Origin of the sequence: Kitasatospora sp. NPDC048296 (assembly GCF_043201815.1) — a bacterium.
GTDB lineage: Bacteria > Actinomycetota > Actinomycetes > Streptomycetales > Streptomycetaceae > Kitasatospora.
In genome coordinates this window covers 1-47,107 of sequence record NZ_JBICZB010000036.1, presented here as the reverse complement: position 1 = coordinate 47,107, position 47,107 = coordinate 1, and the positions used below count along the sequence as shown (strand labels likewise).

At 72.4% G+C, this 47,107-nt stretch carries 42 protein-coding genes, 3 tRNA genes and 2 pseudogenes; 29 read left to right on the top strand and 18 right to left on the bottom strand.

Annotation, left to right across the window (positions count from 1 at the left end; translation table 11 throughout):
• Nucleotides 1–141: 141 nt before the first annotated feature.
• From ACGF12_RS21830 to ACGF12_RS21820, 3 genes are all read right to left on the bottom strand, one after another.
• Entirely contained in the window at nt 142–717 is a 576-nt protein-coding gene (locus tag ACGF12_RS21830) for a TerD family protein (RefSeq protein WP_380610698.1), read from the bottom strand.
• Nucleotides 718–925: 208 nt separating this feature from the next.
• Nucleotides 926–1,384, bottom strand: a complete 459-nt coding sequence (locus ACGF12_RS21825) for a peroxiredoxin (RefSeq protein ID WP_393032405.1) — start codon at nt 1,382–1,384, stop codon at nt 926–928.
• Nucleotides 1,385–1,624: 240 nt separating this feature from the next.
• Nucleotides 1,625–2,065 carry a DUF3052 domain-containing protein gene (locus ACGF12_RS21820; RefSeq protein ID WP_393032402.1) on the bottom strand — a complete coding sequence of 147 codons (441 nt, stop codon included), beginning with the start codon at nt 2,063–2,065 and terminating at the stop codon, nt 1,625–1,627.
• A 517-nt stretch (nt 2,066–2,582) separates the two neighbouring features.
• On the opposite strand from ACGF12_RS21820, the gene aceE reads away from it, so the two are divergent.
• Both aceE and ACGF12_RS21810 read left to right on the top strand, forming a co-directional pair.
• On the top strand, nt 2,583–5,333 hold the full coding sequence (gene aceE / locus ACGF12_RS21815) for a pyruvate dehydrogenase (acetyl-transferring), homodimeric type (RefSeq protein WP_393032399.1): 2,751 nt from the start codon (nt 2,583–2,585) through the stop codon (nt 5,331–5,333).
• A 110-nt stretch (nt 5,334–5,443) separates the two neighbouring features.
• On the top strand, nt 5,444–5,890 hold the full coding sequence (locus ACGF12_RS21810) for a nitroreductase/quinone reductase family protein (RefSeq protein ID WP_393032396.1): 447 nt from the start codon (nt 5,444–5,446) through the stop codon (nt 5,888–5,890).
• Nucleotides 5,891–5,948: 58 nt separating this feature from the next.
• On the opposite strand, the gene ACGF12_RS21805 is transcribed toward ACGF12_RS21810, so the two are convergent.
• Entirely contained in the window at nt 5,949–7,550 is a 1,602-nt protein-coding gene (locus ACGF12_RS21805; protein ID WP_393032392.1) for an MFS transporter, read from the bottom strand.
• Between the two features lie 218 nt (nt 7,551–7,768).
• Here ACGF12_RS21805 and ACGF12_RS21800 point away from each other — a divergent pair, with 218 nt between their 5' ends.
• The 9 genes from ACGF12_RS21800 to ACGF12_RS21760 all read left to right on the top strand — a co-directional run bounded on the left by ACGF12_RS21800 (nt 7,769) and on the right by ACGF12_RS21760 (nt 19,617).
• A complete protein-coding gene (locus ACGF12_RS21800) occupies nt 7,769–8,449 on the top strand; it encodes a TetR/AcrR family transcriptional regulator (protein ID WP_393032389.1) in 681 nt (226 codons plus the stop codon).
• A gap of 84 nt (nt 8,450–8,533) precedes the next feature.
• Complete coding sequence (locus ACGF12_RS21795; RefSeq protein WP_393032385.1) at nt 8,534–9,835, top strand: sensor histidine kinase; 1,302 nt, start codon at nt 8,534–8,536, stop codon at nt 9,833–9,835.
• Nucleotides 9,832–10,521 carry a response regulator gene (locus tag ACGF12_RS21790; protein WP_393032382.1) on the top strand — a complete coding sequence of 230 codons (690 nt, stop codon included), beginning with the start codon at nt 9,832–9,834 and terminating at the stop codon, nt 10,519–10,521. Before ACGF12_RS21795 ends, ACGF12_RS21790 begins: the two co-directional genes overlap by 4 nt.
• A 262-nt stretch (nt 10,522–10,783) precedes the next feature.
• Entirely contained in the window at nt 10,784–11,908 is a 1,125-nt protein-coding gene (locus tag ACGF12_RS21785; protein ID WP_393032379.1) for an alpha/beta hydrolase, read from the top strand.
• A gap of 34 nt (nt 11,909–11,942) precedes the next feature.
• Nucleotides 11,943–13,172, top strand: a complete 1,230-nt coding sequence (locus ACGF12_RS21780; protein WP_393032376.1) for an acyltransferase — start codon at nt 11,943–11,945, stop codon at nt 13,170–13,172.
• A 263-nt stretch (nt 13,173–13,435) separates the two neighbouring features.
• Entirely contained in the window at nt 13,436–15,355 is a 1,920-nt protein-coding gene (locus ACGF12_RS21775; protein WP_393032373.1) for a galactose oxidase-like domain-containing protein, read from the top strand.
• A 30-nt stretch (nt 15,356–15,385) separates the two neighbouring features.
• Nucleotides 15,386–17,785 (top strand): Dyp-type peroxidase, encoded by a 2,400-nt coding sequence (locus tag ACGF12_RS21770; protein ID WP_393032371.1) that lies wholly within the window; start codon nt 15,386–15,388, stop codon nt 17,783–17,785.
• Between the two features lie 84 nt (nt 17,786–17,869).
• Complete coding sequence (locus ACGF12_RS21765) at nt 17,870–18,217, top strand: MmcQ/YjbR family DNA-binding protein (protein ID WP_393032368.1); 348 nt, start codon at nt 17,870–17,872, stop codon at nt 18,215–18,217.
• A 185-nt stretch (nt 18,218–18,402) separates the two neighbouring features.
• Complete coding sequence (locus ACGF12_RS21760; RefSeq protein WP_393032365.1) at nt 18,403–19,617, top strand: alpha/beta hydrolase; 1,215 nt, start codon at nt 18,403–18,405, stop codon at nt 19,615–19,617.
• A 40-nt stretch (nt 19,618–19,657) separates the two neighbouring features.
• Here the strand turns inward: ACGF12_RS21760 and ACGF12_RS21755 are convergent, their stop codons facing one another.
• On the bottom strand, nt 19,658–20,638 hold the full coding sequence (locus tag ACGF12_RS21755; protein ID WP_393032362.1) for a helix-turn-helix transcriptional regulator: 981 nt from the start codon (nt 20,636–20,638) through the stop codon (nt 19,658–19,660).
• A 110-nt stretch (nt 20,639–20,748) separates the two neighbouring features.
• Here ACGF12_RS21755 and ACGF12_RS21750 point away from each other — a divergent pair, with 110 nt between their 5' ends.
• On the top strand, nt 20,749–21,327 hold the full coding sequence (locus tag ACGF12_RS21750) for a TIGR03086 family metal-binding protein (protein WP_393032359.1): 579 nt from the start codon (nt 20,749–20,751) through the stop codon (nt 21,325–21,327).
• A gap of 67 nt (nt 21,328–21,394) precedes the next feature.
• Here the strand turns inward: ACGF12_RS21750 and ACGF12_RS21745 are convergent, their stop codons facing one another.
• On the bottom strand, nt 21,395–22,408 hold the full coding sequence (locus ACGF12_RS21745; protein WP_393032356.1) for an aldo/keto reductase: 1,014 nt from the start codon (nt 22,406–22,408) through the stop codon (nt 21,395–21,397).
• A complete protein-coding gene (locus ACGF12_RS21740; RefSeq protein ID WP_393032353.1) occupies nt 22,405–22,908 on the bottom strand; it encodes a MerR family transcriptional regulator in 504 nt (167 codons plus the stop codon). Before ACGF12_RS21740 ends, ACGF12_RS21745 begins: the two co-directional genes overlap by 4 nt.
• Before the next feature lie 120 nt (nt 22,909–23,028).
• Between ACGF12_RS21740 and ACGF12_RS21735 the strand changes: the two genes are divergently transcribed.
• The gene (locus ACGF12_RS21735; RefSeq protein ID WP_393032350.1) at nt 23,029–23,862 is read left to right on the top strand and encodes a serine hydrolase domain-containing protein; all 834 of its coding nucleotides are present in this window, start codon (nt 23,029–23,031) and stop codon (nt 23,860–23,862) included.
• On the opposite strand, the gene ACGF12_RS21730 is transcribed toward ACGF12_RS21735, so the two are convergent.
• Nucleotides 23,859–24,635 (bottom strand): pirin family protein, encoded by a 777-nt coding sequence (locus ACGF12_RS21730; RefSeq protein WP_393032347.1) that lies wholly within the window; start codon nt 24,633–24,635, stop codon nt 23,859–23,861. The two genes, ACGF12_RS21735 and ACGF12_RS21730, sit on opposite strands and share 4 nt — an antisense overlap.
• Before the next feature lie 404 nt (nt 24,636–25,039).
• Here ACGF12_RS21730 and ACGF12_RS21725 point away from each other — a divergent pair, with 404 nt between their 5' ends.
• The 5 genes from ACGF12_RS21725 (at nt 25,040) to fabF (ending at nt 30,084) form a co-directional block, all read left to right on the top strand.
• On the top strand, nt 25,040–26,236 hold the full coding sequence (locus ACGF12_RS21725; protein WP_387619686.1) for a PucR family transcriptional regulator: 1,197 nt from the start codon (nt 25,040–25,042) through the stop codon (nt 26,234–26,236).
• Nucleotides 26,237–26,327: 91 nt separating this feature from the next.
• The gene (locus ACGF12_RS21720; protein WP_393032344.1) at nt 26,328–27,287 is read left to right on the top strand and encodes an ACP S-malonyltransferase; all 960 of its coding nucleotides are present in this window, start codon (nt 26,328–26,330) and stop codon (nt 27,285–27,287) included.
• Complete coding sequence (locus tag ACGF12_RS21715) at nt 27,284–28,315, top strand: beta-ketoacyl-ACP synthase III (protein WP_393032341.1); 1,032 nt, start codon at nt 27,284–27,286, stop codon at nt 28,313–28,315. Before ACGF12_RS21720 ends, ACGF12_RS21715 begins: the two co-directional genes overlap by 4 nt.
• Before the next feature lie 80 nt (nt 28,316–28,395).
• Nucleotides 28,396–28,638: an acyl carrier protein gene (locus tag ACGF12_RS21710; RefSeq protein WP_393032338.1), complete on the top strand. Its 243-nt coding sequence runs from the start codon at nt 28,396–28,398 to the stop codon at nt 28,636–28,638.
• Nucleotides 28,639–28,821: 183 nt separating this feature from the next.
• On the top strand, nt 28,822–30,084 hold the full coding sequence (gene fabF / locus ACGF12_RS21705) for a beta-ketoacyl-ACP synthase II (protein ID WP_393032335.1): 1,263 nt from the start codon (nt 28,822–28,824) through the stop codon (nt 30,082–30,084).
• Between the two features lie 64 nt (nt 30,085–30,148).
• On the opposite strand, the gene ACGF12_RS21700 is transcribed toward fabF, so the two are convergent.
• Entirely contained in the window at nt 30,149–30,643 is a 495-nt protein-coding gene (locus ACGF12_RS21700; RefSeq protein ID WP_359913089.1) for a DUF3145 domain-containing protein, read from the bottom strand.
• Between the two features lie 352 nt (nt 30,644–30,995).
• Entirely contained in the window at nt 30,996–32,021 is a 1,026-nt protein-coding gene (locus ACGF12_RS21695) for an NADP-dependent oxidoreductase (RefSeq protein WP_393032332.1), read from the bottom strand.
• A 107-nt stretch (nt 32,022–32,128) separates the two neighbouring features.
• On the opposite strand from ACGF12_RS21695, the gene ACGF12_RS21690 reads away from it, so the two are divergent.
• Together ACGF12_RS21690 and ACGF12_RS21685 are read left to right on the top strand one after the other, a co-directional pair.
• Nucleotides 32,129–32,593: a MarR family winged helix-turn-helix transcriptional regulator gene (locus ACGF12_RS21690; RefSeq protein ID WP_387619569.1), complete on the top strand. Its 465-nt coding sequence runs from the start codon at nt 32,129–32,131 to the stop codon at nt 32,591–32,593.
• A gap of 119 nt (nt 32,594–32,712) precedes the next feature.
• Entirely contained in the window at nt 32,713–34,218 is a 1,506-nt protein-coding gene (locus tag ACGF12_RS21685) for an LCP family protein (RefSeq protein ID WP_393032328.1), read from the top strand.
• A gap of 4 nt (nt 34,219–34,222) precedes the next feature.
• On the opposite strand, the gene ACGF12_RS21680 is transcribed toward ACGF12_RS21685, so the two are convergent.
• The 4 genes from ACGF12_RS21680 to ACGF12_RS21665 form a co-directional block, all read right to left on the bottom strand.
• On the bottom strand, nt 34,223–35,134 hold the full coding sequence (locus ACGF12_RS21680) for a 1-aminocyclopropane-1-carboxylate deaminase/D-cysteine desulfhydrase (RefSeq protein ID WP_393032326.1): 912 nt from the start codon (nt 35,132–35,134) through the stop codon (nt 34,223–34,225).
• Nucleotides 35,135–35,227: 93 nt separating this feature from the next.
• Nucleotides 35,228–35,896 carry a GPP34 family phosphoprotein gene (locus ACGF12_RS21675; protein WP_393032323.1) on the bottom strand — a complete coding sequence of 223 codons (669 nt, stop codon included), beginning with the start codon at nt 35,894–35,896 and terminating at the stop codon, nt 35,228–35,230.
• A gap of 51 nt (nt 35,897–35,947) precedes the next feature.
• Complete coding sequence (locus tag ACGF12_RS21670) at nt 35,948–36,175, bottom strand: hypothetical protein (protein WP_393032320.1); 228 nt, start codon at nt 36,173–36,175, stop codon at nt 35,948–35,950.
• A gap of 10 nt (nt 36,176–36,185) precedes the next feature.
• Nucleotides 36,186–37,133, bottom strand: coding sequence for an SPFH domain-containing protein (locus tag ACGF12_RS21665; protein WP_393032317.1), 948 nt, complete (start codon nt 37,131–37,133; stop codon nt 36,186–36,188).
• A gap of 188 nt (nt 37,134–37,321) precedes the next feature.
• On the opposite strand from ACGF12_RS21665, the pseudogene ACGF12_RS21660 reads away from it, so the two are divergent.
• From ACGF12_RS21660 to ACGF12_RS21645, 4 genes and pseudogenes are all read left to right on the top strand, one after another.
• A pseudogene (locus ACGF12_RS21660) lies at nt 37,322–37,564 on the top strand (multidrug ABC transporter permease); the annotation flags it as partial.
• A gap of 183 nt (nt 37,565–37,747) precedes the next feature.
• Nucleotides 37,748–38,080, top strand: coding sequence for a WXG100 family type VII secretion target (locus tag ACGF12_RS21655; protein WP_393032314.1), 333 nt, complete (start codon nt 37,748–37,750; stop codon nt 38,078–38,080).
• A 30-nt stretch (nt 38,081–38,110) separates the two neighbouring features.
• Nucleotides 38,111–39,628 carry a hypothetical protein gene (locus ACGF12_RS21650; RefSeq protein ID WP_393032311.1) on the top strand — a complete coding sequence of 506 codons (1,518 nt, stop codon included), beginning with the start codon at nt 38,111–38,113 and terminating at the stop codon, nt 39,626–39,628.
• Nucleotides 39,612–39,914: a hypothetical protein gene (locus tag ACGF12_RS21645; RefSeq protein ID WP_393032308.1), complete on the top strand. Its 303-nt coding sequence runs from the start codon at nt 39,612–39,614 to the stop codon at nt 39,912–39,914. Before ACGF12_RS21650 ends, ACGF12_RS21645 begins: the two co-directional genes overlap by 17 nt.
• Nucleotides 39,915–39,983: 69 nt before the next feature.
• On the opposite strand, the pseudogene ACGF12_RS21640 reads toward ACGF12_RS21645, so the two are convergent.
• Nucleotides 39,984–40,538, bottom strand: a pseudogene (locus ACGF12_RS21640) (transposase); the annotation flags it as partial.
• Between the two features lie 438 nt (nt 40,539–40,976).
• Nucleotides 40,977–41,050 (bottom strand) — tRNA-Ile (locus tag ACGF12_RS21635).
• 196 nt (nt 41,051–41,246) lie between these two features.
• On the opposite strand from ACGF12_RS21635, the gene ACGF12_RS21630 reads away from it, so the two are divergent.
• The gene (locus ACGF12_RS21630; protein WP_393032497.1) at nt 41,247–42,101 is read left to right on the top strand and encodes a trypsin-like serine peptidase; all 855 of its coding nucleotides are present in this window, start codon (nt 41,247–41,249) and stop codon (nt 42,099–42,101) included.
• A gap of 120 nt (nt 42,102–42,221) precedes the next feature.
• On the top strand, nt 42,222–42,968 hold the full coding sequence (locus ACGF12_RS21625) for a trypsin-like serine peptidase (protein WP_393032305.1): 747 nt from the start codon (nt 42,222–42,224) through the stop codon (nt 42,966–42,968).
• Between the two features lie 164 nt (nt 42,969–43,132).
• Here the strand turns inward: ACGF12_RS21625 and ACGF12_RS21620 are convergent.
• Nucleotides 43,133–43,205 (bottom strand) — tRNA-Asn (locus tag ACGF12_RS21620).
• A gap of 62 nt (nt 43,206–43,267) precedes the next feature.
• Nucleotides 43,268–43,340, bottom strand: a tRNA-Asn gene (locus ACGF12_RS21615).
• 230 nt (nt 43,341–43,570) lie between these two features.
• On the opposite strand from ACGF12_RS21615, the gene ACGF12_RS21610 reads away from it, so the two are divergent.
• The 3 genes from ACGF12_RS21610 to ACGF12_RS21600 all read left to right on the top strand — a co-directional run bounded on the left by ACGF12_RS21610 (nt 43,571) and on the right by ACGF12_RS21600 (nt 46,981).
• A complete protein-coding gene (locus ACGF12_RS21610) occupies nt 43,571–43,876 on the top strand; it encodes a hypothetical protein (RefSeq protein WP_393032302.1) in 306 nt (101 codons plus the stop codon).
• 125 nt (nt 43,877–44,001) lie between these two features.
• On the top strand, nt 44,002–45,447 hold the full coding sequence (locus ACGF12_RS21605) for an FGGY family carbohydrate kinase (protein ID WP_393032299.1): 1,446 nt from the start codon (nt 44,002–44,004) through the stop codon (nt 45,445–45,447).
• 130 nt (nt 45,448–45,577) lie between these two features.
• On the top strand, nt 45,578–46,981 hold the full coding sequence (locus ACGF12_RS21600; RefSeq protein ID WP_393032296.1) for a glutamate decarboxylase: 1,404 nt from the start codon (nt 45,578–45,580) through the stop codon (nt 46,979–46,981).
• Nucleotides 46,982–47,107: the final 126 nt, after the last annotated feature.

Here is a 47,107-nt window from a genome sequence, read left to right as displayed (position 1 = left end):
GCCCCGCTGGGGCCGGCTGAACTCCCTCCACCCCCACCCCCGCCCCCCCCGGGCCCCGCACGACCCGGGGGCGGCCCCGCCCCCCGACGGCCGGGGCCCGCCCCGGGAGTTCGGCGCGCAGACCGGTGCGCCGATGGGAACTCAGACGTTGACGCCGAAGTCCTGGGCGATGCCGCGCAGGCCGGAGGCGTAGCCCTGGCCGATGGCGCGGAACTTCCACTCGCCGCCGTTGCGGTACAGCTCGCCGAAGACCATCGCGGTCTCGGTGGAGGCGTCCTCGGAGAGGTCGTAGCGGGCCAGCTCCGAGTTGTCGGCCTGGTTCACCACACGGATGAAGGCGTTGCGGACCTGGCCGAAGTTCTGGCCGCGACTCTCGGCGTCGTAGATCGACACCGGGAAGACGATCTTCTGCACGTCCGCCGGGACGCCGACCAGGTTGACCTTGATCGCCTCGTCGTCGCCCTCGCCCTCACCGGTGCGGTTGTCGCCGGTGTGCTCGACCGAGCCGTCCGGGCTCTTCAGGTTGTTGAAGAACACGAAGTTGCCGTCCGAGCCGACCTTGCCCTGGTCGTTGCAGAGCAGCGCGCTGGCGTCCAGGTCGAAGTCCGTCCCGGTGGTGGTCCGGACGTCCCAGCCCAGGCCGACCACGACGGCCTGGAGCCCGGGGGCCTCCTTGGTGAGCGAGACGTTGCCGCCCTTGCTGAGGCTGACTCCCACGTGTCCTCCAAGAATCGGGAGGCACGGCTGGTGCCCCCGCGGTGGTGCGGTTCGAGGCCGGCCGCCCGGAACCGGACGTAAGCCCCACCCCGCCAACGGCCCGAGCGTAGTGCCCGGTTCCCGCACACACCTCCGAACGGGGCCCGGGGCACCTCCGAACGGGCCCGGAACGCCTCCGAACGGGGTCCGGAGCCCCTGCTCGGGGGCTTCAGAGGGCTGCGAGGGCCTTCAGGTACTCCTGCTCGTCCCGGGCCTCCGGGAGGCCGTTGAGGACGCTCCAGCGCACCGTGCCGGCCTCGTCGATCACGAAGGTGCCGCGCAGCGGGCAGCCCTTCTCCTCGTCCAGCACGCCGTAGGCCCGGGCGACCTCGCCGTGCGGCCAGAAGTCGGCGAGCAGCGGGAACTCCAGGCCCTCCCGGTCGGCGAGGACGCGCTGGCTGAACTGGGAGTCGCAGGAGACCCCGAGCACCTGGACCCGGTCGTTCTGCAGCCCGGCCAGCTCCCGCTGGATCGCGCCCAGCTCGCCGGTGCACACGCCGGTGAAGGCGAACGGGTAGAAGACCAGCACCACGTGCTTGCGGCCCCGGAAGTCGGCGAGCCGGACGCTCTCCCCGTGCTGGTTGTTGAGCTCGAAGTCCGGAGCCGGGGTGCCGACCGCGACGGTCATGAGCGGGACCTTTCTGACGCGACTCCGGCGCGAGTGCGGCGCGACCGGACCGCGCGGCGGGCGCGGCAGGGCACATCCTCGCATTCGCTCACGGACGTTCGGCCGAACGGATGAGGCGCTCCGCCGGGCGGCCCAGCCCTTTCGCCCTCGGCGAACAGCCCCGGCCCAAAGACGCGAAAAGCGCCGGGCCCCGCCGGAGGAGTACTCCGACGGGGCCCGGCGCTCGGCTTCAGGGCCCGTTCAGCGCTGCTTGGGCTGCTTCGCCGTGGACTTGGTGGCCAGGCGGGTGGCCGCCCAGTCCTTGGCGATCGCGATCGAGCTGGTCTGCGACAGGCCGGAGGTCTTCGCCGCGTCCGCGATCTCGGAGGCCTCGATGTGGCCGTCGCGGCCGGTCTTGGGCGTCAGCAGCCAGATCAGACCGCCCTCGGCCAGGTACTCCAGGGCGTCGACGAGGGCGTCCGTGAGGTCCCCGTCGTCGTCGCGGTGCCAGAGCAGGACGGCGTCCGCGACGTCGTCGTAGTCCTCGTCGACGAGATCCGTCCCGGTGATCTCCTCGATGCCTTCACGGAGATCCTGGTCAGTGTCGTCGTCGTACCCCAGCTCCTGGACGATCTGGCCCTCTTCGAAGCCGAGACGGGTCGCCGGGTTGGACTTGTCCGCGGGGTCCGCGGTCGCGCTCACGGGAATAACCTCCAGTATTCGGCTCGGCGTCCATGCCGAGGCTGTGGCCGTAGTCCACACGGGCGCGGCGGTTCGCGCAAGTACCCGACCCCCGATCCCCTCCAAAGGTTGACGTGTCACAGCGGGACACGCCGGTCGACGTGTCGGGAATCACACCGATTTGCCCTTCTCTGCGTGAGACAAGGATGCTTCGGGTGGTCCCGGCCCACAGGCCGCACACGTGCCCGAGATACGAACGGCATTCGGGGTCCGCGTGTGCGCGGGCGTAGAGTCTCCTGTTGGCCCTCACCCCGGCCGCCCGCCATCGGGCGGACGGGACACCAGGTCGGACCACCTCTTTTCGTAACACCCGGGGGTGTACGGAGCGGACGAAGACGCCCGCACCGCGCGCCACCAGACCGGCCCGCCCACCAGGCGGAACGGTTACCGATCGGTAGAGATGACGGATCTCCGAGCGCGGTAGCACGATGGAGGCGGCGCGACACACCTCAGTTTCGACCGACAGTGAAGGAACAGCGTGGCTTCCGGATCCGATCGCAACCCGATCATCATTGGCGGCCTTCCGAGTCAGGTCCCGGACTTCGATCCCGAGGAGACCGCGGAATGGCTGGAGTCGCTCGATGCGGCCATCGACGAGCGGGGGCGTGAGCGTGCCCGTTACCTGATGCTGCGGCTGATCGAGCGCGCCCGCGAGAAGCGTGTCTCCGTGCCCGAGATGCGCAGCACGGACTACGTCAACACCATCGCGACCAAGGACGAGCCGTTCTTCCCCGGCAACGAGGAGATCGAGCGCAAGATCCTCAACGCGACCCGTTGGAACGCGGCCGTCATGGTCTCCCGGGCGCAGCGCCCGGGCATCGGCGTCGGTGGCCACATCGCCACCTTCGCCTCCTCCGCGTCGCTCTACGACGTCGGCTTCAACTACTTCTTCCGCGGCAAGGACGCCGAGGGCGAGTCGGGCGACCAGATCTTCTTCCAGGGTCACGCCTCCCCCGGCATCTACGCCCGCGCCTTCCTGCTGGACCGACTCACCGAGCAGCAGCTCGACGCGTTCCGCCAGGAGAAGTCGAAGGCCCCGTACGGCCTGTCCAGCTACCCGCACCCGCGGCTGATGCCGGACTTCTGGGAGTTCCCGACCGTCTCGATGGGCCTCGGCCCGCTCGGCGCGATCTACCAGGCGCGGATGAACCGCTACCTGGAGCACCGCGGCATCAAGGACACCTCGGACTCGCAGGTGTACGCCTTCCTCGGCGACGGCGAGATGGACGAGCCCGAGTCGCTCGGCCAGCTGTCGCTGGCCGCCCGCGAGGGCCTGGACAACCTGACCTTCGTGGTCAACTGCAACCTGCAGCGCCTCGACGGCCCGGTCCGCGGCAACGGCAAGATCATCCAGGAGCTGGAGTCCCAGTTCCGGGGCGCCGGCTGGAACGTGATCAAGCTCATCTGGGACCGCAGCTGGGACCCGCTGCTCGCGCAGGACCGCGACGGCGTCCTGGTGAACAAGATGAACACCACCCCGGACGGCCAGTTCCAGACCTACGCCACCGAGACCGGCGACTACATCCGCGAGCACTTCTTCGGCGGCGACCTGCGCCTGCGCGCCATGGTCGAGAACATGACCGACCACCAGATCCAGCACCTGGGTCGCGGCGGCCACGACCACAAGAAGATCTACGCGGCGTTCAAGGCGGCCCGCGAGCACAAGGGCCAGCCGACGGTCATCCTCGCCCAGACGGTCAAGGGCTGGACGCTGGGCCCCAACTTCGAGGGCCGCAACGCCACCCACCAGATGAAGAAGCTGACGGTCGAGGACCTGAAGCGCTTCCGCGACCGGCTGCACCTGCCGATCACCGACAAGCAGCTGGACGAGGGCTACCCGCCCTACTACCACCCGGGTCGCGACTCCGAAGAGATCCAGTACATGCACGACCGCCGCAGCGAGCTGGGCGGCTACGTGCCGACCCGCAAGGTGCGCCCGCGCCCGCTGGTGCTGCCCGGCGACGACGCGTACAAGGCGGTCAAGAAGGGGTCCGGCAACCAGACCATCGCCACCACCATGGCGTTCGTCCGGGTGCTCAAGGACCTCATGCGGGACAAGGGCATCGGCAACCGCTTCGTGCCGATCGCGCCGGACGAGTACCGCACCTTCGGCATGGACTCGCTGTTCCCGTCGGCGAAGATCTACAACCCGCTGGGCCAGACCTACGAGTCGGTCGACCGCGACCTGCTGCTGGCCTACAAGGAGTCGCCGACCGGCCAGATGCTGCACGACGGCATCTCCGAGGCCGGCTGCACCGCCTCGTTGATCGCCGCCGGTTCGTCCTACGCGACCCACGGCGAGCCGCTGATCCCGGTGTACGTCTTCTACTCGATGTTCGGGTTCCAGCGCACCGGCGACCAGTTCTGGCAGATGGCCGACCAGCTGGCCCGCGGCTTCGTGATCGGCGCCACCGCCGGCCGCACCACGCTGACCGGTGAGGGCCTGCAGCACGCCGACGGCCACTCGCACCTGCTGGCCTCGACCAACCCCGGCGTCGTCGCGTACGACCCGGCGTACGGCTTCGAGATCGCGCACATCGTCCAGGACGGTCTGCGTCGGATGTACGGCTCCAGCGCCGAGCACCCGCACGGCGAGGACGTGTTCTACTACATGACCGTCTACAACGAGCCGATCAAGATGCCGGCCGAGCCCGAGAACGTCGACGTCGAGGGCATCCTCAAGGGTCTGCACAAGTACGCGCCGGGCACCGCCGGCCAGATCCCGGCCCAGATCCTCGCCTCCGGCGTGGCCGTGCCGTGGGCCCTGGAGGCCCAGCGCATCCTCGCCGAGGAGTGGAACGTCAAGGCCGACGTCTGGTCCGCGACCTCCTGGAACGAGCTGCGCCGCGACGCGGTGGAGACCGAGGAGTTCAACCTGCTGCACCCCGAGGAGCAGCAGCGGGTGCCGTACGTGACCCAGAAGCTCCAGGGTGCCGAGGGCCCGTTCGTCGCCGTGTCCGACTGGATGCGCGCCGTTCCGGACCAGATCGCCCGCTGGGTGCCGGGCCAGTACCAGTCGCTGGGCGCCGACGGCTTCGGCTTCGCCGACACCCGCGGTGCGGCCCGTCGCTTCTTCCACATCGACGCGCAGTCGGTCGTCCTGGGCGTGCTCACCGAGCTCGCCAAGCAGGGCAAGATCGACCGCTCGGCGCTGAAGGAGGCGATCGACCGCTACCAGCTGCTGGACGTGACCGCGGCCGACCCGGGTGCCGCCGGCGGCGACGCCTGATCACCCGCTAACGCCTGAAGGGGCCGGACCTCCGTACGGGGGGTCCGGCCCTTCGGCGTTCCCGGCGGTTGTCGGCCCTCACACCGGTGTGGGGGCCTACGCTCGGCGGCATGACGAACGAGATCACCGGACAGCACCCCGAACCCGCCGACGGCACGGGCGAGTTCAACCGCAAGGTCATCGCCGAGTTCCGCTCCCGCGCGGGGGTGGTGGGCGGCGAGCTCAGCGGCATGCCGCTGCTGCTGCTCACCGTGCTCGGCGCCCGCAGCGGCGAGCCGCGCACCACCCCGCTGGTCTACCTGCCGGACGGCGAGCGGCTGGTGGTGTTCGCCTCCAACGGCGGCAGCGACACCGACCCGGTCTGGTACCGCAACCTGGTCGCCCACCCGGAGGTCACCGTCGAGGTCGGCGCCGAGCGCTACCCGGCCGTGGCCGCCGCGGTCGACCCGGCCGAGCACGACGCGCTCTGGGCCCGGCAGGTCGCCGCCCAGCCCCAGTTCGGGGGCTACCGCACCGCCGCCCGGACCGTCCCGCTGGTGGCGCTCACCCGGGTCTGAACGACGCGACGGTCCCGGACTCCGTCGGGAGTCCGGGACCGTCGCGTACGGGTGTCCGTCAGATGTGCACGGCCGGGCCCGCGTCGGTGCTGCCGCGGCGGGCGAGCAGGCCGAGCACGGCGGCGCCGAACGCCACCACGGCGGCCACCGCGAAGGCGAGCGACATGCCGCTGACGAAGGACTGGTGCACGGCGCCGGCCATCGCGTCCACCGCCTGCTGCGGGGTACCGGGCGGGGCCGGCGGGGCGATGCCGAGCTGGGCGGCCTGCTTGAGGCCCTCGGCCTGCGGGCCCTCCACCGGCGGCAGGCCGGCCTTGGCCCAGTTGCCGGGCAGTACCTCGCCGACCTTGGCGGCCATCAGCGCGCCCAGCACGGCGGTGCCGAGGCTGCCGCCGACCTGCATCGCGGACTGCTGCAGGCCGCCGGCCACGCCGGACAGCTCCAGCGGGGCGTTGCCGACGATGACCTCGGTGGCGCCGACCATGACCGGGCTGATGCCGAGGCCCATCAGGACGAACCAGAGCGACATCACGCCGGTGCCGGAGCCGGTGTCCAGGGTGGACATGCCGCACATCGCGGCGGTGGTGATCAGCATGCCCGCCACGATCGGGATCCGCGGGCCGAGCTTGCCGATCACGATGCCCGCCACCGGCGAGCCGACGATCATCATGCCGGTCATCGGCAGCAGGTGGACGCCGGCCTCGACCGGCTTCATCCCGTGCACGTTCTGCAGGTAGAAGGTCACGAAGAAGATCGCGCCGAAGAACGCGAAGGCCATCAGCACCATCAGCAGCACGCCCGCCGACAGCGGCACCGAGCGGAACAGGCCGAGCGGGATCAGCGGTTCCTTCGCCCGGCCCTGCCAGAACGCGAAGAGCGCCATCAGCACCACCGCGCCGCCCAGGAACAGCAGCGTCCTGGCGTCGCCCCAGCCCCACACAGGGGCCTTGATGATGCCGAAGACCAGCGCGAACATCCCGGCGGAGAGCAGCGCGATGCCGGGCACGTCGAAAGACTTGACGGCGTTCTCGGCCCGGACGTCCTTGAGGATCCACAGGCCCAGGCACAGCGTGATCAGGCCGACCGGGATGTTGATGAAGAAGACCGACTCCCAGCTGACGTGCTCGACCAGCAGGCCGCCGACGATCGGGCCGGCCGCGCTGGAGGCGCCGATCACTCCGCCCCAGATGCCGATCGCCATGTTGAGCTTCTCGGCCGGGAAGGCCCCGCGCAGCAGGCCGAGCGCGGCCGGCTGGAGCAGCGCGCCGAACAGGCCCTGCAGGACGCGGAAGGCGATCACGGTCTGGATGTTGCCGGCGAAGCCGATCGCGGCCGAGGTGGCGGCGAAGCCGACCCCGCCGACCAGGAACGTGGTCTTGTGGCCGAACCGGTCGCCGATCTTGCCTGCGGTGATCAGGAAGACCGCGAGCGCCAGCAGGTAGCCGCTGGTGACCCACTGGATCTCGGACGGCGCCGCGTTCAGCTTCTCCTGGATCACCGGGTTGGCGATCGCGACGATCGTGCCGTCCAGGGCAACCATCATCACGCCGACCGCGACGGTCAGCAGGGTCAGCCAGGGGTGCCCCTTGAGCCCTCCCCCGGTCGGCGGATTCGGCGGCGGTGCGTCCGCCTTGGAGTTCTTGACGACGGACTGGCTCATCTGGGCCCTCCGGGGGCGTGCCGAGATTCGGAACGTGGGAGTGGCGCCGCGACGACCCACCCGTCCCCACGAGTGCCCGGCCGACGGGCGCCACTGTCCGCAGATTATGACAGTCTCTGACATTCGGCAAACAATGACTTCTGACCTGCACTGACATTTGTCAGGGGGCTAAGGTTGTGCTCCCACCCGCCACACCAGCGCCCCGGAAGGCCCCCGCCATGGCCGCTCACACCCCCCGCACCCTCGGCACCCCGGAGGGCCTCGGCCGGACGCCCGGACTGCGGGAGCGCAAGAAGCAGCAGACCCGGGACGCCCTGGTGCAGGCCGCCCACGTGCTCTTCCTCAGCCAGGGCTTCGCCCGCACCACCGTCGACGAGATCGCCTCCGCCGTGGACGTCTCCCAGCGCACCTTCTTCCGCTACTTCGCCAACAAGGACGAGGTCGCCCTCGCCGTGATGGCCGACGCCGAGGACTACTTCATCGAGTGCCTGCGCCACCGCCCGGCCGAGGAGACCCCGCTCCAGGCGCTGCGAGCCTCGATCGTCAAGGCCTGGCGCGACCTCGGGAAAGCCCAGACCCCCGGGCCCGGCTCGATCCGCAGCGCCCTGGAGCTGCTGCGGATCATCGAGGACACGCCCGCGCTGCTCGCCGCCCACCTGCGCCGGGTCACCGACCAGGAGCGGCTGGTGGCCCAGGTGCTCGCCGAGCGCGAAGGGCTGGACCCGGCCGAGGACCTGCGGCCGGTCGTGCTCGCCGCCGTCTTCGGCGGCCTGCTGCGCGCCGCCCACCTGTCCTGGACCGCCGAGCAGGAACCGGCCGGGCCCGAGGCCATGGTCACGGTGATCGAACGCCACTTCGACCAGCTCGGTCCGGCCCTGGCCGGCCACTGGCGCCCCTGAGCGCTCGCGTCGTACCCGAGTGCTACCCCGGATCCCGGACCCAGGTCGGACGCCGAGCGGCCACCGCGCCCCTAGTCTGGCCGGATGATCAACTCGTCCACCGGGTCCGGCCCCCGCGGCGCGGTGCGGGCCATGCTCACCACGCTCCTGCGACCGTCCGCCGACCACACCCCGCTGCTTGCCCGGTCCCCTCGGCCGTGGATCCGCCACCTCCCGTACGTCCTCGTCGTGGCCTCGATCGCCTCGCTGCTGCCCAGCGGGATCAATGTGATGGCCAACGACTACGGGCTCAACGGGGGGCTCGCCGGCGCCCTCGCGGTCGCGCAGACCGCCCCCCTGCTGCTCGCGGTGAGCCGACCGCTGGCCGCCTGGTGGATGATCGGCAGCACCGATCTGCTGGCCGCCCTGCTGGTCCTGACCACCGGGAGCGGGACCGGCGGCCCCTGGCCCTGGATCCCCACCAGCCTGGTCGGCTACCTGTTCCTGATGGTCCCGCTCTCCCTCCGCGAGCCGCGGCGCACCCTGGTCGCGGTCTGGCTGGTCACCGCCGGCGCCGGGACCGCCCTGTCGGTCGCCGGGATCGGCTCCCGCTACACCGGGGACAACACCATCCTCGCGGTCGCCCTGACCGGCGCCGTCCTGGTGCTCGGCGGAGCCCTCCGGGAAAGCGCCGAGGCGCGCCGACTGCTCAAGCAACAGGAGCAGATCAGCGAGGTGGAACGCGAGCGGCGCACCCTGCTGGAGGAACGCGCCAGGATCGCCCGGGAGTTGCACGACGTGGTGGCCCACCACATGTCGGTGATCGCCGTCCAGGCCGCCAGCGCGCCGTACCGGATCGAGGGCGTACCGGCCGACGCCGCCGAGGAGTTCGGCACGATCGCCGACGCCGCCCGGGAGTCGCTGGCCGAGATGCGGCGGCTGCTCGGCGTGCTGCGCAGCGAGGAGTCCACTGCGGAGAAGACCCCGCAGCCAGGAGTGGGCCAACTCGCCCAGCTGGTCGAGACGGTGGGACGGGCCGGGGTGCCCGCCGAACTGACCGTGGACGAGGGGCTGGCCGAGCGGGTGCCGCAGGCCGTCGGCCTGTCCGTCTACCGGATCGTGCAGGAGGCGCTGGCCAACGTGGTCCGGCACGCCCCCGGCGCGCGGACCTGGGTGTCGCTCTCGGCGGACGGCCCGGAACTGCGGCTGACCGTGGTCAACGCGCCCCCGCCGCAGCGCACCGAGTCGCTGGAGGCCTCGGTCGAGGGCACCGGGCAGGGTCTGGTCGGAATGCGCGAACGCGTCCGGCTGGTCGATGGCAGGCTGGACACCGGCCCGCTGCCGGACGGCGGCTTCAAGGTGGCCGCCGTCCTGCCGCTCGACCTTCCTCTGGAGACGCCCGCATGACCATCCGCGTGATCATCGTCGACGACCAGGCCATGGTGCGGGCCGGCTTCGCCGCCCTGCTCAACGCCCAGAGCGACATCGACGTGGTGGGGGACGCGGCGGACGGCGCCCAGGCCCTGGAGGTCACCGGGCGCACCCACCCCGACGTGGTGCTGATGGACGTCCGGATGCCCGTCATGGACGGCCTGGAGGCGGCCCGGCGGCTGCTCGACCCGGCCACCGGTAGTCGGGGAGGCGGCGGCGCGCACCGGCCCAAGGTGCTGATGCTGACCACCTTCGACGTGGACGACTACGTGTACGAGGCGCTGCGCGCCGGGGCCAGCGGCTTCCTGCTCAAGGACGCCCCGCCGGCCGACCTGATCGCCGCGGTCCGGGTGGTCGCGGCCGGCGAGGCGCTGCTCGCCCCCTCGGTGACCCGCCGGCTGATCGAGGACTTCGCCCGCAGCCGCCCCGCCAAGCGCCGCGACCCCAAGCTGCGGCTCAACGGCCTGACCCCGCGCGAGACCGAGGTGCTGGAGCTGATCGCCCGCGGCCTGTCCAACCAGGAGATCGCCGGGCAGCTGGTGCTCGCCGAACAGACCGTCAAGACCCACATCGGCCGCATCCTCGCCAAGCTCGACCTGCGCGACCGCGCCCAGGCCGTGGTGCTGGCCTACGAGTCCGGGCTGGTGGCACCCGGTCAGTAGCTGCTACTCGCCCGCTCACCTCCGGGGCGCTCTGATCCGGTGCCGACGGTCGGCGCTCCCTCGCTCCTCCGTCACTCCCTCGCTTCTCCCTTTCGACACCGGCGCGCCCCTTCGGCTCGGGGCGGTGCCACCCCTGATACCCGGGTAGCACCCCGGGGTTGGCCCCGCGGTGTGACGTCCGCGGGGCCGTCGCATTTCTACCTTCCTCCCCATCGACAGCCGAACCGGCTCGGCAGCCGAACGGACGAGGGAGAGCAGGGACATGCGCACATTTCGGGCCAGGCGGGCGATCGCCGCCACCGCGGTGGCGCTGGCGGCGCTGCTCGGCGCGGGCGGCTGGGCCGCCGACACCCAGACCGCCGTGACCGGCCCGCCGCCCGGCAGCGCCGCCTGGACCGCCGACACCGCGTCCGGCCTCCGGCCGCCCGACCCGGCCACCGCCACGCCCGCCCAAGTCGCCGCCTTCTTCGCCGGGTTGACCCCGGCGCAGCAGGACGCCCTGGCCGCCCGGCACCCGCTGGTGGTCGGCAACCTGGACGGCGCCCCGGTCCGACTCCGCTACCGGGCCAACACCCTGGCCCTCACCGCCGAGCGCGACCGGGAACTCGCCCGGGCCACCGACCCGGCACTCACCCCGCAGGACCACCAGGCCGCCCGCACCCGCGCCGAGCGCTACCGCACCCTGCTGGACGGCGGCCGGCAGATCCTCGCCTTCGACCCGCGCGGCCGCGGCCAGGTCGCCGAGGTGTACGGCAACCTCGCCGCCGCCCGCCGCTCCGCCGTGATCGTCCCCGGGTCGGACATCGACCTGCTGAGCTTCGACCGCGCCGGCGACCCGTACGGCAGCCCCGCCGGAATGGCCCGCGCCCTGTACGGGGCCACCGACGGGCAGAGCGCCGTGATCGCCTGGGCCGGCTACACCACCCCGGTCGGCCTCGGCCCGGACGCCGTCACCGAGGACCTCGCCCGGGCCGGCGCCACCCGGCTGACCCGACTGCTGGACGGACTCGCCGTCAGCACCCGGCCGCAGGCCCCGCCCACGGTGTTCTGCCACAGCTACGGCTCGGTGGTCTGCGGCCTGGCCCGCCCGAACCCGGCCCAGGCCTCCGGCCTGGTGGTGCTGGGCTCGCCCGGCATGGGCGTCGACTCGGCCGCCGACCTCGACCCGCGCGTCCCGCTCTGGGCCACCACCCGCAACGGCTCGGACTGGATCGGCGACGTGCCCAACGTCCGGCTGTTCGGCCTCGGCCACGGCGCCGACCCGACCGACCCCGGCTTCGGCGCCCGCCCGCTGCCCGCCACCGGATCCCACGGCCACTCCGGCTACTTCACCCCCGACACCGCCTCGCTCGCCGCCTACGCCGCCATCGCCCTCGGGCGCGGCTGACCCCTCCGAGCCCAGCACTGGAAGGAGCACCGCCATGGCCCACCCGCTCACCGCCCTGCGCCGCGCCGCCGAGAAGGTCGACGCCCGGACGCCCGAGACCCGCGACCGCGCCCTGGACGGGCTGCGCGCCCTCGCCCTGCTCGCCGTGCCGATCGGGCACTGGATGCTCGGCGGCCTCACCCTCTCCCCCGACGGCGCCCTGCACAACGCCAGCCCGCTCTCCTCGCTCGGCTTCTTCGCCCCGGTCAGCTGGGCGCTGCAGATGCTCGGGGTGTTCTTCCTGGTCGGCGGCCACTCCTCGGTCCGCTCGCTGGAGCGCGGCCGGGAGAAGGGCCTGACGTACGGGAGTTGGCTGCGGAGCCGGACGGTCCGGCTGCTGCGCCCGGTGCTCGGGGTGACGGCCGTCTGGGCGGTGCTGATCCCGCTGCTGCCCCGGCTCGGCGTCCCGGCGGACACCCTGCGCACCGGTGCCACGCTGGTGGTGCAGCCGCTCTGGTACATCGGGGTCTACCTGGGCCTGACTGCGCTCACCCCGCTCTGCGCGGCCTTCGCGCGGCGGCTGGGCGGCTGGTCGGCGGGCCTGCCGGCGGTCGCGGTCGCGGCGGTCGACCTGCTGCGGTACGGGCCGTGGGCCGAGGCGGTGCCGTCCTGGGTCGGGCTGCTGAACATCCTGCCGGGCTGGCTGTTCGGCTACCAGCTCGGCGTGCTGTGGGCGCGGGGCCGGCTCGGCAGGCCGGCCGCCCGGGTGCTGCTGCTCGGCGGCGGAGCGCTGTTCGCCGCACTGCTGCTGGTGTTCCACTACCCGGCGAGCATGGTCGGCGTGCCCGGTGTCGAGCGCACCAACTCGCACCCGCCGTCCCTGCTGGTGCTCGCCCTGGCGGCGGTGCAGTGCGGCGCCGCGGTGCTGTTGCGGGACCGGCTGGGCCGGCTGCTGACCCGCCGTCCGCTGCTCTGGCTGCCGGTGGTGGTGGTCAACCTGTCGGCGATGACGATCTTCTGCTGGCACCAGAGCGCGATGCTCGCGGTGGCGGTGCCCGGCGCGGCCGGCCTGGGCGCCGTCCCGGGGCTGACCACGACGCCGGACTCGCTCGGCTGGGTGGCCGCCCGGCTGGCGCTGCTTCCGCTGTTCGGAGCCGCGCTGGTGGCGATCGGGTGGTTCACCCGGCGCTTCGACGGGCCCTGGACGGCGTTCTCCCGGGTCGGCAAGGCGGCGGCCGGGGCCGCGGCGGCGCTCTTCGCCGCGTACGCGCTGGGCGTGGTGTGAGCCTGCCGTACCGGCGGTGACCTGCGCCGGAGGGCAGGGCCTGGAGGGGGCGTGGACCGACCGGTCCGCGCCCCCTCGGCCGTTCCGGCGCACCCGAGGAACGGGACCGCCCCAAGGGGTGCATCCGCATGCGAACCACCACGCACTGTGATGTTCTGTGACTGTCGGCGACCGTCGCTGGACCGCCCGCCCACGGCCCGTCCGCCCGCATTCGCCGCACCCCCGAACGCCCCGTCCCCGAAAGTCCCTTCCTGAGGAGACCCATGTCCCCGTCCCCACCCCGCCCGCAGCCCCGGCCCCGGGCCGGCCGTCGGCTGCCGGCCACCGCCGTGGTCCTCGCGGTCACCGCCGGCACCCTGCTGAGCGCCGTCGCGCCGGCCGTCGCCCACGGCGGGGACGACCTCGCCCCGCACGTCGACTCCCACCGGGTGGCCGAGGAGCTGCGACAGGACGAGGTCGCCACCCTCGGCCAGGAGCACGCCGAGGAGCACGCCCGGATGCGCGCGGCGGTGCGCGGCATCGGCGACTACCCGCAGACCACCCGCACCAACCGGTACAACGCCCTGACGGCGTCCCAGGCCGACCACAACAAGGCCTTCGCCCCGGACACCTGGGGGGCGTTCAAGGAGTACTTCCCCTCCCCGGACTTCGGCGACCACGTCGCCCTGCTGCCGACCGGCAAGGTGCTGCTGTTCTCCTTCGAGCGGATCGAGACCAACCCGGAGAAGGAGCCCGCCCCCACCCAGACCACCGGCAAGGAGAACGCCGGCCGGGCCTTCCTCTGGGACCCCGCCAAGGGCACCGGGACGAGCGCGTTCAAGCAGGTCAACCCGCCGGTCTTCGACATGCCGGACGGCCTGGGCGAGCCCCGCCCGGTGCCGTTCTTCTGCTCCGGCCACTCCTTCCTGCCCAACGGCATGCTCGGCGTCTTCGGCGGCAACCTGGGCGGCAACGGCGGCACCGGCGCCAAACTCTCACTGATCTTCGACCCGTGGACCGAGACCTGGACCCGCAACCCCGACATGTCGGTGGGCCGCTGGTACCCCTCGGTGGTGACCGGCGCCGACGGGCGGCAGCTGATCATGTCCGGCCAGTCCGAACTGGGCTACGGCACCCCCACCCCGGTGGTCGAGCGCTTCCCCGCCAAGGCCTTCGCGGTGCCGCTGAAGAAGACCGACGTCCCCAAGGACACCCCGGTCGAGCGGTTCAAGGTGGACGCCCCGTTCACCACCGACTACCCGCACCTGTTCTCGCTCAACGACGGCAACGTCTACGGCTTCGGGCGCCAGGCCGCCGAGCAGTGGAAGTTCGACCCGGTCGCCGAGACCCGCGCCGACCTGACCGCCCGCCCGGACGGCCGCAAGCGCAACTACGGCTCCGCCGTGATGCTGCCCGCAGGCGCCAACGGCCCGGACTCCGCGCTGGTCCTCGGCGGCGACCGGGACAACCCGAGCACCCTGCGCTTCGCCAACGGCAGTTGGACCGCCGAGAAGTCGCGCGCCTTCGGCCGCACCCAGGACGACACCGTCCTGCTGCCCAACGGCCGGCTGATGACGGTCAACGGCGCCTACGACATCCGCGACTACGGCAACGGCCCGTACAACCCCAACGCCGACCTCAAGTACCGCCAGATCGAGCTGCGCGACGACCAGGGCAACTGGCAGCTCGGCCCGGTGCAGCGGCTGCCGCGCGGCTACCACTCCAACGCCGTGGTGCTGCCGGACGGCCGGATCATGGTGACCGGCGACGAGCTCCAGCAGATGGCCAACAACACGGACATCAACGGCACCGTGAGCGGCGTCCCGGGCACCTCCGGGCCGATCAACATGAACGGCACCATCGAGATCTACGAGCCGGCCTACCTGCACCAGGGCAGTCGGCCCACGCTGGACAACGCGCCCACCGTACCCATCGGTTACAACAAGAACTTCACGGTCACCAGCACGACCTCGGACCAGGTGGTCAAGGCCGTCCTGCTCGCGCCCACCACCTCCACCCACTCCGTCAACACCAGCCAGCGCCACATCGACCTGCGGATCGCCAGCCAGGCCGGCAACCGGATCCAGCTCCAGGCCCCGCCGGACGCCAAGGCCGCGCCACCCGGCTGGTACATGGTCTTCCTCCTCGACGACAAGGGCGTGCCCAGCGAGGCGAAGTGGATCCAGCTCAGCTCCTCCGCCTGACCCCCACCCATCCAGAAAGGAACCCACCCCATGGCAACGGACCTGAGTCTGCGCGAGAGCGACGAGATCCAGGGCGACATCCTCGCCGGCTTCAAGAAGGACAACGTCAGCGTCCTCTTCCTCAAGTTCGAGGACGCCGCCCGGGCCCGCGACTGGCTGCGCAGACTGACCCCGCAGATCTCCACCACCCGTGAAGTCGCCGCGTTCAACGAGAGGTTCAGTGAGGCCAAGCAGGCCGCCGGCGGCGACGACCCCAAGTCGCTGACCGCCACCTGGCTGGGCGTGAGCTTCACGTACGAGGGCCTGCGGATGCTCTCCACCGCCGAGCCGCTCCCGACGCCCCCCTCGGGCGACAACGGCCTGAAGGCGTTCAAGGAGGGCTCGGCCAAGCGGGCCGGCGCGCTCGGTGACACCGGCGACAACTCCCCGGAGAACTGGCTGTTCGGCAACGGGAAGAACCAGCCGGTCCACGCCGTGCTGAAGATCTCCGCGGATACCGAGCGGGACCTCCAGTCGGCGATCGAGGCGCAGCGGATCGCCGCCGCCGAGTGCCGGGTCCTGATCGTCTACCAGCAGAACGCCCAGACCCTGCTGGGCAGCCGGCGCGGCAAGGAGCACTTCGGCTTCAAGGACGGCATCAGCGAGCCCGGTGTCCGGGGCTTCGACAAGCCCGACCCGACCAAGCCGGACGAGGTGGACGGCCACCCGGGCACCCGGCTGATCCCGGCCGGCGAGTTCGTCTGCGGCCTCGACAACGACCCGTTCAGCTTCGCCAAGGACCAGTACCCGGTCTGGACGCAGAACGGCTCCTTCCAGGTGATCCGTCGGCTCGCCCAGGACGTCCCCGGCTGGTGGTCGCAGGTCGCGGTCGAGTTGGGGGAGCTCAGGAGGGCCAAGGCCGTCCCGGACCACGCCACCACCGAGTGGCTGGCCGCCCGGATGGTCGGCCGCTGGCGCTCCGGCGCCCCGGTCTGCAAGCACCCGGACCGGGACGTGCCGAACAACCCGACCGCCGCCAAGGACAACGACTTCGCCTTCCGGGACGACCCGGAGGGCCTGACCACCCCGCTCTGGTCACACCTGCGCAAGACCGAACCGCGCGCCGGTCTGCAGGAGAGCCCGGACAAGCCCCCACTGGACGCCAGCGTCCTCAACGGCCGGCGGATCATGCGCCGCGGCACCCCGTACGGGGCCCCGTTCGACCCGGCCTCGGAGGGCCCGGGCGGCCCGGACGACCCGCGCGGCCTGCTCTTCATCTGCTACCAGGCTGACATCAAGCGGCAGTTCGAGTTCATCCAGGCCGACTGGATGGACCAGCCGAACTTCCCGCCGAACCGCGATTCGCGAGGGACCACCCCACCCGGGCACGAGGGGCCCCGCCCCGTACCCGGCAGGGACCCGGTCACCCAGAACTGCACGGACCCGGACACCGGCGAGGTCACCCCCGTCGACTTCGAGAGCCGGGGCACGAGCGGCCTGATCCAGCACACCCCGCTGAGCTTCCAGCAGTTCGTCCAGACCACCGGCTCGGTGTACGCCTTCATGCCCTCGCTGAGCATCCTGCGCGGGCTCTGCGAGGGCCGGCTCACCCCGGTCGGGCCGACCACCACGCAGACCGGCGGCCAGCCCACGACCCAGACCGGCGGGCAGACCGGCGGCCAGCCCGAGCCCCAGCCGGTGAAGGCCTACCCGTGCGACGAGTTCGTCGCCGTCCCCGACCAGTACCGCAAGGGCGGCCAGAGCCAGTACTGGGCCTTCCACGGCGACCGCTGCCGGCTGATCTCGATCGCCGACGGCTCCGCCCACACCGACCGCAAGGTCGAGGACGACACCTGGCTGACCACCTGGACCTGTCTGCAGGGCGTCGGCCGGGTGGACTGCGTGCTGCCCGTCCCGGACCAGCAGGACCCGGCCGGCAAGAGCTGGTACTGGGTGTTCCACAGCACCAGCGGCCGTCAGCAGTACCGGATGGTCTCGATCACCTGCGGCGGCGGCCGCTACACCACCGCACTGGAGCGCTCGGACCGCGACCTCACCTACTGGGGCTCGCTCAGCGGCGTCGGCCAGGTGGACTGCTGGCTGCCGGTGCCGGACCAGCAGCGGGTCGGCGGCAAGAGCTGGTACTGGTGCTTCCACACCACCAGCGGCCGCCAGCAGTACCGGCTGATCTCGATCGCCGACGGCTCCTCCCACACCGACGTGCGCGAGCGCACCGACCGCGAGCTCTCCCAGTGGGGCTCGCTGAACGGCCTGAGCCGGGTGGACTGCTTCCTGCCCGTCCCGGACTGCCAGCGGGTCAACGGGAGCAGCGAGTTCTGGGTGTTCTGCGGCCAGAGCTACCGCCGGATCTCGATCGCCGACGGCAGCGGCCACCCGGACCGCCTGGTCGACGGCGACCGCACCTGCGACAACTGGGCCTCGCTCGGCTGACCTCGACGGCGTAGCCACGCGCCCCCGGTGCGCCACCACGCGCGCCGGGGGCGCGCCGTCGGTGCCCTGCTCTACCCTGCGGCCATGGTGACGTTCGACGAGTTCCGCGCGATGGCCCTGGCCCTGCCGGAGTCCGCCCAGGAGCCGACCTGGGACATCGAGACCCTGCGGGTCCGGCACAAGATCTTCGCGATGGGCGCGCCGGAGAGCGGGAGCGTCACCGTCAAGGCCTCCCCCGAGGACCAGGCCGAGCTGCTCGCCGCCGAGCCCGCGGTGTTCTCCTTCGCCCCGTACGTCGGCCGGCACGGCTGGGTGCGGATCCGGCTGGACCTGGTCGACCCGCAGGAGCTGGACGACCTGGTCACCGAGGCCTGGCGGCGGACGGCGCCCAAGCGGCTGGTGCGCGAATTCGACGCCCGGCACGCCGGTTAGCGGCGTCGGAACGGCCACATACGGACGTCAGGAGGACACCCCCGGTTCATGTGATCCATCCCACAGTTTGGGCGTGTCCGTCACCCTCCTGTGACCTCTACGCTTGCGCAGGGAAGTCAGCAAATCCAATCGCACCCTCCGGGCACCGCCCGAGAAACGGTGACGGGCCCAAGGGAGTTGGTGCGGTGCGCAACCGTCGACGCTGGAAGCGCGTACTGATCGGGGCGTTCGCGGGTTGTGCCGTGCTCGCCGACGCCGGCGCCTCCGCGGCCGCGGCCGCGGTCTCCTCCGAGCAGCTGGCGATCTCCACGCCCCCGGCCGGCAGCGCCGCCTGGATCCAGGACCACACCTTCGGCCGCACCCTGCCCGACCCGGCCACCACCAGCCCGGCCGACGCCGCCGCCTTCTTCGCCTCGCTCGCCCCCACCGAGCTGGACCGGCTGATCAAGGACTACCCGCTGGTCGTCGGCAACTACGACGGCGCCCCGCTGGACCTGCGCTACCGCGCCAACCGGATCGCGCTGGCGAACGAGCGCGACGCCGCCCGGGTCCGCGCCCAGGACAAGAAGCTGGACGCCGACACCCGCGCGCTGGCCGTCTCCCGCGCCAACGACGTCGAGCACCTGCTCAGCCCCGGCCGGCAGATCCTGGCCTTCGACCCGCGCGGCCGCGGCCTGGTCACCGAGGTGTGGGGCGACCTCGCCGACGCCGAGCGGATCTCCGTGATCGTCCCCGGCTCGGACGCCGACCTCGGCCACTTCGACCAGAGCGCCGAACCGCTGCGCTCCCCGGCCGGCATGGCCCGCGCCCTGTACGGCGAGGAACAGCGCCAGGCCCCGGGCACCCGTACCGCCGTGATCGCCTGGACCGGTTACGTCACCCCCTCCGGCCTCGGCCCGGACGCCGCCACCTCCCGGCTCGCCGACGTCGGCGCGCCCCGGCTGGAGCGGCTGCTGGCCGGCCTCAAGGAGACCACCCGCCCGGACGCGCCCCCGGCGCTGCTCTGCCACTCGTACGGCTCGGTGGTCTGCGGCACCGCCGGCCCGAAGATCCCGCGCGCGGCCGCCTCGCCGTCCGACACCTCGGGCATCACCGACATGATGGTGTTCGGCAGCCCCGGCATGGGCGTGCAGGGCGCCGCCGAGCTGGGCACCGGCGTGCACGTGTGGGCCACCCGCAACCCCAGCGACTGGATCGGCAAGGTCCCGTTCCTGGAGGTCGGCAAGCTCGGCCACGGCGCCGACCCGACCGGCGACGGCTTCGGCGCGGAGCAAATCTCCTCGGCCCGGGCGTCCGGCCACAACGGCTACTTCAGCGACGGCACCGACAGCCTGCACAACTTCGCGGCGATCTCGCTCGGCGACTACCCGGACGTCGTCCGGACCACGCCCAACTCCTGAGCCGGCCGGGGCCCACGAGTCAGGGCCCGGGAGCCGGGCCCTAGTCCTGGTACAGCCGCAAGGCCTCCGCCGCCGACCTGGCCAACTCGCGCCGGGCGGTCGGCGGGGCCAGCACCTCGACGTCCGCACCGAAGGCCAGCAGCGAGCGGACGGCCGCCGGGGACGAGAAGGCCATCGCCAGCTCGACCCACTCCTCGGCCGGCCCGGCCCCCGCCTCCGGGGGCAGCTCCGCGATCCGGCCGCCGTGGATGCGCAGGAACATGTCCAGCCGCCCGCGCCGGACCCGCACCCGCACCGGCAGCTCCTTGGGCACCCGCTCCACCTGCTCGCGCAGGACCGCCCACACCTCGCCGAGCCCCACCCCCGCGCGCCGCCGCACCGTCTCCTCGGTGGTCTCGGCGGCCAGCACCCGGTCGGCCCGGAACAGCCGCGGCTCGGCGTGCAGATCGGCCACCAGGTACCAGACCGAGGCCTTGCTGACCAGCCCGTACGGATCGACGGTGTAGTCCACCGGCGCGGGCGTGCCGCTGTGCCGGTAGCGCAGCCGCAGCCGCCGGTCGGCGAACACCGCGTACTGCAGCTCCCCCAGGTCCGGCCCGCTCCCGACGCCGGGCTGGGAGCCCTGCATCCAGCGGGCCGGGTCGACCAGGATCCGCTCGCTGACCCGCTCGGCCGCCGGGCGGTGCGGGGCGGGCAGGGCCGCCATCACCTTGCGCAGCGCCGAGCCGAGCGCGCCGTCCAGCCCGAGGTCGCTGTGCGCGCCCTGGGCGGAGAGCACGAACAGTGCCCGGGCCTCGTCCGCCGTCAGCCCGGTGACATCGGTGCGGTAGCCGGGCAGGAGGTTGATGCCGCCGTGCCGGCCGCGCTCGGTGAACACCGGCACCCCGGCCGCGGAGAGCGACTCCACGTCCCGGTAGATGGTGCGGACGGACACCTCCAGCCGTTCGGCGAGCTCGGTGGCGGGCACCCGGCCGCGGGTCTGGAGCAGCAGGAGGATCGAGAGCAGGCGGTCGGCCTTCATGGCACAAGAATCCCAGTAATCATGACGGCACTTGTCAGGTTTTACTGGGAGATTGCGTTCCGAGCCCGAGAGGCTCGAAAAACCGCACCGCACAAGGGAGCTGACCACCCGTGAACGCCGTCCAGGACGCCCGCCCGCAGTACCTGCTCGCCCTCGGCCAGCTGGAGAAGCTGTTCGCCGTGATCACCCCGGCCGAGCTCGACCGGCCCACCCCCTGCGAGGAGTTCACGCTGCGCCAGCTGCTGAACCACGTGGTCGGCGGCATCCACCGCTTCGCGTACATGGGCGAGGGCGGCCGCGCCGAGGACGTCCTGCCCGGCATCGTGGACCCGTCGGACGAGGGCTGGTCGGCCGCGCTCGCCCGGGCCGGCGCCCGCGCCACCGCCGCCTGGGCGGACGACGCCAAGCTGGGCCGCCCGACCTTCGCCCCCTGGGGCGAGGCGCCCGGCGGCATGGTGGTCGGCGGCTACGTGATGGAGGCGACGACCCACGCCTGGGACATCGCGAAGTCCCTGGACAACGGCTTCGTGCTGGACGACGGGCTGGCGCACACCGCGCTGGCCATCGCCGAGGTCGCCCTGCCGGCCGAGAGCCGGGTCGAGGGCGTCCCCTTCGCCAAGGTGCAGCCGGTCGCCGAGGACGCCGACGTCCACACCCGGCTGGCGGCCTGGATGGGGCGCACGGTCTGAGCCGGACCCTGCGGTGACCGGGCCCGGGGGATAACGACCCCCGGGCCCGGTCACCGTCACTCCCGCGCTACTCCCGCCCGACGAAGGTGAAGTTCATGTCGGGGTAGCGGCCGCCGGCCACCTGCGCCGACACCGGCTCCAGCAGCGCCAGCTCCTCCGCGGTGAGCCGCAGGGTCGCCGCCGCGGTGTTCTCGGCCAGCCGGACGCGCTTGCGGGTGCCCGGGATCGGCACCACGGTCAGCCCGTGCACCTCGGCCCGCTGCTGCACCCAGGCCAGCGCGACCTGGGCCATCGTCACCCCGCGGGCCGCCGCGATCTCCCGCAGCGGGGCGAGCAGTTCGCCGTTGGCGACCGCGTTCTCGCCGGTGAACCGCGGCTGGGTGCGCCGGGCGTCGTCCGTCGAGAGCTGTTCGGCGGCCTGGAACGAGCCGGCCAGGAAGCCGCGCCCGAGCGGCGAGTACGACACGAGGGCGACACCGAGCTCCACCGCGGCCGGCACCACCGCCCGCTCGATGTCCCGGGCGAACACCGACCACTCCGACTGCAGCGCGGCGATCGGGTGGATCGCGTGTGCCTCGCGCAGCTCGGCCCCGGTCACCTCGGACAGGCCCAGGTGACGCACCTTGCCGGCCGCGACCAGCTCGGCCATCGCGCCGACCGACTCGGCCAGCGGCACGGCCGGGTCGCGGCGGTGCATGTAGTAGAGGTCGATCTCGTCCACGCCGAGGCGGCGCAGCGAGGCGTCCACGGCGGCCCGGACGTACGCCGGGTCGTTGCGGATGCCGCGGTGGGTCGGGTCGTCCTCCTTGCGCTCGATGGCGAACTTGGTGGCGAGCACCACCTTGTCCCGGTTGGCCCGGACGAAGGGGCCGATGAACTCCTCGTTGCGGCCGTAGCCGTAGGCGTCGGCGGTGTCGAACAGGGTGACACCCGCCTCCAGCGCGGCGTCCAGGGTGGCGAGCGCCTCGTCGGAGTCGGTCGGGCCGTAGAAGTCGCTCATGCCCATGCAGCCGAGGCCCTGGATGCCCACCAGCGGGCCGGCGGTGCCGAGTTCGGCGGTGGGGAGGACGGGGTGAGTCATGCGCTCTGCTCTTCCTCTACTCGGTAGTACTGGCATTGGACGGGAGCACCGACGGTGTCGACGATCTTCCCGGCGTAGAGATCGATCTTGTAGTCGAGGACGGCGAGGGTGGCCTGGAGGTCCGCGATCTTCTGCCGGACCTCCTCGCGCTGTGCTTCCAGCAGCTGCCGCCGCTCCCCGTAGGTCTGTTCGCCGCGACGGGCCATGTCGACGTACTTGAGCATGTCCGCCACCGACATCCCGGTCAGCCGCAGCCGGCCCAGGAAGGCCAGCCGGTGCAGGTCGCCGTCGCAGTAGCGGCGCTGGCCGCCGACCGCGCGGTCGACCGGGTCGAGCAGACCGATCCGCTCGTACCAGCGCAGGGTGTGGGCGGTCAGCCCGCTGGCCGCGGCGACCTCGCTGATGGTGTGCCGCGGGGTCCGGTCCGGATCGCCGACCGGGCGGTTGAACACCTCGGAGCAACTGCGCAGCCGGCCCTCGACGAGCGCGGGTGTGGCCATTGATCGTTCCCCCTGTCCTGTGCGACGGCGATGACGCTACCGAGTTGGAGTGCACTCCAAGCAAGCCTGTCAGCCTGGTGCCCCCGCCACCCGGTTTCCGCTCGCACTAGAGTCAACAGCATGGAGAGCTTGCGGATGATCGAGAACTGGCCCGTGCCCCACGCCGCCGCGGCGGTGGTCCGGGGTTCGGACGGCGCGGTGCTGGGCGCGCACGGACCGCAGCAGCACCTCTTCCCGCTGGCCTCGGTGACCAAGCTGCTCACCTCGTACGCGGCGCTGGTCGCGATCGAGGAGGGCGTGTTCGAGCTGGACGACCCGGCCGGCCCGCCCGGTTCGACCGTGCGCCACCTGCTCGCCCACACCTCCGGCCTCGGCTTCGACGAGGACCGGGTCTTCGCCGAGCCCGGCAACCGCCGGCTCTACTCCAACGCCGGTTTCGACGCGCTCTCCCGCGCCCTGTCCGAGGCCGCCGGGATCGAGTTCCACCGCTACGTCGCCGAGGCGGTGTTCGAGCCGCTGGGCATGCACGACACCCTGCTCAACACCGCGCACAAGTCCCCGGCCGGCGCCGGCGGCCTGTCCACGGTGGCCGACCTGACCCGCTTCGCCGCCGAGCTGCAGTCGCCCAAGCTGCTGGACCCGTCCACCGTCCGACAGGCCACCCGCGAGGTCGCCTTCCCCGGCACCAGCGGCGTGCTGCCCGGCTACGGCCACCGCCGCCCGAACGACTGGGGCCTCGGCTTCGAGATCCGCGACGGCAAGAGCCCGCACTGGACCGGCACCGCCAACTCCCCCGAGACCTTCGGCCACTTCGGCCAGTCCGGCACCTTCCTGTGGGTCGACCCGCAGGCCGGCGTGGCCTGCATCGCGCTCACCGACCAGGACTTCGGGCCCTGGGCCGTCGAGGTCTGGCCGGCCCTGTCCGACGCGGTGCTCGCCGAGCTGAACGGCTAACCGTACGAGACCGGCGAGTGCATCTCCCAGAGCAGGAGTTCGGCGCCGGTCTCGCCCGCCGTCGGGTCGGCGAAGGCCTCGCCGGTGATCCGCACGCTGTCGCCCGGGACCATCGACCGCCCGCCGCCCTTGGGTCCCGGGATCGTCCGGTAGCCCAGCGAGCCGGCCGTCAGGTGCGCGTACCGCCAGAACGCCTCGGGCAGCTGCGGCAGCGGCTGCCACGGCCCGGCGACGGCCAGCCAGAGCGCGGCGTCGCTCCGGCGCAGCCGAAGGGCCTGCGTCCCGGCGTCGCGCTCCAGCCCGGAGGCGAGCAGCGTCAACCCGCCGTCCGCCGGTTCCACCTTGCGCAGCCCGTACGCCGGGGCGGCGTCGAACTCGTCCGGCTGCAGCCACATCTGGACGAAGCGCACCGGCCCGGTGGCGCCGCCGACGTTGCGCTCGGTGTGGGTCACACCGGAGCCCGCGCTCAGGTGCTGGATCATGCCCGGACGCACCACCCCGCTGTGGCCGTGCGAGTCCCGGTGGGCGAGCGCGCCCTCCAGTACCCAGGTGAGGATCTCGGTGTCCCGGTGCTTGTGCTCCTCGAACCCGGCGCCGGGGGCGAGGAGTTCCTCGTTGCACGCGAGCAGCGCGCCGAAGTGGGTGTTCTTCGGGTCGTAGTGGCCGGAGAAGGAGAACGCGTGTCGGGTCTCGACACCCTCGGCGGGGGCGGAGCGGTAGCGCTCGGCGGTGCGGCGCAGGTCGGCGCGGGGGCGTTCAGGAGCGTCGGTCACGCGCTCCACCGTAGCCTGCTCGTCGGCTCGCTCCGGGTGCTCCGGACCCGGTGCCGACGTGCCTCGCTTTCGGCACCGGCGCGCCCTCCGACTCGCCGCTCGTCGGCTCGCTCCGGGCGCTCCGGACCCGGTGCCGACGTTCCACGCGCCGGCGCTCCTTCGTCGCTGGTCGCTCCTCGCTTTCGGCACCGGCGCGCCCTCCGACTCGCGGTTGTGACTCTTGCCACCGCACCTGAGCGCCGGGGGTTGTGCACGAGCAGTCACTCACGTGAGGCAGTCTTGTCCTTGTGCCAGCCGTTTCCGCGAACTCCCAGAGCGAACCCAGTCCCGCCGCACCCGAACCGACCGGCAAGAGCCCGGCCGCCCGGGCCGGCCGCGACCGCCCCGGCCGGGCGGCGCCCCGCCTGACGGCCCAGGAGCGCAGAAACGCCGCCGAGCGGGCCGAGCGCCGGGCGGCGACGCTCAAGCGGCTGGAGAAGTCCTCGGGCAAGCTGGCCAGCGCCGCGATCGCGCGGATGGACGACCAGCTCGGCTGGTACCGGCGGATGCCGCCGGAGCACCGCTCCTGGATCGGCCTGGTCGCCCAGGCCGGTATCGCCGCCTTCACCGAGTGGTACCGCCACCCCGACGCCGCCCAGGCGATCTCGACCGACGTCTTCGGTACCGCCCCGCGCGAGCTGACCCGGGCGATCACCCTGCGTCAGACCGTCGAGCTGATCCGCACCACGATCGAGGTGATGGAGGAGGCCATCGAGGAGGTGGCCGCCCCCGGCGACGAAGCGGACATGCGCGAGTCCGTGCTGGTCTACGCCCGCGAGATCGCCTTCGCCACCGCCCAGGTGTACGCCCAGGCCGCCGAGGCGCGCGGCGCCTGGGACGCCCGGCTGGAGGCGCTGGTGGTCAACTCGCTGCTGTCCGGCGACGCCGACGAGGGCGTGCTCTCCCGCGCCGCGGCGCTGGGCTGGGGACAGCCCAGCCAGGTCCGGGTGGTGATGGGAAGCGCTCCGGACGGTGACAGCGAGCTGGTGGTCGAGGCGATCCGCCGGGCCGCCCGGTACGCCAAGCTGAACGTGCTGACCGGGGTGCTGGGCAAGCGCCTGGTGGTCGTGGTCGGCGGCGACAAGGAGCCGGTGCACGCCGCCCGGGCGCTGATCGGCCAGTTCGCGCCGGGCCCGGTGGTGATCGGCCCGACCGTGCCGGACCTGCTCTCGGCGACCCGCTCGGCGCACGCCGCCGCGGCCGGCCTGCGCGCCTGCGCGGCCTGGCCGGACGCCCCCCGCCCGGTGCTGGCCGACGACCTGCTGCCCGAGCGGGCGCTGGCCGGGGACCAGGCCGCCCGGCAGCAGCTGGTGGAGGAGATCTACACACCGCTGGACGAGGCCGGCTCCGCGCTGCTGGAGACGCTGAGTGTCTACCTGGAGCAGGCGTCCTCCCTGGAGGGTGCGGCCCGAATGCTCTTCGTCCACCCCAACACGGTGCGCTATCGGCTACGACGCGTGACCGACGTCACGGGGTACGCCCCCTCCGACGTGCGTTCGGCGTTCACTCTGCGGATCGCACTGGCCCTCGGCCGGCTGACCGCAGCCGGGGAGCCCAGCTGAGCCGGGGTGTAGGGACCATACAATCCCGGATGGTTTTCTTCGTTACCGTCGCCTACCCGCCCCTGGGCGCCTGGCGAGAGAGGGTTGAACCGTGCTCGTAATCGTCGCCCCTGGACAGGGTGCCCAGTCCCCCGGATTCCTCAGCCCCTGGCTGGAGCTCGACGGTGTCGCCGACCGCCTGCGCGGCTGGTCGGAGGTCGCCGGGCTCGACCTGGTGCACGCCGGTACCGAGGCGTCCGCCGAGGAGATCAGGGACACCGCCGTCGCCCAGCCGCTGCTGGTCGCGGCCGGTCTGGTGACCGCCCGTGAGCTGTTCCCGGACGAGGACGTCGCCCGCAAGCTGGTCGGCGCCGTCGCGGGCCACAGCGTCGGCGAGATCACCGCCGCGGCCGGTGCCGGGGTGCTGAGCGCCCGGGACGCGCTGACCTTCGTCGGCGAGCGCGGCCGGGCCATGGCCGAGGCCGCCGCCGTCACCGAGACCGGCATGATCGCCGTGCTCGGCGGCGACCCCGAGGTCGTCGCGGCGAAGCTGGCCGAGCACGGCCTGACCGCGGCCAACAACAACGGCGGCGGCCAGATCGTCGCGGCCGGCACGCTGGCCCAGCTGGAGGCTCTGAAGGCGGACCCGCCGGCCGGCGCCAAGCTGGTCGCGCTGAAGGTGGCCGGTGCCTTCCACACCGAGCACATGGCCCCCGGCGTCGAGCGGCTGGCCAAGCTGGCCCCGACCCTGACCGTGGCCGACCCGCAGGTCCGCTACGTCTCCAACAAGGACGGTGAGGTCGTCGGCTCCGGTGCCGAGGTCCTCGATCGCCTGGTGTCGCAGGTCTCCAACCCGGTCCGCTGGGACCTCTGCATGGAGACCCTCGGCCGGCTGGGCGCGACCGCCGTGATCGAGCTGTCCCCCGCCGGCACCCTCACCGCTCTGCTCAAGCGCAACCTCAAGGGTGTGGCCACGCTCGCCCTGAAGACCCCCGCCGATCTGGACAAGGCCCGCGAGTTCGTCGCGGAGCACGGCGGTCAGGACCAGCCGGACCAGGAGGACCAGGCATGACGAAGCCGCAGATCCGTCCCGCCAGCGGCGCGCAGTACTCCCGCATCCACGGTGTCGGCGGCTACCGGCCGGTCCGGGTCATCCCCAACTCCGAGGTGCTGGAGTGGATCGACTCCTCGGACGAGTGGATCCGCACCCGCAGCGGGATCGCCGAGCGCCGCTGGGCCGGCCCGGAGGAGTCCGTCTCCGAGATGTCGGTGCAGGCCGCCGGCAAGGCCATCGCGCAGGCCGGGATCGCCCCCGAGCAGATCGGCGGCGTGATCGTCGCGACCGTCTCGCACCTCAAGCAGACCCCCGCGATCGCCACCGAGATCGCCGAGCGGCTCGGCTGCGGCACCGCCCCGGCCTTCGACATCTCGGCCGCCTGCGCCGGCTTCGGCTACGGCCTGGGCCTGGCCGACGGCATGATCCGCGGCGGCAACGCCGAGTACGTGCTGGTGATCGGCGTCGAGCGGCTCAGCGACCTGACCGACAAGTCCGACCGCTCGACCGCGTTCATCTTCGGCGACGGCGCCGGCGCCGCGATCGTCGGCCCCTCCGACACGCCGGGCATCGGCAAGCTGATCTGGGGCTCGGACGGCTCGCAGGCGGACGTCATCAGCCAGACCCAGGCCTGGGACACCGCCTTCGCCAAGCCCGACGCCGTCAACGGCCAGGGCGAGGAGCAGAAGTGGCCGGCCCTGCGGATGGACGGCCAGCCGGTCTTCCGCTGGGCGGTCTGGGAGATGGCCAAGGTGGCCCAGCAGGCGCTGGACGCCGCCGGGATCACCGCCGACCAGCTCGGTGCCTTCATCCCGCACCAGGCCAACATGCGGATCACCGACGCCATGATCAAGGCGCTCAAGCTGCCGGAGTCGGTGCCGGTCGCCCGCGACATCGCCGAGACCGGCAACACCTCCGCCGCCTCCATCCCGCTGGCGATGGAGCGCATGCTGGAGAGCGGCGAGGCCCACAGCGGCGACCTCGCCCTGATCATCGGGTTCGGGGCGGGTCTCGTGTACGCCGCGGCAGTCGTTACGCTCCCCTAGGCGCGTTTCGCCCCACCCATCCACAAGCCTGTGTTCGGCCGCCGGTCGGACACGCTCAACACCGAAGAGGAGCAGCCAGTATGGCTACCCGCGAAGAGATCCTGGACGGCCTCGCCGAGATCGTCAACGAGATCGCCGGCATCCCGGCGGAGGACGTCCAGCTGGACAAGTCCTTCACCGACGACCTGGACGTCGACTCGCTGTCCATGGTCGAGGTCGTCGTGGCCGCCGAGGAGCGCTTCGACGTCAAGATCCCGGACGACGAGGTCAAGAACCTGAAGACCGTCGGCGACGCGGTCGACTACATCGTCACCAACGCCTGAGCGATCGACTCGTTCGAGTCGTCCAGCCCGTCCGGCGCGAGCAACGCCTCGGACGGCTGACCCGTCGGCCCGGCTCCCCGAGCCAGGCCGACCCGCCGGCCGGGACGCCCCACCGGGCGCCCGGCCGGGCCCTTCCCCGGCTCGCCGCCGACCCCCGCACGAAACGTGAAAGAAGAGAAACCAGTGACCGCTGAAAACCGTACCGTGGTCGTCACGGGTATCGGCGCCTTCACGCCGCTGGGCGGCGACGCCGCCACCACCTGGGAGAACCTGGTCGCCGGGCGCTCCGGAGTGGCGGCCCTGACCGAGGAGTGGGCCCAGGACCTGCCGGTCCGGATCGCCGCGCGCACCGCGGTCGAGCCGGGCGAGATCCTGCCCCGCCCGCTGGCCCGCAAGCTGGACCGTTCCGCGCAGTTCGCGCTGATCGCCGCCCGCGAGGCCTGGGCCGACGCCGGCTACGAGACCCCGGCCACCGACGAGTCCTCCAAGCTCGCCCCCGAGCGCCTGGGCGCGGTCATCGCCTCCGGCATCGGCGGCGTGACCACCCTGCTCGACCAGTACGACGTGCTCAAGGAGAAGGGCGCCCGCAAGGTCTCCCCGCACACCGTCCCGATGCTGATGCCCAACTCCCCGGCGGCCAACGTCGGTCTGGAGGTCGGCGCCCGCGCCGGCGTGCACACCCCCGTCTCCGCCTGCGCCTCCGGCGCCGAGGCGATCGGCTACGCGATCGAGATGATCCGCACCGGCCGCGCCGACGTCGTGGTGGCCGGCGGCACCGAGGCGGCGATCCACCCGCTGCCGATCGCCGCGTTCGCCAACATGATGGCGATGTCCAAGAACAACGACGACCCCGAGCGCGCCTCCCGTCCGTACGACAAGGCCCGCGACGGCTTCGTCCTGGGCGAGGGCGCCGGCGTGGTCGTGCTGGAGACGCTGGAGCACGCCGAGGCGCGCGGTGCCCGGATCTACTGCGAGGCCGTGGGCCAGGGCCTGTCCTCGGACGCCCACCACATCGCCCAGCCCGAGCCGACCGGCGCCGGCGTGGCCCGCGCGCTGGCCGACCTGTTCGAGCGCAACGAGCTGGACAAGGCCGAGATCGTGCACGTCAACGCGCACGCCACCTCGACCCCGCAGGGCGACACCGCCGAGCTGAAGGCGCTGCGCAAGGAGCTGGGCGAGGACCTCGACCACATCTACGTCTCGGCCACCAAGTCGATGACCGGTCACCTGCTGGGCGGCGCCGGCGGCATCGAGACCGTCGCCACCGTGCAGGCCCTGTACCACCGGGTCGCCCCGCCGACCATCAACGTCGACGAGCTGGACGACGAGGTGGACGCGAAGATCGTGCGCGAGGCCACCCCGCTGCCCGAGGGCCGGATCGCGGCGCTGAACAACTCGTTCGGCTTCGGCGGCCACAACGTGGTGCTGGCCTTCCGCACCCGCTGACCGCACACGTCAACAGGGGCCGGCGCTCTCCGCGAGCGCCGGCCCCTGCGTCGTTCCTCCGGGCTCAGACCACCTGGTGCAGCCAGCGCACCGGCGCGCCCTCGCCCGCGTAGCGGAAGGGTTCCAACTCGTCGTCCCAGGGCTTGCCCAGCAGCCGGGCGATCTCGGCCTCCAGGTCGGCCCCCTCGCTGCGGGCCCGCAGCAGCACCGCGCGCAGCCGGTCCTCGGGGATCAGGATGTCGCCGTGGATGCCCGTGACGGCGTGGAAGATGCCGAGCGAGGGCGTGCTGCTGTACCGCTCCCCCTCCGCCGTGGCGCAGGGCTCGCTGGTCACCTCGTACCGCATGAGCTGCCAACCGCGCAGCGCCGAGGCGAGCTTCGAGGCCGTACCGGGCTCCCCCTGCCAGGAGAGCTCGGCACGCCAATGCCCGGGTGCGGCCGGCTGGCGGATCCAGTCCAGGCTCACCCGCACACCGAGCACCCCCGCGACGGCCCACTCGACGTGCGGGCACAGCGCGCGGGGCGCGGTGTGGATGTAGAGAACTCCACGTGTCGTCACCGGGACCTCCAGGCTGTGGACGAGGGTCGCCTTCCCCAGCTGCCTCGTGCCTGCAGTTGATCCGCAGTTACCCACGTTAGCCGACATTAAGCTACTAAATTGAGCAAAACGGACAGGCTTTCGCTCAATGCTAGTCGAATCCTCAACGAGGTCTACCCTTCGGCCGGATCTCTCCCCCGAACGGCCCCATCGCCAGGCGGAACCACCGTACCGCGCAGCGCCGCAGGATGGATGACGCACTTTCGGATCCGACCGGAATGCGGTAGTGCGGCCGGATCCCTTGCGCCGTGCACGCGAACCGCCCCGCGCGCCCGGTGGGGGCGGCGGGGCGGTCAGTCGCCCTGACGGGGAATCAGCCCTCCAGGCGGACAACCATCTTGCCGGTGTTGACGCCGCGCAGCAGGTCGATGAAGGCCTCGGCGGCGTTCTCGAAGCCGTCCACCACGGTCTCCTCGGTGCGCAGCTCGCCGGACTTCAGCCAGCCGGCCACCTCGGTGACGAACTGCGGCTGCAGGGCGGCGTGGTCGCCCACCAGCATGCCCTCCAGGCGCAGCCGCTTGCCGATCGCCATCGCGAGGTTGCGCGGGGCGGCGGGCGCGGTGGTCTCGTTGTACTGGGCGATCGCGCCGCAGAGCACCGCGCGGCCGTGCACGCCGAGCGCGCCGATGGCGGCCTCCAGGTGGTCGCCGCCGACGTTGTCGAAGTAGAGGTCGATGCCCGCCGGGGCGGCCTTCGCGAGCTGCTCGGCGACCGGGGCGTCCTTGTAGTTGAAGGCGGCGTCGAAGCCGTACTCGTCCACCAGCTTGGCGACCTTCTCCGCGGAGCCGGCCGAACCGACCACCAGCGAGGCGCCCTTGAGCCGGGCGATCTGGCCGACCAGCGAGCCGACCGCACCGGCCGCGCCGGAGACGAAGACCTTGTCGCCCTCCTTGAGGGCGCCGACGGCGAGCAGGCCGGCGTAGGCGGTCAGACCGGGCATGCCGAGCACGCCGAGGTAGGCGGAGAGCGGGGCGGCGTCCGGGTCGACCTTCACGGCGCGCTCGGCGTCCAGGGTGGCGTACTCGCGCCAGCCGAGCCCGTGCAGCACCGCGTCGCCCGGGGCGAAGCCCTCGGCCTCAGAGGCGACGACGTAGCCGACCGCGCCGCCGTCCATGGCCACGCCGAGCTGGAACGGGGGCACGTACGACTTCACGTCGTTCATCCGGCCACGCATGTACGGGTCCACCGAGAGGTGGGTGTTGCGGACCAGGATCTCGCCCGGGCCGGGGGTCCGGACCGGGGCCTCGACCAGGGCGAAGTCGGTGGGCGCCGGCCAGCCCTGCGGGCGGGCGGCGAGGTGCCATTCACGGGCGGTGGCGGGGACGGCCTGCTCTGCCATGGAGGTGCTCCTCGGAGGGGGGTTTCGGCAGGTGAAAGGTTGAGCAACTGAAGTAACGATGGACATGAAAGGTTCACCTTGTCAACTTTTCAGGTAGACTCTGAGGCATGGACACCCAGTCGACCCAGGTCGCCACGCCGCAGTCCGACGAGATCACCCGCGAGGTCGTCGATCTGATGGCCAACCTGGTCGCGCTCTTCCACCGCGAGTACGAGGAGGCCGCGGCCGCCCGCTCGCTCACCGGCGCCCAGGCCAAGGTGCTCGCCCTGCTGCGGCGCGGCCCGCTGCCGATGCGGCAGATCGCCCAGACGCTCAGCTGCGAGCCGTCCAACATCACCGGCATCGTCGACCGGCTGGAGGCCCGCGGCTTCGTCACCCGGGAGGCCGACCGGCAGGACCGCCGGGTCAAGCTGGTCGCCGCCACCGACACCGGCGCGGCCGCCTCCGAGGAGCTGCGCGAGTCGCTCAACTTCGCCCGCGAGCCGCTCGCCGCACTCGGCCAGGAGGAACGCACGGTGCTGCGCGACCTGCTCCGCCGGATGCTCACCGGCGCCTCCGGCCCCGGAGCGTGACCAGCATCACAGCCCCGCGGACCGATTACCCCACCCCCCGGGGGTAACCGAACGGCCTTCCGGAACGTCTAACGTTCGAACACCGAACGCGAGATACCTGAAGACGGGGGGCACGGAGGATGAGCAGCAGCACGCGCCGGCGCCGCTACCTGCGGACCGCCATCGGCCTGGCCGCCGTTCTGGTGCTGTCGGTCGTGGGGGCCGGAGCCTGGTTCTACCACAGGCTGGACAGCAACATCACCACCTTCGACGCGGGCGGCGTCGCCACCGAGCGCCCGCCCGCCCCCGTCCCGGTCTCCCCCGGCGCCCAGGTGCCGGTCAACGTGCTGCTGCTGGGCTCGGACACCCGGGACGACGGCAACAGCGCGCTGGGCGGCGGCGAAGAGGGCGTCGGCAACTCGGACACCGCGATCCTGGTGCACGTCTACGCCGACCACAAGCACGCCGTCGGCGTCTCGATCCCCCGCGACACCCTGGTCACCATCCCGTCCTGCAAGCTGGCGGACGGCACCTGGAGCAAGCCGCGCAACGACCAGATGTTCAACTCGGCGTTCAGCGTCGGCCTGCTCCCCAAGGGCAACCCGGCCTGCACCCAGAACACCGTGGAGGCGCTCACCGGGCTGCGGATCGACCACACCGTCGTGGTCGACTTCAAGGGCGCCGCCGCGATGGCCGACGCCCTCGGCGGCGTGGAGGCCTGTGTGCCCAACGACGTCAACGAGTACGGCATCCACCTCAAGAAGGGGCTGCAGAAGCTCTCCGGGCAGTCCGCGGTGGACTACCTGCGGGCCCGCCACGGCATCGGCGACAACTCCGACATAGGCCGGATGAAGCGCCAGCAGGCCTTCCTCTCCTCGATGATCAAGAAGGTGCAGGACCAGGGCTTCTCGCTGCCCACCCTGCTCCCGCTGGCGGACGCCGCCACCAAGTCGCTCACCGTGGACGAGGGACTCGGCACCGCGATGAAGCTGGTGGACTTCGCCCGCTCGGTGGAGGACATCAAGCTCTCCGACGTCACCTTCGTGACCGCCCCCTGGCGCTTCGCCGGGGAGCGGGTGCGGCTGGTCCAGCCGGACGCCGACACCCTGTGGAAGCTGCTGCGGGAGGACCGCACCCTGGACGGGCAGGTCACCGCCGGCACCGGCGCGGCCACCTCCCCCACCCCGACCGCGAGCCCCACCGCCGCCACGCCGCTCACCCCCGAGCAGGCCGCCGCCCCGATCACCGTGGTCAACGGGGTCGGCACCGCCGGGCTGGCCGGCTCCGGCGCGCAGACGCTCAAGGGACGCGGCTTCCAGAACGTCGTGCTCGGCGCCAACAACCCCGGCAAGCAGCAGACCGAGATCGGTTACGACCCGGCGCAGAAGGCCGTCGCCGACCAGGTCGCGGCGCTCTTCCCCGGGGCCCGTACGGTCGAGGAGCCGGGCGCGGACTCCGTCACCGTCACCCTCGGCGCCGACTACCAGCCGGCCGGCGCCACCCAGCCGAACTCGGCGTCCTCGCCCTCGGTGGCGCCCACCACCGCACCCAGCGGCACCACGCCCAGCGGCATCCCGACCGGCATAGCCGAGAACACCCGGGGCGCCGACACCGATCCGTGCGCCGACCTGACCTTCGGGTCCTGAGCCACTACTCCGGGTCCGGCAGGCCGGTGACCACGGCGGTCAGGCGGGCGCCGCGCGGGAAGGCGCCCGCCCCGGCCAGGTCGGCCAGCGCGGCGAGCAGCTTGGCGACGTAGCGGCGCTCCACCGGGATGCCGTGGCGGCGCTCGAACTCCTCGGCGAAGAGGTCCAGTTCGGGCCGGACCTTGCCGTACCCGCCGCCGTGGTGGGCATGATCGATCCGCCAGTTGTCGAACTCGCGCCCGTACCCGGCCCGGTGCAGCCGGGCGACCTCCGCCTCCAGGTAGCCCTCGCCGCCGCGCAGCACTGCCACCCCGAGCGCCCGCGCGCCCGGCGGCAGGCCCGCCGCGATGCCGGCCAGGGTGCCGCCGGTGCCGACCGGGCAGCAGACCACGTCGCGTTCGCCCAGGTCCGGCAGTTCGGCCGGGATCGCGGCCGCGCCGATCGCGGCCAGCGCGTTGGAGCCGCCCTCCGGGAGCACCAGGCAGGGGCCCCAGCGGTGCTGCGGGGCCTGCGGACCGCACTCCCCCACGGCCCGGCCGGTGGCCTCCCGGTAGGCGGCCCGGGTGAGGAACTCCAGTCGCATCCCGGACTGTTCGGCGGCCCGCAGCGACCAGTTGCGCGGCCGGTCGGCCAGCTCCTCGCCGCGCACCAGCCCGACGCTCTCCAGCCCCAGCGCGGCGGCGGCGGCCGCGACCGCCCGCAGGTGGGTCGAGTAGGCCCCGCCGAAGGTCAGCAGCCGGGTGTGGCCCCGCTCGACGGCGGCGGCCAGGTTGGGCGCGAGCTTGCGCCACTTGTTGCCGGGGACGGTCGGGTGCAGCAGGTCGTCCCGCTTGAGCCGCAGCTCCACCCCGGCCCGGGCGAAGGCCTCGTCGGTGCAGTCCACCAGCGGGGTCGGCAGCAGGGCGGAATCGAGCACCCGGCCAGCTTACGGGCCGCCGGCAGCGCGAAGCCCGGCCACCGGTTCGGTGGCCGGGCTCCCGGACGGGCCGTCACCCCCGTGGGCGGTCCGTCACCCCGCGGCCGCACCCGCCGCCGCGTGGCTCGCCACGCGCCAGGCCAGCGCCGTCCGGAGCGCCTTCGGGACCGGTCCGGCCGCCGGGGCCAGTTTGGCGATCCGGCCCCGGTACTCCCTGGTCTGCCGGGGGCTCAGCGCCGACCGCAGCCGTCCGGCGGCGACCAGGGCCGTCAGCGCCGCGTCGGCCGGGTCCACCCGGCTGAGCGGGCTCTTCAGCGCGGCGGTGACGGAGGCCGCCAGCGCCTCGCGCACCCCGGGGTCCGTCACGGTGACCCGGGTGACCGGGATCAGCCCGGCCGCCCTGTGCCGGCGCAGGTCGATCCAGCCGGCCTCCGCCAGCCCCTCCCGGACGCACCGGATCGGCTGGTCCCGCCCGGCGCTCCTGGCGTGACCGACCCACCAGCTCCAGCCGTGCGGGCGCTTCTCCCGGATCTGGCCCAGCAGCCGGGCGGTGTAGGGGTCCAGACCGGCCGCGGCGGCGGAGTCGCGGACCCGGGCGACGGCCGTCCGGCCGTCCTCACGCACCAGTCCCCGGCGCAGCAGTTCGGTCAGCGACGCGGCCTGCAGCAGCAGGTTGAGCGTGGAGTGCTGGGTGGTCCGCTCGCGCCGCGGGTCGTAGGCGAGCAGGTAGAGCTTCTCGGGCAGATTGACGGGCAGGTCCATCTCGGTCTCTCCGAAAGGTCTGTGGCGCCCGGCCCCTGCGGTCGGTCCTCGTCAGTCCTCGACGGGACCGCCGCGCTCCGGGCTCTCCTTGGGCGGTCGGCCGCGCCGGGGAAGCCGGGCCGCGCCGCTGGGCATCCGGCCGGCCTCGGTGAGGGCACGGCGGAGCACGAACTCGATCTGTGCGTTGGTGCTGCGCAGTTCGTCCGCAGCCCACCTGGCCAGCGCGTCGTGAACTGAAGGGTCCAGTCGCAACAGGATCTTCTTCCGTTCCGTCGCCAACGCCGCGCCCTTACTGGTAGAGGGAGCCCGTGTTCACGACGGGCTGGGTGCCCCGGTCGCCGCAGAGCACCACCAGGAGGTTGCTCACCATGGCAGCCTTGCGCTCCTCGTCCAACTCCACCACGTCGCGCTCGGCGAGCCGGTCCAGCGCCTCCTCGACCATACCGACGGCGCCCTCGACGATCAGCCGCCGGGCGGCCACCACGGCCCCGGCCTGCTGGCGCTGGAGCATCACCTGGGCGACCTCGGGCGCGTAGGCGAGCCGGGTGATCCGGGACTCGACGACCCGCACACCGGCCGAGGCGACCCGGGCGGAGATCTCGGCGGACAGCTTGCGGGCGACCTCGTCCGCGCCGTCGCGCAGCGACAACTGCCCCTCGTGGTGGGCGTCGTACGGGTAGCTGGTGGCGATGTGCCGGACGGCCGTCTCGGTCTGGACGGCGACGAAGTCGGCGTAGTCGTCCACCTCGAACACGGCCATCGCGGTGTCCTCGACGTGCCAGACCACCACGGCGGCGATCTCGATCGGGTTGCCGTCCGCGTCGTTGACCTTGGTGGTCTCGGTCTCGTGGTTGCGGATCCGCAGGGAGATGTGCCGACGGTTGGTGAACGGGTTCAGCCAGCTCAGCCCCTCGGCCCGGATGGTGCCCCGGTAGTTGCCGAGCAGCTGGACCACCCGGGCCGAGCCGGGCGAGACCACCGTCAGCCCGCACAGCAGCAGCAGCGAGGCCAGCACCAGCACGGGCCCGGCGACCACCAGGGCGATGCCCAGGCCCTTGTTCCCGCCGGACACTTGGAACCCTCCGGTGATGACGGAGGCGAACCCGGCGACCAGGCCGAGCAGGGCGCCCCCGAGCACCGGCAGCCCGGCGGCCCCGGTGATGATCCGTTCGGTGACCCTCGGGGCCGGAAGGTCGACGGCAGGGCCGTCCTCGACGGCGAAACGCGGTGTGGTCATGGGACCGACTCCCCCCTGTGCGATGTCCGCTGCGCGGGTGCCCGCTTCAGCTGTCAAAGTGATATCACTTTTTTCGCGCAGCACGCCAGGCCGGCACGAAAGCCGGACAAGAGTGGTCGCCGGGGCGACGGAGGACCGCCGGGGGCTCCGGGGCCGATGCCCACGGGAGGGTGAACTACGGCGCGCCCCCGCGCACGGCGCTGGCGGCCGGCAAGGCGTTCGCTGCCGGAGTGAAGGCGGTGCCGCAGACGGTGATCACGGTGCTGATCACCGTCGCCCTCGGGGGCGCGATGAACTGGAACCTGCTCCGGTTGCCGGGGGTGGTGGTCGCGGCGGCGGTACTGCTCGGCTCGGCGCTCTTCTCCTGCCCGCCGATGGCCATCGCCGGGATCGCGCTCACCCGCGACCGACCGATGGGCATCGGCCAGGCGGCTGGCCCGCTGATCGCGGCACCCCCGCACGAACCCCACGGGACCGGCTCGCTCGCAGACACTGCCGCACAAGCCGTCGCGGACGTGACCGATGTCACCCGTCCAAACTGAAACCGCGTCAGTTCGCCGGTCGGTCTGACCACAAGTATGGTCAGTCGACGGACAGTTCGGGGGGGTGACGCCATGGCGGATGACGCAGCGAAGGCCGGCGGGCCGGAGTTCAAGCTCCGGCCGGGGGACCTGAAGGACGCCGCGCCGACCTTCGAGACCCAGAGCAAGGCGCTCAAGGACGCGCTCGACAAGCTCAGGAAGAGCCTCACCGAGGACGGGGCCCCCTGGGGCAGCGACAAGCAGGGCAACGAGTTCGCGACGGCCTACAACACCCCGCACGACCACGTGCTCTCCGCGCTCGACGTCCTGGTCAAGGGCCTGAACAGCATCAACGAGGGGCTGCACGCCCACGCCGACAACCACACCGGCGCCGACAGCCAGGCCAAAAAGAACATGACGATATGAGCGGCGCCCGCTCCCGGACGGGAGCAGCGCGTGGGTGAGTCCACGGCGGCGAAGGCCGTCCAGAAGCTCACCGGCATGTGGTGGCCGGACGCCGACCCGGACAAGCTGCGCACGGTCGCGGACGCCTGGGAGGCGATGGCCACCGCCATCGACAACGTCACGGTGCCGACCAATCAGGCAGCGGCCGCGATCGTCGCGAACAACCACGGTCCGGCCATCGACGCCTTCGGGAAGTTCTGGGGCCAGTACTACGGCGGCAAGGACAGCGCCGGCAAAGGCAAGGGCTGGCTCCCCGAAACCGCCGACGCCTGCCGCAGCCTCGCCAAGGCCCTGCGGGACTTCGCCACCGAGGTCGACAAGGCGATCAAGAAACTCGAAGAGGAAGCCACGATCGTCGGCGCCACCCTCGTCGCCGGCACCGCCCTCGCCTTCTTCACAGCCGGGCTCTCCGAGGCCGCCGCCGGGGGCGCCGCGGCCGCCATCGTCGCCACCGCCGCGGGCCTGGGCGTGACCGTCTCCTCGACCATCGCCACCATCGCCGCCACCGTCCTGGTCGGGGCCGCGTTCGGCGCCGTCGAGGCCATCACCGTCGACCTCGCCGTCGCCCAGCCGATCCGGGTCGAGTTCTTCGACGACGGCGGCTACAGCGGCAACGAGGCCCTCGACTCCGCCGAGACCGGCGGCATCATGGGTGCCGCCGGCGGCGGCCTCGGCGCCGGCGGACGCGCCGTCGCCAACGCCGCCGAACGCGCCGAGAGCGCCTCCGTCGCCCTTGCCGGCCTCGCCAAGGTCGCGAACGCCGCCGACTCCCTCCCCGGCCGCATGGTCACCGGCGCAGGCCTCAGCTACGGCTACGACGCCGAGTTCAAGACCGGCCCCGTCGAGCCCCTCGACGTCGTCGTCGGCGCTGCCGGTGGTGCGACAGGACCACGCGGACGTCCCGGCGACAACGCTCCACGCGGCCCGAGGCATGCCAAACCTGCTGAGCTACCGATGCCCGGCAAGTTACCGCTCGAGTACATTGAAGATCACCCGAGCATCGACAAGGTGGAAACCGAGCTGGCACGCGTGCCGGAGCACATCTTCGACAAGGTCTGGGACCATCTGAAAGAGGTGCCGGGCGGCGGGGTCAGCATCGGCCCCAGGCCCATCACGCAGCTTCCGGGCGGCTACCACCTCGCCGGCGTCAACCCGGTAGGAGGCACTTCACCGGCAGAATTCATACCTGGTATGTACGTACCCGGCCAGCGTAGACTCCTGGTCAATTCAATTGCAGAGACGCCCAGTAGTGTTGCTGTCCATGAGTTCGGGCACGCGGTCGATGAAGTCTACGGCAATCTGAGTCGCCAGCCGGAGTGGCTGTATGCGCGGCAGCGGGTCCTGGACCGGATCGGCGACAATCCACATTTGGATGCGTACACCCGCCAGCCGCACGAGTACTTCGCCGAGGCGTTCAATCACTGGACTGCCAAGACACTGGACCAATTCACGTACGGCGACCGCGAGGCAGCGCAGATTCTGGAGGAGTATTTTGAGCGAGCATTCTGATCCCTACGAGGTCACCGATGAGCCCTACCACGTCACCGGGAACCCGATGCTCGACGCCAATGGCGTCACCATCTGGCAGCGGTACGGCGGAAGGGCGCCGGAGGGGTTCTTCTACGACGGGTGGCACAAGTTCGAGCCGGGGGACCCTCGCTACGACGAACTGCTCCCGGCGGCACAGCAGAATCCGCAGGTCGTCGCAGAAAGCAAGGCCCCGGTCTACCCCGGGACCTTGGCCAAGCTGCAGGAGATGCGGCGCAAGACGCGGGAGCGGAACGCGGGGCAGTAGCAGAACCGTCGGCGTGCGGAGCCCGGGTGGCGGGCCGGGCTCCGCGCGCGGGAGGGCTCACGGGGCGGCGGGGGTCTGGTTGGTGAGGCCGGTGACGTCGACGCCCAGGCCGGCTCCGTGCTCGACAACAGCGTTCTTGAAGCCGGTGTCGACCCAGCTCGTGGACATGCCGGGGTAGGCCTTCTCGGCCTGGTTGAGGAGGCGTATTCCCAGGGCGTTCCCGGACAGGCTCGCGGCGGTCACGGTCACGGCGAGGATGAGTCCGATGGTGTCGGTGAGGATGCCCGCTTCCGACCGACCGGTGATTTTCTTGGCGGCGTCGGTTCCCTGGCCGGTCAGAGGCACGCTGGTGGACGTCTTCACGCTCTGGGTGTCGATCACCGAGGCGGTCGGCTCGTGTTTGCGGCCTTCTTTTACGCGGGCGAGTCCGGTGAGATCGTAGTTCAGCCGGACGAGGATTCCCTTGTCGCTCCACGCGGCATAGCAAGCGTAGACGGTGCCGTGGTTGCGGAAGCCGTTCGGGAGGTATTTCCAGGGGATTCCGGTGCGGTTGACGAAGAGGATGGCGTTGAAGACGTCGCGCAGGTCGACTTTCGCCGACTGCCCGGTAGGCCTGCGGTCGAGAGGTAGTACGTCCCTATGGCGCCCTTGGATTCTGGGCCAAGCTTGTGGATTACGGCAAACTCAACACCGTGCTTGACTGTCAGGTTTTCGAGCTCCTGCACCGAAGACCGTTCGGGGAGTGTCATGCACACCCAAACCGGCCCCGGCCGCACCGAGGGCCGCCATGGTGTGCACCGCGGACCTCGGTGCGGCCCGCCTGGGCCGGGGTGACCCAAGGGATTGCGCCGATCAGCCCAGGGGCGGAGCCGATCGACCCGCAAACGTGCTGCTCAGCCCCGCCGAACGTCAGCGTAACGTTCACATAACGTTCCCATGCGGGTGAACATCGGCGCGTGGTCACCGTCATCCGACGGTCATTCGCCTACAGTTCTCGCAGGCGGTTTCGACATTTCCGCAGGTCAGTGGCCTGCATGGCCCGACGGGGCATCAGATCGGGAGTGGGGCGGGTGGGACTCGAACCCACGACCAAGGGATTATGAGTCCCCTGCTCTAACCGGCTGAGCTACCGCCCCGGTTCGCCGCGCGCGCCGGTCGTCGGCCACGGCAGCAGCAGACGGCCCCGCGAGGCCGTCCCGGGCAGCATAGCCGGTCGATCACCCGTGGTGCGCGCCGGGGGCGTACCTGGGTGCGCGACGCGACGCGCCCCTGTGGGCGGCGCAGCCCGGCTGGCGCCGGGGGCCCGGTCCAGGGCAGCCTGGGCTGGTGACGATGCGTGGGACGGGAGCCGTGGCCGGGGCCCTGCTGCTGGTGCTCGCGGCGGCGGGCTGCACCACCGCGACGCGGCCGGGCGGGCTCGCCCCGACCGTCACCTCGGCGCCGCCCTCCGCCTCGGCCTCCGGCTCCGTGGACACCCACGGCTGGAGCAGCAAGCGGCTCAAGGGCGCAGCCGGCAAGCACACCGGGGTCACCCGCACCGCCAAGCCCACCGTGCTCAACGGCCTGGTCGGGGCGGTGTTCACCCGCAACGCGGACGGCGACCACTTCTGCACCGCCAGCGTGGTGGACAGCGCCGGGCTCAACCTCATCGTCACCGCCGCCCACTGCGTCTGGGACCCGAAGCTCGGCCAGCGCAGCGACCTGGTCTTCGTCCCCGGCTACCGCAGCGGCGACACCCCCAGCGGCGTCTGGCCGCTGCTGGCGGTCACCGTGGACGACGGCTGGAAGAGCGGCGCCGACCCGGACGTGGACGTCGCCTTCGCGGTCGTCCAGGCCCAGAACGGGCAGCAGGTGCAGCAGGTGCTCGGCGCCAACAAGCTGGGCGTCAACCGCGGCTACCAGGTCCCGGTGCGGGTCACCGGCTACCCGGGCAGCAGCGACGTCCCGATCACCTGCTCCAACACCACCACCGAGCAGAGCCCCACCCAGCTGCGGATCGACTGCCCCGACTACACCGGCGGCACCAGCGGCAGCCCCTGGGTGACCGACTTCGACCCGAACACCAGGACCGGCACCGTGGTCGGCGTGATCGGCGGCTACCAGGAGGGCGGCGACAGCCCGGACACCTCGTACAGCAGCTACTTCGGCGACCGGGTCCAGGCCCTCTACGACCGGGCCACCGGCTGAACCGGACCGGAATCGAACACCCGGCAGTGGCGCCCACGGGCACGGCCTGGTAGATCTTCCTCACGAACGGCGGAACGCACGGCCCGGGTGCCCGCCCCGAGGAACGAGACGGAGCCCCGGATGGCGCCCCGCCCGGTACCGCCCGCGCGTACGGCCAAGGCGACCGCGCTGGCCGCCGTGCTGCTGGCCGCCGGCACCGCGTGCGGCGGGCCGGACAAGCCGCCGAACGCGGAGGTCGCCCAGCCGAACCCGGCCCGCGACCGGATCGGCACCCTGTCCATCCACACCGCGCAGGGCCCCCGGGCGTGCACCGCGAGCGTGGTGCACAGCCCCGGGCGCAACCTGCTGGTCACCGCGGCACACTGCGTGCAGAACCAGCGGGTCGGCCTGCTCGACGGTCTGGTGTTCACCCCTGGCTACCGCAACGGGTACACCCCGTACGGGACTTGGTCGGTGCAGTCGATCACCGTCGACCCGCGCTGGGCGCAGGACGACGACCCGGACTACGACGTGGCCTTCATCACCGTCCGCAGGGCCGACGGCCGGCAGATCGAGGACGCGGTCGGCGGCAACCCGCTCGGGACGGGCCAGGGCGTCGGGCTGGCGGTCTCGGTGACCGGCTACCCGAACGAGAGCGACGAGCCGATCACCTGCTCGGTGAAGACCCGCTCGCAGAGCTCCACCCAGGAGCGCTTCGACTGCGGCGGCTACACCGACGGCACCAGCGGCAGCCCGTGGGTCACCGAGAGCGGCACGGTGGTCGGCGTGATCGGCGGCTACCAGGAGGGCGGCGACAGCCCGGACACCTCGTACAGCGTCACCTTCGACCAGCGCGTCGCCGACCTCTACCGGAAGGCGACCACCTGAGCCGGAGGCCCCCGGCCGACCGAACGGGCGCCCGGCCGGGACGACGGCGGACGGCGACGCCGGTGGCCGGAGTGACGGACGCAACAGGGCCGCGACAACACGAAGGCCCCCCGGTCGTCCGAGGGGCCTTCGCTCTGAGCAGTCACCGGGCGGACCCGGTGCAGCTCCCGCAATTGGACTCGAACCAATAACCTGCCGATTAACAGTCGGCTGCTCTGCCAATTGAGCTATGCGGGATCGCGGTACTCAACTTCCGTACCATGTACAGGAGGTGGGCTCCTGAGGAGCCTTCTCCCGAGCTCCCCCAATTGGACTCGAACCAATAACCTGCCGATTAACAGTCGGCTGCTCTGCCAATTGAGCTATGGGGGATCGGCTTCCGCTTCGGCTCCCGTTCCCCGGGCTCCTCGGCGCTCGCTGCGGGACATACATTAGCGCACTCGGGGGGGTGGTCCGCCAATCGCTTTCCCCGGCCGCCCCGGACCGCCGTCCCGGCGCGCCCCGCGCGCGCCCGCGACGGCCCCCGGGGATGCTGGGGACGCGGACGGTTCGCCGTCCCGACCAACGGGTAGGGCAATGCGGCAGAAGGCCGCCAGGAGAGGGTGGGTCCGATCATGTGGAAGCTGTCGTTGGCCGTGGGTTTCGCGGCCGGCTACGTCCTGGGCTCGCGGGCCGGGCGCCAGCGCTACGAACAGATCGCCAAGGTCACCCGGCAGATCACCCAGAGCCCCGCGGTGCAGGGGGCGACGGACCGGGCCCGGCACCAGGCCGGCGCGGTCGCCGGGAAGGCGGCCGGCGCGGTCGCGGACCGGGTCGGGGGCCGACTGCCGACCGCGGTCACCGACCGGGTGCCGTACCTCAACCGCACCCGGGCCGAGGACGACAGCTGGGGCACCTTCCGCCCGTGACCGGGCGGTGACGCCGGGGCCCGGGGTCGGGCCCTGGCAAAGGAACCCCCAACCGGGCGTTCCGAACCGGCAACGGCCCACCCGGCCCGGACGCGTCCCGGGCCGGGCTGGGGCATGATCTCGACATGGCCATCGTCGCGGGGATAGACAGCTCGACCAACCGCACCCGGATCGTCGCGTGCGACACCGACACCGGCGCCGTGCTGCGCTCCGGGAAGGCCCCCCATCCCGTCCCCGAGGACCAGAACCTCCGCGCGGGCGAGGCCGACCCGCAGATGTGGCTGCACTCACTCGGCGACGCCGCGACCGGCGGCCTGCTGGAGAGCGTCCGGGCGATCGGCGTCAGCGCGCAGCAGCACGGCATGATCGGCCTGGACGCGGGCGGGGTGCTGGTCCGGCCCGCGATCCTGTGGCACGACCCGCGCTCCAGCGGCGCCGCCGCCAAGCTGCTGGACGCCCTCGGCGGCCCGGCCGCCTGGACCTCCGCGATCGGCGCGGTGCCCGGCCCCACCTACACCATCGCCAAGCTGCGCTGGCTGGCCGAGTTCGAGCCGGCCAACGCCCGCCGGGTCGCCGAGGTGCTGCTGCCGCACGACTGGCTGGTCTGGCAGCTGCTCGGCCACCCCAAACGCCGCACCACCGACCGGGGCGACGCCTCCGGCACCGGCTACTGGTCCCCGATCACCGGCGGGTACCGGCAGGACCTGGTCGAGCTGGCGCTCGGCCACGAGCTCAAGCTGCCCGAGGTGCTCGGCCCCGCCGAACCCGCCGGGCACACCCCCGAGGGCCTGCTGATCTCGGCCGGCACCGGCGACAACATGGCCGCCGCGCTGGGCCTGGGCCTCGGCCCGGGCGACGCGGTGGTCTCGCTCGGCAGCACCGGGACGATCTTCGCGGTGCACGACAAGGCCGTCGTGGACGCCTCCGGCCTGGTCTCCTCCTTCGCCGACGCGAGCGGGCACCACCTGCCGATGGTCGCCACCCTGAACGCCGCCCAGGTGCTGCGCTCCACCGCCGCCATGCTCGGTCTGGACCTGGACGGGCTGAGCGACCTCGCCCTGCACTCCTCCCCCGGCGCCTACGGCCTGGTGCTGCTGCCGTACCTGGACGGCGAGCGCACCCCCGCGCTGCCGCACGCGGCCGGCACCCTGACCGGTCTGCGGGCCGGTGCGATGACCCCTCAGCACCTGGCCCGAGCCGCCGTCGAGGGCATGCTCTGCAACATCGCCGACGCGCTGGACGTGCTGCGTGCCCAGGGCGTGGGGATCAAGCGGGTCTTCCTGCTCGGCACGGCCGGCCGGCTGCCCGCCGTCCGGCACATCGCCCCGATGCTGTTCGGCGTCCCGGTCGTGGTGCCGGCGCCGGGCGCGCACGCCGCCCGCGGCGCCGCCCGGCAGGCGGCCTGGGCGCTGGCGGGCACCCCGGAGCCGCCGCAGTGGGAGCTGCCGGACGCCGAGACGGTCGAGCCGGAGGACGAGCAGGAACTCGCGATCGGCGCGGCGGTGCGCCAGCAGTACTGGGCCGCCCGCCACCAGATCCACCCGGAGGCGGCCTCTGGCCCGTCGGCCTGAGGCCGCCCGGGAGCCCTCAAACCGCCGGGGACGGCGTTGGCTGGAGTCCGTCGCTGAAGATGCGTCACCCGGCGACCGGTGGCAGCGTGGGTCGGGACACGGCCACCGACGTGAAGGGCGACAGCATCCCATGGCCTTGCACAAAGGGGCCGGCAACGGCCGCCGGCTGAGCGTCAGTCCGTTCCTGGGCATCACCGACCCGCTGGGCTCGATGCAGCTCGCCCCGCCCGTCCACCGGCTCGGCGACGGCCCGGTCGCGGCCGAAACCGCGTACCAGCTGATCCACGACGAGCTGATGCTGGACGGCAGCGCCAAGCTCAACCTGGCGACCTTCGTCACCACCTCGATGGAGGTGCAGGCCACCCGGCTGATGACCGAGTGCCTGGACAAGAACATGATCGACAAGGACGAGTACCCGCAGACCGCCGAACTGGAGCGGCGCTGCGTGGCCATCCTCGCCGACCTCTGGCACGCCCCCGACCCGGACCTCGCGGTCGGCTGCTCCACCACCGGCTCCAGCGAGGCCTGCATGCTCGCCGGGATGGCGCTCAAGCGCCGCTGGATGCGCCGCAACCCCGAGCGCTACGCGGCCGGCGCCCGGCCCAACCTGGTGATGGGCGTCAACGTCCAGGTGTGCTGGGAGAAGTTCTGCACCTTCTGGGAGGTCGAGGCCCGCACCGCGCCGATGGAGGGCGAGCGCTTCCATCTCGGCGCCGAGCAGGCGGTCGCCCTGTGCGACGAGAACACCATCGGCGTGGTCGGTGTCCTCGGCTCCACCTTCGACGGGTCGTACGAGCCGATCGCGGAGATCTGCGCGGCCCTGGACGAACTCCAGGAGCGCACCGGCCTGGACATCCCGGTGCACGTGGACGGCGCCTCCGGCGGCATGGTGGCGCCCTTCCTCGACCCGGAGCTGGTCTGGGACTTCCGGCTGCCCCGGGTGGCCTCGATCAACACCTCCGGGCACAAGTACGGCCTGGTCTACCCGGGCGTCGGCTGGGCGCTGTGGCGCGACCAGGAGTCGCTGCCGGAGGAACTGGTCTTCCGGGTCAACTACCTGGGCGGCGAGATGCCGACCTTCGCACTCAACTTCTCCCGGCCCGGCGCACAGGTCGCGGCGCAGTACTACATCCTCCTCCGACTCGGCCGGGAGGGCTTCAAGGCCGTCCAGGGCGCCTGCCGGGAGGTCGCCACCTATCTGGCCGGGGAGATCGGGAAGCTGGGCTGCTTCCGGCTGCTGACCCACGGCGACCAGCTACCGGTGTTCGCCTTCACCACCACCGAGGACGTGCCCTTCGACGTCTTCGACGTCTCTCGGCGGCTGCGCGAGCGCGGCTGGCAGGTGCCCGCGTACACCTTCCCGGCGGACCGGGAGGACCTCTCGGTGCTCCGGGTGGTCTGCCGCAACGGCTTCTCCCGGGACCTCGCCGATCTGCTGTTGGCCGACCTCAACCGGCTGCTGCCGGAGCTGCGGCGCCAGCCGGTCCCACTCAAGGAGCTCGGGATGCCGGTCCGCGAGGGCTTCCACCACTGACGGCGGCGACGCCGCCCGGAGGGGCCGGTGGGAGGGTGCGGGGGGGGCGCCCCCACCGGGGGGGCCCGCGGGTGGGGGGGGGGGCCCCCCCCCCGGGGGGGCCCCCGCGGGGGGGGGGAGGGGGGT

Bases quoted from the DNA above. Each gene is read 5' to 3' on its own strand.
- ACGF12_RS21825 (WP_393032405.1), bottom strand. From the start codon at position 1,384: ATGACCGTCGCGGTCGGCACCCCGGCTCCGGACTTCGAGCTCAACAAC.
- ACGF12_RS21810 (WP_393032396.1), top strand. From the start codon at position 5,444: ATGACGAACGAGATCACCGGACAGCACCCCGAACCCGCCGACGGCACG.
- ACGF12_RS21805 (WP_393032392.1), bottom strand. From the start codon at position 7,550: ATGAGCCAGTCCGTCGTCAAGAACTCCAAGGCGGACGCACCGCCGCCG.
- ACGF12_RS21800 (WP_393032389.1), top strand. From the start codon at position 7,769: ATGGCCGCTCACACCCCCCGCACCCTCGGCACCCCGGAGGGCCTCGGC.
- ACGF12_RS21795 (WP_393032385.1), top strand. From the start codon at position 8,534: ATGATCAACTCGTCCACCGGGTCCGGCCCCCGCGGCGCGGTGCGGGCC.
- ACGF12_RS21790 (WP_393032382.1), top strand. From the start codon at position 9,832: ATGACCATCCGCGTGATCATCGTCGACGACCAGGCCATGGTGCGGGCC.
- ACGF12_RS21785 (WP_393032379.1), top strand. From the start codon at position 10,784: ATGCGCACATTTCGGGCCAGGCGGGCGATCGCCGCCACCGCGGTGGCG.
- ACGF12_RS21780 (WP_393032376.1), top strand. From the start codon at position 11,943: ATGGCCCACCCGCTCACCGCCCTGCGCCGCGCCGCCGAGAAGGTCGAC.
- ACGF12_RS21775 (WP_393032373.1), top strand. From the start codon at position 13,436: ATGTCCCCGTCCCCACCCCGCCCGCAGCCCCGGCCCCGGGCCGGCCGT.
- ACGF12_RS21770 (WP_393032371.1), top strand. From the start codon at position 15,386: ATGGCAACGGACCTGAGTCTGCGCGAGAGCGACGAGATCCAGGGCGAC.
- ACGF12_RS21765 (WP_393032368.1), top strand. From the start codon at position 17,870: ATGGTGACGTTCGACGAGTTCCGCGCGATGGCCCTGGCCCTGCCGGAG.
- ACGF12_RS21755 (WP_393032362.1), bottom strand. From the start codon at position 20,638: ATGAAGGCCGACCGCCTGCTCTCGATCCTCCTGCTGCTCCAGACCCGC.
- ACGF12_RS21745 (WP_393032356.1), bottom strand. From the start codon at position 22,408: ATGACTCACCCCGTCCTCCCCACCGCCGAACTCGGCACCGCCGGCCCG.
- ACGF12_RS21740 (WP_393032353.1), bottom strand. From the start codon at position 22,908: ATGGCCACACCCGCGCTCGTCGAGGGCCGGCTGCGCAGTTGCTCCGAG.
- ACGF12_RS21735 (WP_393032350.1), top strand. From the start codon at position 23,029: ATGGAGAGCTTGCGGATGATCGAGAACTGGCCCGTGCCCCACGCCGCC.
- ACGF12_RS21715 (WP_393032341.1), top strand. From the start codon at position 27,284: ATGACGAAGCCGCAGATCCGTCCCGCCAGCGGCGCGCAGTACTCCCGC.
- ACGF12_RS21710 (WP_393032338.1), top strand. From the start codon at position 28,396: ATGGCTACCCGCGAAGAGATCCTGGACGGCCTCGCCGAGATCGTCAAC.
- ACGF12_RS21695 (WP_393032332.1), bottom strand. From the start codon at position 32,021: ATGGCAGAGCAGGCCGTCCCCGCCACCGCCCGTGAATGGCACCTCGCC.
- ACGF12_RS21690 (WP_387619569.1), top strand. From the start codon at position 32,129: ATGGACACCCAGTCGACCCAGGTCGCCACGCCGCAGTCCGACGAGATC.
- ACGF12_RS21685 (WP_393032328.1), top strand. From the start codon at position 32,713: ATGAGCAGCAGCACGCGCCGGCGCCGCTACCTGCGGACCGCCATCGGC.
- ACGF12_RS21675 (WP_393032323.1), bottom strand. From the start codon at position 35,896: ATGGACCTGCCCGTCAATCTGCCCGAGAAGCTCTACCTGCTCGCCTAC.
- ACGF12_RS21665 (WP_393032317.1), bottom strand. From the start codon at position 37,133: ATGACCACACCGCGTTTCGCCGTCGAGGACGGCCCTGCCGTCGACCTT.
- ACGF12_RS21655 (WP_393032314.1), top strand. From the start codon at position 37,748: ATGGCGGATGACGCAGCGAAGGCCGGCGGGCCGGAGTTCAAGCTCCGG.
- ACGF12_RS21630 (WP_393032497.1), top strand. From the start codon at position 41,247: ATGCGTGGGACGGGAGCCGTGGCCGGGGCCCTGCTGCTGGTGCTCGCG.
- ACGF12_RS21625 (WP_393032305.1), top strand. From the start codon at position 42,222: ATGGCGCCCCGCCCGGTACCGCCCGCGCGTACGGCCAAGGCGACCGCG.
- ACGF12_RS21605 (WP_393032299.1), top strand. From the start codon at position 44,002: ATGGCCATCGTCGCGGGGATAGACAGCTCGACCAACCGCACCCGGATC.
- ACGF12_RS21600 (WP_393032296.1), top strand. From the start codon at position 45,578: ATGGCCTTGCACAAAGGGGCCGGCAACGGCCGCCGGCTGAGCGTCAGT.